We start from the raw sequence: 44239 nt of genomic DNA on the forward strand, positions 1-44239 counted from the left end.
CTGACCCGGAAAAGCAAAAGGTTCTCCGCTTCGCAATGCAGAGACCTGCTAACTACCTGACTGAAATCGAAACCTATCTGGAAAAGGCTCTTGCAGAAGCCCTTGAAGAAGAAAAGACCGCATAACAGCAGACACCTGTAAGCCATCAACGAGCCCCCAGCCGCAAGTGCAGGGCGGAAAGCATCCGCGCCCTTGCGCCTGATAAAAATTGGAACTTTGATTTTCTCGCCCGACTTTGCTGCGGTGGGACGATCAAAGGAGCGTGCGTTTGAACAAAAAGAAAAAGTCCACAAATACTTCCCCTTACCCCGATGAAGTCATCGACCGTCTGGCACGGGCATTCTACCCAGCCATCCTTGCCTGCTGGAACAGCGAGGTAGGACAGCGGGAGTTTGCTGCATGGCAGGCGGAGCAGGCTCATCACACCACCAGCAAAGAAAAACAGAGCGTTCCCGACTGCTGGGTATCCGTAAAACAGTTTTCGAAAAATGACACGGCAACTGCCTGTCAGGATTGGTTACGGAGTACCCGGCTAGGCCGAGGAAGCATCAAGTCCCATGTCCGCACCGTCAAGGTGTTGGGTATGGGGCTTTTTGCATTTCAGGAACGTGTACATCTCTGGAAAGGTGTAACACACTAGACTTTGTACCAAAGTCGTGTGCCAAGGGTGCTGCGCCCCTTTGGAATCCCTGCTCACATCGCCTGTGGGCGATGTGGATTCGCCGGACAGAAAGCTCTCACAAAGGTGCACCGGGCTGTCTGCGGCGAGGAAAAGGCACTTCTGCGGAAGTGTAATAACCCACTATGACGCTTTCAGCCCTGCGGTCTGCAAAGTGTAGTGGGCTCTCCGAGGGGGAAACGGCTATATAGGGTGCGCTTCGGGCAAATCGCTGCGTACGTGCGTACCAATCTCTCGTACGCACGTACGCAGTAAAACGGCTAAAATCTCCTATATAGGGGTGTTCTTCTGGAAATCAATATGATATACTCAACTTAACCAACCATCAACTAATAGGAGGCGGTAATATTATGGGAAAAACTTTTGTGTGTAGCTTATGCCGTAATGGAATCATTGGCGGTGGTTTGTACATTGATGAACAGAGCATTACATATTCAACTCAAAAGCTCACAGTCAGTCCACTGTATCGCAACCTTGTATTGCCCATGAACGAGATAAGGGAGCTTTCATGGAGTCAGATGGTCGTTCCTGTTGCAGCAATTTCCATGAAAGATGGAGAATGTTATAAATTTATCATATATAACAAATCAGGATTTGAAAAGGCATATAAGCAATATAGCAACCACCAAGAATGAAATCACCTAGCAGGGTTTGGGGCAGGCACGCCCCAACAAGAAGCTGTCCCAAAAGGGCAAGAATTTTCAAGAATTGAAAATTTGTGGCCACGGGACGATTCTTGCTCTCACGAAAACCCATACTTTTTGAAAATCCGCTTTTCGCAGCCAAAGGAGGATGCACCATGAAAAAAGAGATCGAAGCCTTCGTCAACGCAGCCAACGAGCAGGAGTTGGAAGCCGCATGGAATAACCTCTCGGCAGAGGAACAGCGAGTTTTCGAGCAGCTCATGGAGGAAGAACCACCCGAAGATGCACTGGCATTTTTCGCACAGCTGTATGATGATGCCCCGAAAGAGCAGACCAGCGAGACTGTGAACATCTCCGAAAATGAAATCTATTTCAAGCGGAAGCCCTTGACCGAAGAGCAGAAGAAACACAGCTCTTATGTGGACGAGAACGGCAACCTCCATGTCAAGAACCTGTCCGCTTTCTGGATTCCAGAACTGACCACCACGGAGAAAGTCGGTCACACCACCTACACCGTGACCGGCAGCTATGAGGGCAAGGAGTCCTTTTTGAAGAAGCTGGAGCGCATTGTTGCCAAGAACGCCCAGCAAAAATTTGAAGATGAGGGTGCAGACGAATGACAACTGCGTCCAATTCTGCTATACTTGACCCGGTAACCAATCCTGTACCGACAGTTGCTCCACAGAGTAAGGAGGACACAACAATGTCTGGAGCAACGAATAAAATCACCGCACTTTACTGCCGACTGTCGCAAGAGGACGCACGGCTCGGCGAAAGCCTGTCCATTGAGAACCAGAAGGCTATTCTTCTGGAATACGCTAAGAAGAATCACTTTCCGAACCCGGTGTTCTTTGTGGACGATGGATATTCCGGCACGAACTACGACCGCCCCGGCTTTCAGAGTATGCTGGTCGAGATTGAAGCGGGGCGTGTAGGAATCGTTATCACGAAGGATTTGTCCCGACTGGGACGCAATTCTGCCTTGACAGGTCTGTACACAAACTTCACTTTTCCCCAGTATGGCGTTCGCTACATTGCCATTAACGACAACTACGACACCATTGACCCGAACAGCGTAAACAACGATTTTGCGGGCATTAAGAACTGGTTCAACGAGTTTTACGCCCGTGATACCAGCCGCAAGATTCGGGCTGTTCAGAAGGCCAAGGGAGAGCGTGGAGTACCGCTGACGGTCAATGTGCCGTACGGCTATGTGAAAGACCCGGAGAACCTGAAACATTGGCTTGTTGATCCAGAAGCGGCTGCAATCGTGAAGCGCATCTTCTCCATGTGCATGGAAGGCCGTGGCCCGACCCAAATTGCAAACCAACTGTGGGTGGACAAAGTTCTGACTCCCACCGCCTATAAGTTGAGCCATGGCCTGAGTACGAACTCACCCGCCCCGGAAGACCCTTATCGCTGGGATAAAAGAGCAGTAAGTTCGATTCTGGAACGCCTGGAGTACACTGGCTGCACAGTCAACTTTAAGACCTATACTAACTCTATCTGGGATAAAAAGAGACATCTGAATCCCGTGGAAAATCAGGCTATCTTCCCGGATACACATGAGCGCATTATTGACGATGATGTGTTTGAAAAGGTTCGGGAGATTCGTAGCCAGCGTCACCGCATGACCCGGACAGGCAAGAGCAGCATTTTCTCCGGTATGGTCTACTGCGCTGACTGCGGTTCCAAGATGCAATATGGTTCGTCCAATCACAGGGACTTCAGTCAAGACTTCTTTGATTGCTCTCTGCACAAGAAGAACGGGAGCAAGTGCAAGGGACACTTCATCCGGGTAAAGGTTTTGGAGGGCCGTGTGCTAAGCCATGTTCAGCGGGTGACGGACTACATCCTCTGTCATGAGGACTACTTCCGCAAGGTCATGGAGGAGCAGCTTCGGGTGGAAAGCACCGAAAAGCTGACTGTCCTGAAGAAGCAGCTTGCCCGGAATGAGAAGCGGATCGCAGACCTCAAACGGCTGTTCATGAAGATTTACGAGGACAATGTTAACGGAAAGCTTAGCGATGACCGCTTCGACATGATGAGTCAGAGCTACGATGCCGAACAGAAGCAGCTGGAAGAGGAAGTTCTCTCCATCCAGCAGGAAATTGAAGTACAGGAACAGCAGATCGAGAATATTGAAAAGTTCGTCCAGAAAGCGCACAAGTACGTTCATATTGAAGAACTCACCCCTTATGCTCTCCGTGAACTGGTGTCGGCCATCTATGTGGATGCCCCGGATAAGTCCAGCGGAAAGCGGGTGCAGCACATCCATATCAAGTACGATGGGCTGGGGTACATCCCTCTGGATGAACTGGAAGCAAAAGAAAAGGCGTGACCGAAGTCACGCCAAATCTTCCCCATTTCGGGAGCTTTTGCAAATACTGTTTTATGGGAACTCTGCTACGGGGAACGCCCTGCTGTACATATCGCTATCGCATGTGGTCTTTGGCAGGGTGCGTCCTATTCAGGGGCGCACCCTGTTTTTGAGCAAATCAATTTCTACATTCTTAGATAATCCATTTTAGTTATAGCAGTCTAAATTGTTACTTTTCAAAAGAACTTCTATCCATCTTTTTCATAAATGAACTGCATGCCCCTTTCCAACCATATTCATATCCAGCTTTGAAAACCTCGCGATTATATGCATCCCAGCCTCCGTAATTTTTGATTTGCTTCAATTGTGCGGCTCCACCGCCGATTCGTTTTCCGTTTTTTCCATATACTATCAAATTCTTTTGTGCCATAAAAAAGCTCCTTTCTGAGAGATATATTACGAACATCTTCATTTTACAGCATGTTGTAAAAATTTGCGAGGAATGAGTTTTGCAAAAAAATTACTCGGCCAACAAATCATAGTATTCTTGCAGGAATTCAGAGTATATCTCGCATACAGCATTCACACCGTCAGAAAGTGAATAAAAGAGATACGATTTCAACAGCAGCGTATAGAGCTTTTCTTCAAATAAAAACTTTGAAACATACGCTTTGGATAAACCCGTTTCACGAAAATACCCACGATTGATTTTTTCTCGAAGAAAAATGTATTGCTTTTTCAACCGAAATTGTGGAAAAGAATCCAGTGAGAATGTTGGTGAACAGGCACTAACGTCCGATAGATATTCTGAAACAATAGATGCAGCTTGCTTTCGTGCATAACAAACATGGCTGAGATAGATTTCTCGAAAATAGACTTTCAGATCCATCAAGCACATGGAATTGCAACTTCGACCACCGTATGAAGAAAAAACATCAATAAATTTTTGTGTGTTTAAAAGCTTTCTTCCATAATTGTTGACGTGTTTTCCTTCTGTAATGATTGATTCAATAGTTTGAAGTTCTGTAGGTTGTATGAGTCGCTTGGACGAAATGTATTTTGATGGAATTTCGCCAAAAAAATCCGGTCGATTTTTCATTTCTTCCACCAGAAGCTGCTTGATATGGATTTCTTCTTCAAAACGGCTGCGATGCGTTAAAAAATCGCTAAAGCCACCAGAAACAAGCTCTGCCGTCAACTTAATTGGATTAATTTTCCATTTTTGATGTTGTTGTTCCAATTTCTTATCCATGACTTTATCTAAATCATCTGCTTTTATGCATAGCTGAGAAATAATGGCAAGTGCTTTTTCTTTTTTATTAACTACAATATGATATACTAGGAACTGTAATAATGCATTCGCAACATAATCAATATAGCTCCTTAATCGTTCAAATCCTGCTAACCCTACTCCCATAATCAACAATTTATCATCTTCCTCTTGATAGCATCGTAAAATACTCGAATTAATTCTCATAAGATTCAAAAGAAGAGAACGGCTGTCTTCAGTCAATCGAATCTGAAATCGTGTATCGAGAACCCATTGGTCCAGACTTAAAAGGTTCTCACGAATTTCTCGAAGTTCGCTATCGCCCGAAAAAACATTATTTAACGACGGACAAGCAAATTCTAAAAAAGATCTATCTGCATCGATTTTTGTCATATTGGATATAATTTGTCTTCCTGCCACCGGCGAAGTCCGGAGATGATGCATTAGTTTTAATTGTTGATCTACTGGCATATAATCAAATGGTAAGTTTTTATAAACCGATTTATTATCATGAAGTTTATTTAGCAATATAACCAATTGCTTTTTCAAGTTAGACAAATCATCCGCTTCTACATTAGGCTCGTAGCGTTTTATATATTGATATACAAGTTTATCCATAGTGCCTGATCAACTCCTTCGATTTGCATATACAATCATCGGTCAATCTATGATTTCGGATTTTATCTTCCACGGACACCTGCATGGAACTTGTCGGGGCAAAGCCCCTCCATCTGCTAACGCAGACCGTTCCGTCGCTTAAAAGCCCCACTGGGGCTTTCATTGCTTCGCAAACGCTAATTTTCCGAAGAAAACAAATAATCCGAACCCATCTCCTATCGGAAACAAGTTCGGATTATTTTTGTTTGGTCCGAGTGGCGAGAATCGAACTCACGGCCTCTTGAACCCCATTCAAGCGCGCTACCAAAACTGCGCTACACCCGGATATCTGCAAGCGGTTATCGCTCATAGCTCAATTAGTATACTTGATTCAGGGTGTTTTGTCAAGCTTTTTCTGCCAAGTTTTTGCAAATAAATTTTCAAAACTCCGGCTCGTTTTCCTGCAGCGGCTGATCCCTTGCGGGAAACATTTCAAATTCAACAGTGGCAAGTGCAATTGCAAACACACTCTCGGCACCGGCTGCCAGCAGCGCCTGTGTGCAGGCTGCTGCCGTGGCACCGGTGGTGATCACATCGTCTACCAAAAGCACCTTTCTGCCCTCCACAAGTTCCGTGTCCGTCACCCGGAAGGCACCCGCCACATTGGCAAGGCGCTGCTCAAAGGGCAGGCCCGCCTGATGCCGCTTTGCACGAGTGCGGCCCAGTGCTTTCGGGTACAGCGGTATCCCCAGTGCGCGGGCCAGCGGCACCGCCATGAGCTGCGGCACATTGTAGCCGCGTGCTCTGCCGGATGCCGGCACGGGAACGATGCAGTCGTACCCAAGGGACATGCCTTCCACAAGCTCCGGCACCGGTTCTGCACCGGCCATATGCATCTCGCTGCCAAAGGCCAGCTTTGCCAGCCAGAGGCCCAGCTCCACCGCCGCCCACGGTGCAGCATGGTATTTTGTATGCAGGATGCCGCGCCGCACACAGCCCTCATACCGGAACGGTGCTGCTGCACCGGTCAGTTTCCCTAAATAATGCTGAGAAGCGTCCAGCCGCATTCCCGGCTTCCTGCGCAGCTCTTCCAGCTCCGCGGCACAATCCGGGCAGACAGGCACACTGCCCAGCACCCGATCACAAAACGGGCAGCGGCGTGGGTACACCAACTGCCTTGCCCCGCGCAGAATGCGGCGCGGGACGCTGTAATAATCCATCAGTCCTTTTTGACGGCCACGATCACACGCACGCGCTTGCCCGCAGCACAGCCAAAGTTATCGTACCAGCCGGTCAGGTAGTAGCCCTCCGAGTTGACCTCGGTCAGCTTGGTGGCGTAGTACTGACCCTTGTACCACAGATACACCTGTGCGTCGTCCGCCATCTCAAAGCGGGTGCCGTTGCTCATGACCGACGCTGCACCCACCTGATCGATTTTCATGGGCATGAGCTGGACCATCGTCCGCACGCTGCCGGTCGTCTCTCTGCGGGCTGCAACACCACCTACCAGCACCGGATATTTGACGTTGGTGGTGAAAGCTACCTGCGAACCATTGACATAGCACACATAGGTAGCGCCGCCGCCAATATAGCGGAAGATGGACGCATACGGTTCGCCTACAAGGTTGCCCACCTGCCGCAGACCAAGGCTGAGCAGGCTATCCGTGTTGGCTGTGATCTTCTGCCACAGAGTGGAGAGGATGTCGCCGTTGATCACACCCCACAGCACTTCGCTGGTGGTGGGCACCAGAACATCCTTCAGGTCGTCCACGATCTTATCCTGCGTATCCGTGCTGTCGCTCTTGCCGGTGGAAATGATCTTGGCCAGCGTCTGCAGTTCCGAGTAGTTGACTGCCACATTCTTGATATCATCCAGCACGCCGTAGGTCCACAGGTCGCCGGTGACATCATTCAGGATCAGGCGGTCGATCTCGCCCTTCTCATTCAGCGTATAGTAGCGGACGTTCAGAAGATTCAGGTCTGTCCCCGCTAGGCGGCTGGGACGAACCGTCCCAGCCACACCCTCCGCAGTTGTATCCAGAATCTGTACATCGTCGGCAAGGGCATAGCTGCCCAGTGCCGTTGCATCTGTATTGACCTTGCCGGTAACGACCTTGTTCTCGATGCCGCTCACGGACTCGCCTTCCGGCGTTACGCGGATCTCTACCAGCCAGCCCTTGGGGTAGTTCAGGCTTTTGTCCACATTCACAGTGCGCTGAACACCATCGGTGCACATGACAGCCACGCGCTGCAGCACATCCGCGCCGTTATCTTCCACAAGGCTGCGGGCTGCGCCCTGCACCACGCCGTAGAACACCTCGTCGGCCTCTGCGCCGGTAATAACATCCGCCGCCTCATTGTTCATGCCCAGCAGCAGAGTGACCACTTCGCCCACGCCGCCGCCGTTCAGGCTGGACACCTTGGAAGCCACTGCTGTGCTGCCCAGCTGATAGCTGGTGCCCGCCACGGTAACGGCCGTGGGTGCGCTGGCGCTGGGCGAAACGGCAGTGATGCGGCCTGCTGCTTTGCGGGTGTAGATCCATACAGTCTGCAGACTTTCGCTGTAATAATACACATCGTAGCGGTTCAGCTCTGCAGAAGCCGAGACCTTATCGTTGCGGTAGATGCTCACCGGCGTAAAAGGCAGCTGGGTGCCTTCCGCTGCCACAAAGGGTCCCTTCAGGCTCTTGAGCATTACCGTGGAGGTGTCCACCTGACCGTTCGAAACCGTAAAGCCCAGGCTGGTACCATAGGCGCTGCCAGAGGCGGTGTTTGCCGTGAGGGTGTTATACAACAGCAAAGCACAATCCTCATAGTTCATGGCCTCGCTCTGGCTGCGGTTCAGCTGGTTACGCAGGCCCAGTTCCTGCGCCTTGTTCAGCTGTGCCGTCGGGAACACGCCGTTGAGGTCGGTCATTTTATAGCCCAGCAGCTTGAGCGCTGCGGTGCAGGCTTCTTCCAGCGTGACCGTATTATCCGGGCGGAATGTACCATCAGTATAGCCGTTTATCCAGCCCTGCTGCACCGCAATGCGCACATAGGGTGCCCACTGAGAGCTGCCGGGCACATCCTTATACAGTGTGCCCAGATTGCCCTGCTGGCTGGCGCTTTCGCGGTAGGCCGAAAAGGAGACCAGCATCTTGGCAAATGCACCGCGGGTGACGGCAGCATCCAGACTGCCGGTCTGGCTGGTATCCATAGCGCCCAGTGTAATGGCCGTCTGGATGGCCGAGTTGTTCAGGCTGGCCGCCGATGCCGGAAGCACCAGCACGGACACAGCCAGGCATGCTGCAAGCAGACATGCGAAAAGACGTTTTTTCATAGGTATATTCCCCTTCCTTGGTGTTTTGCAGTCCGGCGCAACGCCGGCAGAGAAGAGTTCAGTCATAGCGCAATGCTTCAATGGGGTTGAGCCGCGCTGCGCGCTTTGCGGGCAGGTAGCCGAACAGCACGCCAATCCCCACCGAGATGCCAAAGGCCACTGCGATGGAATTGAAGGACGGGCTGACCGTGACCGTTGTGCCGCTGGTGAACATGGGCAGCACCTTGTTTGCTCCCATGGATACGATGTAGCCCAGTGCAATGCCCAGTGCGCCGCCGAGGGCCGAGGTGGTGGCTGCTTCCACCACGAACTGCGACAGAATGGTGCGTTCCTTGGCACCCAGTGCCTTGCGAATGCCGATCTCGCGGGTGCGCTCAGTCACCGACACCAACATGATGTTCATGATGCCAATGCCGCCCACCAGCAGCGAAATGCTGGCAATGCCGGTCAGGATCACAATGACCATGTTGATCATGTTGTTCATTTCCTCCAGCCACTCGCTGGCGCTATAGACATAGTAGCCGTTATCCGAGCCAAGCAGGCGCTGCAGTTCGCTTTCCACCGCAGACTTTGCTTCGTTGGCGCGGCTCTCATCCTCCATGACCGCGGCATAGTTGTTCACCGTGCTCTGGCTGGAAAGGCGCATGGCCGTGGTATAGGGCAGGTAAACGCAGTCGTCATCGCTGCCCTGCTGCATGTCCGGATCGCTGACTTTGGCCGCCAGCACGCCCACGATGCGGAACTTGTTGGCACCGATCTTGAGCGTCTGGCCAAGGCCGTTGCCACCAAAGGCCACACGGTTGAGGTAATCGCCGATGACACACACATGCTTGTTATCCTTCATATCCATGTACTGCAGGCCGCGTCCCTGCGCGATCTGGTAATTTTTCATGGCGGAATAGTTCTCGTCCACGCCGCTGATGTTGGACCAGCGGTAGCTGGTAGTGCCGATCTTCAGCGTGCCGCTGCCGCTGAAATCGATCTGCGGCGAAATGGACTGGATCAGCTCCGGGTACTCCGTGGGCAGCTTGTACATTTCCTCCACCGAAACGGTGCGGGAGCCGTTGCCCCACACCTGCACCGAAAGGGTGTTGGTACCCAGTGCCGAAAAGCTGTCGCGCATGCTTTTGGTCATGCCGTTGCCCAAGCCCACGATGACGATGACTGCCATAACGCCGATGATGATGCCCAGCATGGTAAGGAAGGTGCGCAGTTTGTTGCTCCACACGTTCTGGATGGCCTGACGGAAGGTTTCAATAATCATGCTTTCTCCTCCTCATCCGGCGTTTCCGGCAGCAGCGTGGGCTGCACCACGGCTTCCGGTGCATGGGCATCGCCATCGTAGACCACCCGCCCGTCCTCCAGACGGATGATGCGGTCTGCCTGCACCGCAATGGAATTATCGTGGGTGATGAGCACCACGGTGTGGCCCTCATCGTGCATCTGCTGCAGCATTCCCAGCACTTCGCGGCCGGTGTGGCTGTCCAGTGCGCCGGTAGGCTCGTCGGCCAGAATGACCGCCGGGTTCCGCACCAGCGCCCGAGCGATGGAAACACGTTGCTGCTGGCCGCCGGAAAGCTGGTTTGGGCGGTTCCTGAGCTTATCGCCCAGACCCACCTGCTCCAGCACCTCTTTGGCCCGGGCGTGGCGCTCGGCGCGGCCGATGCCCGCATACACCAGCGGTACCTCCACGTTCTCCATCAGGTTGAGCCTTGGCAAAAGGTTGTACTGCTGGAAGATGAAACCCAGCATCTCGTTGCGGACGGATGCCAGCTCGTTGCGGCTCATCCGGCCAACGTCTTTTCCGTTCAGGCGGTAGGTGCCGTGGGTGGGCACATCCAGACATCCGATGATGTTCATGCAGGTGGATTTGCCGGAGCCGGACTGGCCCACGATGGCCACGAACTCGCCTTTTTCGATTTTCATGGTGATGTGGTCTGCAGCCTTTACCGTGGTGTCACCCATCTGGTAATACTTGCACACCTCATCAAACTCGATCAGAGCGCTCATGCATTCCTCCTGTGTCAGCCCAGATAGACCACGCCGTCTGCCTGAGACGGATTCACGTCATCCCCTGCGGAGCCCTGCTTTTCCTCGGCTTCCACAGGCTCTTCCGCCGGTACGGTCCCGTTTTCCGGTTCTGCTTCATCGACCATGCTGTTCGCAGCATCGGCGCCTTCCTCGCCCTCGGTGCCCTCTGCATCCGCCTCGTAATAGCCGCCGTCGTCATAGTACGTATCGGTACTTGCTGCGGCAGAGTCGTAAGCCACCGTGTCATTGCCGGTCAGCCCGCTGACGATCTGGGTGTAGTTGTCATCGCTGACGCCGGTCTTGACCGGCACATACACATAGCCGTCCGGCGCGATCATGCCCGGGTCTGCGTTGACTGCGCTGGGGGAGTCCTGCGTGACCAGCACATAGCCGCCGCGCACGATGGCAGCGTTGGGCACGGTAAGGGTATTCTTTGCCTGTGCCACCACGATCTCAGCATTGGCGTTCATGCCCGGGCGCAGGCCATCGGTCTCATCAATGCGCACCTTGACCGGGTAGGTGGTGGTGCCGCCGTTGGAGGTACCCTTCATGGAAACACGGGTCACAACGCCGGTATAGGTCTTGTCCGGCACGGCATCCGCCGTGACCTGCACGCTCTGACCCACCGACAGGCTGCTGACCTGCAGCTCGTCCACGTTCAGGGTCATCTCCAGATAGCTCAGGTCAAAGATCGTGCACAGGTCCGAGCCGGCGGACAGCGCGTCCCCGGCCTTGGCATTCTTTTCAATAATGGTGCCGCTGATGGGCGAGGTGATGGTGTAGTTGTTCATGGCCTCCTGCAGATTGTCCATGTTCAGCTCGGCGCTGCGCAGGCTCTCGGCGGCAGACTGGATGGCCTCGGTCAGGTCCTCGCCGCTGATCTGCAGCACGATATCGTCCTTGTTCACGGCTCCGCCTTCCGGCACATTGATGGCCGTCACGGTACCGGCGGCAAGGGCAGTCAGGGTGCGCTCCGCCTGATACTCAAAGCACTTGGCGGCAATGCAGTTCACGCCATTGATGGTTGCCGTTGCTGCCTGCGCAGTGGTCAGGCCGCCTGCATTGCGCACAGCAATGGTCACGGTGCGGGTGAGCAGGTTGCCGGTGCTCAGGGCATCGGTGCCGGTCACAGCGGTCACGGTGCCAGTCAGCATTTCAAAGGTGCCGTCCAGCGTCACCTCTGCGCTCTGGCCCACCGAGAAGGTGGCGGCATCTGCTGCCGGGAACTCCAGCCGCAGCACCATTTTGGAGCTGTCACGGATGACCGCCACTTCCTGACCGCTGGTCACTTCGTCACCCTTGGCCACCTTGAGGGCACTCACAACACCTGCCACCTCGGCGCGGACATACTGGCGGTCTGCCGTCTTGTCGTAGCTGCGCTGTGCCTGCTGCAGAGCAATGGACGCCTGCTCCGCCTTGGTGGTGGCATCGGAGGAGTCCACCGTGTACAGCACGGTACCTTCCTCCACGATGTCCCCTTCCTCAAAGCTGCTGGTCAACACCTTGCCCGCTACCAGCGACTTAACATTATATGTATTGGCAGGGTTCAGAGTGCCGGTTCCGCTGAGGGTGTTGGACACATCCCGTTTGGACGGCGAGACCTGCACATAGTTGATGTCCGTATTGGCGTTCTGTGCCTTGTCCGGGCGCAGGATGAACCATCCGCCCAGCACGGCCACGCACACTACCGGCACCATCCATTTCCAGTTCTTGCGGAAAAAGGCTGCTGCTTTGCCGCCCTTCGCTGCGGGCTTTGCCTCACCCGCAGCCGTCTGCTGTACCGCAGCATCCTGCTTCTTTTTAAAGATCATGCTTGCTGTTTCCTCCTGTATCTTTCAGGGCATGCCCTGGTTTCGGTATCGGGCGCAGGCTTTGCAAAAGCGCGCGATAAAGAGTTTATTGTTAGTTTATCGCATTTTCGTCTATTACACAAGCGTCTAAATTTTGTTTTGACGCATTTGTGTCAAAGTTTTACCCAACTTTCACACCGTGCCCTCTTTTGCCTTCCAGACAAAACAAAAGAGACAGTGCCCCGCTCTTGCAGGGTACTGCCTCTTTTTTTGAAGCACGATCTTTATTCAGCTGTAGTTTCCACTACCACATACACCCCGGCAGGGACGCATGCAGCCCATGCGCCGTCCTTGTCCAGCCAGCCGAATTGCTCGCACACATGGTCCGGGCACTGACTGTCCAAAAACGCGATGGCACCATCCTTTACCTGCAGATGCACGACATAATTGCCCATATCATACAGGTAATCGTGGTCTGTATCCAGCGGCAGAGTCTCGGTGATGCCATCGCCAAAATCGACGGTGGCCTGCAGGCCGCTGCCCTTGCTGCTGTGTGCTGCGCGCACGCCGAAATACAGCGCTGCTGCCAGCACAAGGATCACTGCAGCAAAGATCAGGTTCTTCATCCATGGCTTCAGGCCTTTGGAGCCGGAAGCGTTTTCAGGTGCTTTGCGGGTACTCATGCAGCGTAGTCGCTGGCAGCCTTACCTGCAATGCGGCCAAACACGGTGAAGTCTGCAACAGCGTTGCCGCCCAGACGGTTTGCACCGTGCACACCGCCAGTGACCTCACCTGCTGCAAACAGGCCGGGGATCACAGTGCCGTCCTCCTTGAGGACTTCGGTGTTGGTGTTGATGGTCAGGCCGCCCATGGTGTGGTGCACACCGGCAGTGACCTTGATTGCATAGTACGGAGCAGTATCCAGCGGGTTTGCAAAGCTGGTGCGGCCAAAGTCGGGGTCATTCTTGGCCTCAACATAGCCGTTCCAAGTCTTCATGGTCTCGGCAAAAGCAGCCTCATCAACGCCCATTGCCTTGCCCAGCTCCTCGTAGGTCTCGCCGGTCACGGTGAAGCCCTTCTTGATGTAGCCCTGAATGACGCTGGAAGCATCGACCATAGCCTGATCGACCACCAGCCAGCTGTAGCTGCCGGTCTGAGCGATCTCAGCAGCAGAGACCACGTCACGGGTGCCCACTTCGTCGATGAAGCGCTTGCCCTCGGCGTTGATCAGCACAGCGCCGTCGCCGCGCAGACCCTCGGTGATCAGGGCAGCGGTGTTGGCCTCAACGGTGGGGTGGATCTGGATCTGGTCCATATCCACGGTGCCAGCGCCGATGGCGGTGGCCATCTCAATGCCCTGACCCTGAGCGCCGGCAGCGTTGGTGGTCATGAAGCCCTTCAGCTCAGGCTTGTACTCGACAACCATGTCCAGATTTGCGCCGAAGCCGCCGGTGGTCAGCACCACAGCCTTGGCGTTCACGGTGACGGTCTCGCCGGTAGAACCGGTGGCCTTGATGCCCACAGCAGCGCCGTTCGCATCGGTCAGGATCTCGTTGGCGGTGGTGTTCAGCAGAATCTGAACGCCAGCCTTCTCACAGTTCTCCTCCAGCAGGGGGATCATGTAGGAACCGACAGAAACGGTCTTGCCCTCTGCGTCCACAGGGCGATGGATGCGCTTGACGGATGCACCGCCAAAGCTGGAAACGCTGTGCAGGGTGATGCCGTGCTCGTCCAGCCAGTCGATGGCATCAGCAGAGTTGGAGCACAGGGTCTCCACCAGAGCAGGGTCGTTGATGCCCTTGCCGCCGATCATGGTGTCCAGCTCCATCAGTTCAACAGAGTCGAAGTAGCCGGTGGGGTTCTTCTGGTACTCTGCCCACTGCTCAGAGACGGTCTTTGCCAGAGCGGTGATGGTCTCGTTGTCAGCGTACTTTTCAGCAGCGGTCTTCAGGGTCTTTTCGACACCGGCAGACTCGCCGAACTCGTTCTCATCCTGATACACGGTCTTGCCGGCGTTCATGCCGCCGGTAGCGCGCACAGAGTTGCCGCCCACCATGGCCTGGCTCTCCACGATCACAACGCTCTTGCCCTCGGCAGCAGCGGTGATGGCAGCGGTCATGCCTGCGCCGCCTGCACCCACGATGACAACGTCAGCGTCAACGGTGGAATCCTCGGCCTTGGTCTCGTCGGCCTTGACCTCGATCTTATAGTCGTCGGCGTTCAGGCCGGCGGCAGTCAGGGCAGCGGCTGCTGCCTCCTTGATGGCGTTGGAGGTGATGGTCGCGGTGGACACGCCGTCCACGGCGATGCTGCCGGTCTCAGCGATCTGAGCGGGCAGCTGCTCCAGTGCCAGCGTACCGATGCCGGGGGTCTCGTCCTTACCCTCAGCGGTGCAGCCGGTGATCTTGCCGTCTTCCAGCGTCAGGGTAACGGTAACGTCGCCGCCCATACCCTTGGCAGTGCCGGTGAAATCGCCGGACACGCCGCCTGCGGTGGAAGCGGACTTGCTGCCGCAGCCGTAGCCCAGCAGACTGACACCCACAACAACCGCCATGGCCAGCGCAGCCACGCTCTTGCGGATCTGATTCTTTTTCATTGTTTCTTCCTTCTCATATTCGGGTTGCTTGTGTTCGGACATCTATCAGCAAAAAAGGGGGAGCTGCTCATTCGGAAAGCAGCTTCCCCTCGCTGAAACTTAGAAAAGACTTAGGCGTTAGCCTGAGCTGCAGCAACAGCGCATGCGACGGTAGCGCCGACCATGGGGTTGTTGCCCATACCGATCAGGCCCATCATCTCAACGTGTGCAGGCACAGAAGAAGAACCTGCAAACTGAGCATCGCCGTGCACACGACCCAGAGAGTCGGTCAGGCCGTAGCTTGCGGGGCCTGCAGCCACGTTATCGGGATGCAGGGTACGGCCCGTGCCGCCGCCGGAAGCGACAGAGAAGTACTTCTTGCCGTTCTCGATGGCCCACTTCTTGTAGGTGCCGGCAACCAGATGCTGGAAGCGGACGGGGTTGGTGGAGTTGCCGGTGATGGAGCACTGAACGTCCTCCTTCTTCATGATGGCAACGCCTTCCATAACGTCGTTTGCACCGTAGCACTTGACGGCTGCGCGCTCGCCCTCAGAGAAGGGGATCTCCTTGACGACGGTCAGGGTCTGAGTGGGGATGTCGTACTCAGTCTGAACATAGGTGAAGCCGTTGATACGGGAAATGATGTAAGCTGCATCCTTGCCCAGGCCGTTCAGGATGACGCGCAGGGGGGTCTTGCGGACCTTGTTTGCGGTGCGGGCGATGCCGATAGCACCCTCAGCAGCTGCAAAGGACTCGTGGCCTGCCAGGAAAGCGAAGCAGGTGGTGTCCTCGCTCAGCAGACGAGCGCCCAGATTGCCGTGGCCCAGACCAACCTGACGCTGCTCAGCGACAGAGCCGGGGATGGTGAAAGCTTCCAGACCTTCGCCGATGGCAGCAGCGCACTCGGCAGCATCGGTCAGGCCGCGCTTGACGGCGATGGCGGTGCCCAGGGTGTATGCCCAGACAGCGTTATCAAAGCAGATGGGCTGAACGCCGCGCACGATCTTGTCGCAGTCGATGCCCTTAGCGAGGAGCATCTCGTTGCAAGCGTCCAGAGACTCCAGGCCGTTAGCCTTCAGGCATGCCTCGATTTTCGGCATGCGGCGATCCATAGATTCAAAAGTTGCCATGAGTTGTTCCTCCTCTCTTATTCCTCACGCGGGTCAATGTACTTCACAGCGCCCTGCTCCTTGCTGAAGCGGCCGTAAGTACCCACGTTCTTCTCGTAAGCCTCGTTGGGGGTCTTGCCGTGACGGATATCCTCCATCATCTTGCCCAGCTTGACGAACTGATAGCCGATGACCTCATCGTTGGCATCCACAGCCAGCTTGTTGATATAGCCCTCGGTCAGCTCCAGATAACGGACGCCCTTCTCCTTGGTGGAGAAGATGGTGCCGGTCATGGAGCGCAGGCCCTTGCCCAGGTCGTCCAGACCTGCGCCGATGGGCAGACCGTCCTCAGAGAAAGCGGTCTGGCTGCGGCCGTAGACGATCTGCAGGAACAGCTCGCGCATAGCAACGTTGATGGCATCGCACACCAGGTCGGTGTTCAGAGCTTCCAGAATGGTCTTGCCGGGCAGGATCTCGCCTGCCATAGCAGCAGAGTGGGTCATACCGGAGCAGCCGATGGTCTCCACCAGAGCCTCCTCGATGACACCGTTCTTGATGTTCAGGGACAGCTTGCAGGTACCCTGCTGAGGTGCGCACCAGCCCACACCGTGGGTGTAGCCGCTGATGTCCTTGATCTCATAGGCCTTGACCCATGCGCCCTCTTCGGGGATGGGAGCCGGACCATGCTTAGGACCTTTGGTGATCGGGCACATATTCTGTACTTGCTGCGAATAGGTCATAATCATACTCTCCTTTTGACAAATGTTGCTTTGCAGCACAAAGCCGCCGCCGCGCCCTGCCGGCACAGCCGCTGCCCTTTGCTGCTTGCATCTGACCGGGCGCGCCGCTCTCTTTCAGCGCCTTAACCGGTACTACCACGCATGATTTTATTATAGAGAAAGCTGACGGATTTTGCAATACATTTCCGGTAAAAAACATCAAAACTATTTGCAGTTGCCTTCCGCTAACTGTCAATTCGGATGCTTTTGTCATTTCATTCGTCAAGTTTTTGTCAACTATGTCAAGAGGGCAAATTTCACGCTCCTGTGTCCTGCCTGCGCGGTGTCTGCCCGGCAGGCTTCAGTACCCACATGGCCGCAAAGCCCGCCGCTGCGCCGCCCACGGCAAGCCAGTGCCGCCCGGCTTCCAACCCCCAGAGATTTGCTGCAAACGGAAAGGCCAGACTGCCCACGCTCTGCCCCAGTGCCAGAAAACCGTAGTTCACCCCTGCGTGCGGCAGGCCGAACAGATCGGTGGAAAGGGCGGGCAGCACTGCTGCAAGGCCGGAATAGCAGAAGGTAAGCCCCGCATAACAGGCGATCACCCACCAGCCCTGCGCAAACGCAAACCCTGCCGAAAGCCCCAGTGACACCGCAAACAGCAGCAGATCGGTGGGCCTGCGGCCAATTTTATCGCTGAGCATGGGCATCAGCAGGCGGCCCGCCGCACTGCCCACGCTGCCCAGCACCACGCTCCACAGAGCAGCGTTCTCGTCCAGCCCCCGCTCCACGCCCAGCTTCAGGATGATGGGGCTGAACAGAAGCACCGCCGGGGTGGAAAAGCACACCGCGCCTGCGCACAGCCAGTACTGCTTTGTTTTCAGCATCTGCCACGGGGAAAGGTCGATCTCATTTTTGCCGTTCCCCTGCTGGTTTTGTTTGCTTTCCGGCGGGTCCTGCAGCAGCAGACTGCCCGCAAGGCAGACGGGCAGCGTTATGGCCCCCAGCGCCCAGAACGCGCCCCGGATGCCCTGCACGATCCCAAAGCCGCTGACCGCCGTGCGCACGAACACGGTGAGGAACGCACCGGAAAGGCCCACCGCCCCGCCGATCACGCCGGTGGCAAGGCCCTTGCGCCCGGCATACCACTTCTGTGCGCAGGACTGGATGGATGGGTACAGAAACGCCGTGCCCAGCCCCGCCGGGATGCTGAATGCCAGAAAAAAGCTGACCGCACTGCCGCCCGGCAGCATGGCCGCCGCAAAAAATCCGCCGCACAGCAGTGCTGTTCCCCACAGAGCCGCACACCGCGGGCCTCGGCTGTCCTGCAGAAAGCCGCCGAGGACGCACCCCACGCCGAACGCCGCAATGAGGATGCCGAAGGCATAGCCTGCCCCCTGCTCGCTCAGGCCGTACTCGTCCATGACCGGCTGCTGGAATACGCCCCACGCCGCCGGGATGCCCGTGAGCACCTGAATGGCTGCGCCCGCCGCAAGGATGGTCCACGGATGTTTTGCTGTAAATTGCTGTTTCATCGTCTGTCCTCCGAATGGTTTTTCCTTTACAGTGTGCCCATTTCAATTGACAAAACGGCAGATTTCTTTATAATGAATAAGGTAAAAGTATTTACATTGATTTATATAGAGAGGAACCATCTTATGAAAACACAGGCATTGAAGGGCATGCGCGACCTGCTGCCCGCAGAGCAGACCCTGCGCGATTACATTCAGGGCAAAATTCTGGAGACCTACCGTGCGTCCGGCTTCGAGCGCATTTCCACCCCCATGCTGGAGGATATGGAGAATCTGGACAAATCCGACGGCGGCGACAACCTGAACCTGATCTTCAAGGTGCTCAAGCGCGGCGATAAGCTCACCGCTGCCCTGAACACCGGCGATCCCAAGCAGCTGTCCGATATGGGCCTGCGCTATGACCTGACCCTGCCGCTGAGCCGTTACTATGCCGCCAACAAGGATAAGCTGCCCAGCCCCTTCAAGGTGATCCAGACCGACCGTGTGTTCCGCGCCGAGCGCCCGCAGAAGGGCCGTCTGCGCGAGTTCGTACAGTGCGATATCGACATTCTGGGCGATTCTTCCCCCAACGCCGAGGTGGAACTGATCGACGTGACCACCCGTGCCCTGCTGAACATCGGCTTCACCGGCTTCACCGTCAACATCAATGACCGCCGCATCCTGCGCGGGATGCTGGAGAGCATGGGTTTTTCCGCTGATACGCTGGATTCCGTCTGCATCACCTTTGATAAGATGGACAAGATCGGTGCCGATGGTGTGAAGGCTGAGCTGACCGAAAAGCAGCTGCCGGAAAATGCCATCAACGCACTGGCCGACTTCATTGCCGCAGGCGAAGTCACGCTGGATGCCGTGGCTGCCCGCTGCGCAGACCCCGCCATTGCCGACGACCTCAAGTATGTCCTTGCTACCGCCAACGCCATGGCTGCAGGCCGCTATCAGGTAGCCTACTGCCCCAGTCTGGTGCGCGGTCAGGGCTACTACACTGGCATGGTGTTTGAGATCACCTGCCCGCAGTTCAGCGGTGCCGTGGCCGGCGGCGGCCGCTACGACAACATGGTGGGCAAGTTCCTGGGCACTCAGGTGCCCGCCGTGGGCTTCTCCATCGGCTTCGAGCGGGTGTGCGGCATCCTGCTGGAGCAGGGCTACCAGATCCCCGGCGCAAAGCAGAAGATCGCCCTGCTGTACGGCAAGGATGCCGACTTCACCGCCGTTCTTGCCAAGGCTGCAGACCTGCGCAGCAGCTACAATGTCACCGTTCTGCAGCAGGCCAAGAAGCTGGGCAAACAGTTGGGCCAGCTGGAAGCTTCCGGTTTTTCCGGTGCCGCCTTTATGGATAAGGATGAGATCAAAATTTTTGCGCAGCAGTAAATAATTGCACACAAAGCCCCTTTACTTTTGATATGCTACCCCTAGAGTAGACAGAGTAAAAACAAAACTCTGAGTACTCTTGGGGTATTTTCATGTCAAGAAAAAACACCTCAGAAAATCGAGCGATTTTCTGAGGTGTTCTTGTTTTTTCTGGTTTAAAAGCCGGTAGGCGGCACATAGTAACTGGGGATCGAGGCTGTTTTCTGCACATTTGCCTGCTGGCGCAGCGCTGAACGGGTCACCTCTGCCCAAGAATACTGGGTCATATACTCGCCGCGATAGGAATTGGTGGCCGAGCGGCTGCCCCGCAGGAAATTGTAATAATCACAATCCACCTTGCTGGTGTCCAGCGCCAGTGTGCTGCGGCCGCGGATGAGCAGACCGTAACACCTGCATCCTCCAGCGTATGGCTCAGGTCAAAGATCAGATTGCGGAGATGGCTGTGCAGCGATGCGGTGTCGGGCTTATCCTCCCACAGCACGGCCAGCATTTCGCCGTTGGTGCAGGTGGCACCATTGCGATCCACCAGATAGGCCAGCAGCTCCTTGCTCTTGCTGCGCTTGAAGGCCAAAGCGCGCCCGCCCACGAAGATCTCAAAATTGCCAAAGCACTGGATCTTGATGCCGACAGGGGCATTCTCCGGCGGGTAGCGCAGATGCTCCAGCACATTGCGCACATCTGCCTCGTTTGCAGGCTTGAGTAAAAAGCCGCTCACGAAGATCTGCAGCGCTTCCAGCGCATACTCCGGGTGCTCTGTTACCACAATGATGTTGCAGCGCGGCTGCAGCTTCTGGATCATGCGCGTCAAAGCAAGCCCGTTCATGCCGGGCATTTCCAGGTTGAGGAAAGCCGCGTCCATCGGCCCCTGACGCATCCAGCTCAGTGCATCCTCGGTCGTCATGGCGCTGATATAGTCACAGTCGGGTGCAACGCGGCACAGGATGCGGATCAGCGAGTTGATTGCAAGCTGTCCATCATCGACGACCAGTATCTTCATTCGTACACCCCCGCAAGTTTACCATACATGTTCCCTGTTTCAGTTTAACACTTTGTCCTTTGATTCGCAAGTTTTTTTGCACAAAAAGCCAGAAGCTCCACACTTCTTTACAAAAGGACGTTCCTTCCCCATCCGTTTCCTCACGAAGCAGCTGGCTGAAAGAGGCGTCTTTCCCATTTTCATTTCCGGCAGTCAAAGCAACTATACAAGATACTCTGTGCCATCCAGTCCGGTCAGTTTTTGTGCTGTCGTTTGTCCCACACGGGTGCAGAGCCGCTCATACGCCTGCCGCATCCGGGTCGGGCGCGAGGTGCAGTTGTGTGCATCCGAAGAGATTGCATCCACAAGCCCCGCCTTGACCCAGTGCTCCAGCCGCATCCACTGCAAAAAGCCGCTGTTCAGCACAGTGGAGCAGTTCACCTGACAACACAGGCGGTACTGTTTGTGCAGGCGGGCCAGCAGGCCGTGCTGTGCAAGGCAGGGATACCGCTCAATGTGGGCCACCAGAATGCGGTAACCCGCACCCGTGATCTCCTGCAGAGCCGTTTCCAGCTCCTTTGCCGTTATGTTCGGCACAAATTCCAGCAGCACCCAGCCGGTATCTCCCAAGGTCAGCAGCTGGCGCTGGACTGCCGCATATCCCGCCGCAGGGGTATACAGCAACTCAGAGCCGTGCTCCAGCTTCAGGTCGTAGCCTTTTTGTGTGCAGTATGCGCGGGCCAGCGCCAGATGCCGGTCGTAGATTTCCTGCGGGAAGCGTTCCATGCCCGGCGTACTGTGCGAGGTAGCAAACAGGTGCCGCACACCGTCTGCTGCCGCTGCATCCAGCATGGCATACATTTCTTCTCTGGTCTGCGCACCATCGTCCACGCCGTAGACGAAGTGCGCATGATAATCCGTAAAGCCGCTCATTTCTTTTCCGCTTCGTGGCTCCGTTTATAATACTTTCTGTAATAACCGTACTTTCCATACTTTGAGTAGGATTTGTAGTACTTGCGGCCCATATAGTTGTCGTAGTCCACCTGATTGAGCACGGTGCCCAGAATGGGGCAGCCGGTCTGCTCGATCTGCTGCTTCACGTCCAGCAGCTCCTGACGGCTCACATCGTTGTAGTTCACTGCGATCAGGGTGCCGTCACATGCCTTGGCGATCTCCGCCGCATCGATGACCACGCCCACCGGGGGTGCGTCCACAATGACGTAATCTGCCATTCTGGCCAGCATATCCAGCAGTTCGGCAAAATGGCTGTTGGTCAGCAGCGCCAGCGGGTTGGGCACATCGCGGCCCACCGGCACCATGATCGCGTTGGGGATGTCGGTCTGGTAGATGACCTCATCCATGCCCACCATGCCGGCCAGAAAATGGGAGAGGCCCTTGCCGTCGCTGCGGCCATCCTCATATTTCAGGCCGTAGTCATTGTTGACCATGCTGCGGCGCAGGTCTGCGTCCACCAGCGCCACCTTGATGCCGCGCTGTGCCAGCGTGCGCATCAGGTTTATGGACAGATAGCTCTTGCCCTCTGCAGCATGGCAGCTGGTGATCATGATCTTTTTGACACTCGCACCTGCAAAGGAGAGGTTGGTGCTCAGGGTATTAAAGGCTTCATTTCCCGCATAATCCAGAGCCGGAAATTTTGTGATCTTCAGCTGTTTCATGCTTTCCTCCCAGAGCTGCCGCCCACACGGCGGCGGACATCATTGGCAAACCGCTTGGTGCGGCGCTTGAACTCGCTTTTCTCTTTCGGCTGTTCGCCAGCATCGGCCAGCGGGATCGATGCCAGCACGACCATGCCGGTATACTTGCGGATATCATCGGCAGACTTGTAGGTATCGTCCAGCATGGTCCGCAGCACCACCACGGCACAGGCCAGCACAAAGCCCACTACAAAGCCCAGCAGGATGTTCTTGGCCTTGTTGGGGCTGAACGGGTTCTCCGGCACACGCGCAGAAGACATCAGGGTGGGCTCGTCCGTCTTCATCTTTTCCGAGATGTACTTTGCGCCCACATCCGCATACTCGTTTGCGATCGCTGCTGCTTCTTCCGGGTCCGGGTTCGTGACCGTGATATCCAGCATACGGGTGTCGCTGGTGTTGGTGACAGACAGCATACTGGCCATATCGGTGTAGGTGTAATCCAGATCCAGGTTGCTGATGACCTTTTCGTGGACTTCCCACATTTCAAAGACCTTGATGTAATCGCTGGTCAGCTCGCTGCCGACCTGCAGATCGGAGAAGTTCAGCACCGAATCATTGCGGCTGACCACATAAATGGTGGCCGTTGCCTTGTACATCGGCGTTACCAGAAAAAACGTATAAAGCGCCATCAGTACGGCACCCACCACAGCCGTGGCTGCAATGAGCGTCCAGTGGGCCAGCAGGCCCATGAACAGTTCCAGCAGATCAATGGTATCTTCTCCCTGTTCCGGCTGTACCGCCAAAGCTGTGCGCTCCTTCACAAAAGTATCTTGCTGCACGATTTCACTCCTTATAACCTTATAATACTGCCGCCCATGCGGCCCGGGCGTTGTGCCCTTTCCTCTATTTCTCTGAATCCTATACGCCAAAAATGCGGCGTTCCCTTTTTCATCAGGGAGCACCGCAGAACATTTCTAGTTCTTAGCCCTCAATGGTCTTCACGGCCACCAGAACGAAGTTGGAGCCATAGAGCTTGACCTGACGGCCCTTCAGGTTCACCACGATCTTGCCATCCACGACCTTACCGGGCACAGTATAGTAGGTATAGGTCACAGTGCCGTCTGCCTTCGTCTTGGGCACAGCCACCAGAACGGTAACTTGCTCGTTGTCCTCGTAAGCAGCCTCAATGACCTTGGACTCAATGGTCAGCTTAACATTTGCAGCGTCGAGCAGGTTAGAGGTCTGCATCTCAAAGGCCTGCGTTACAGTAACATCTATAGTCGTCTTCTTTTCTTTCGAAGCGCCCGCAGCCTTCTGCAGGTCTGCATCAGAAGTGATGTCCTGCAGGACTTCCTCGACCTGAGCGGTATCCTCCTTGGCAGTGACCTTCACATCGCTGACAATGCCCAGAACACCGGTGACGGTAGCAGAACCGCTGGCCTTGACCTCATCTGCCACAGTCTTGCTGGGCGTTGCTGCCAGAACAGACACACCCATGCCCACGACCATAGCAGCGGTCAGAACAGCGCTGATAACTTTCTTCATAATGAAGATCTCCTTTCACTTCAAGCCGCACTCCTCAAGATGCTGCTTTCTATCGCAAATGCTTTTCAACATTTACATCATTCTTCAACAGGCTCCCAGAACAGCGTCAGAACCGCTTTCTGGATGGAAGCTTCGGTCGGATAGAACTCGGTGAATCCGTCCTCTGCCACCTTGTGTTCGCCTTCCAGTGCAATGGCAGGCTCCACAGTATCATCTTTGGCAGCCCACACCTCGTTCACCAGCCGGCCCTTTGCAAGGTCGGTGACCAGATACGGCTGCAGCGCATCGTACACCTGTGCGGTGAACTGCTGATCCTGCTGCACCCTGCTTTCCAGCTGTGCGGAAAGCTGTGCAAGATACTCCTCCTGCCGCACCATGCGGGCTTCGTTGGTGCCTTCGCCAATATCCATGCGCCTACGCACAAAGATCTCAGCCTGATTGCCCTGCAGCGTCAGGGTAGCCCCCTTGGTCATGGCCGGGTCTGCTGCGGAGAAATCATCCTCCAGCGTCACGGTCACACCGCCTGCAAGGTCGTTCAGCACCGAGATGCCGTCCAGACTCATAGCCAGATAGAAATCAATGTTTTCCCCCTGCAGCAGGCGGGACACTGCATCACGGGCATAGCCGCAGCTTTCCTCCTTGCCATCGCCAAAGCCATGGGCAAGGCTGATCTGCATCTGAGTGGTGCCCACCGGATTGCCCAGCATGCCAAGCACCGTAACCTCTGCCATGGTGTCGCGGTCGATCTTGAGCTGACGGACCGTCTTGTCTTTGCTGTCTATCACAATGAGCCGCTGAAAATCCGCCTGACCGCCCTGATAGGAGCCTTCTGCTTCCACCTCGCTGTCATGGTCAATGCCCATAACAAGGATGGTGGTCAGATCTGTGCGCCTGCGGTAGGTCACGCCGTCCACTTCCATGGTCTCGGCGGTCTCCTGCGGCAGCTCCGTCCGGGTCTCCGGCTTTTGGCTGCGCTTTTCCAGCCAGCTTCCGCCCACAAAAAGCAGTACAGCTGCCAGCACCAGCACAGCCAGCGCAGCAGCGGCACCACGATGTTGTTTTTGTCTGTTCAAGCGGGTAAGTTTCCCTCTTTTCTTCGGAATATAGTTTTCTGCGGGAAGGTCTTTCCATTGCCACAGAAAGATATTCCTTGGCTTATTATAGCGTCACAAGCGTGCAACTGTCAATGCATTTTCGTTATTTTTCGGCAGGAAATTTCGCATTTTCAGCCTTTAGGGAGCCACAGATAAACACAAACCCCGGCCATGCAGAGTTCATCCGCACAGCCGGGGCCAATTGGTATTTTATTTGATATCCAGTTCAGGCGGCACATCGATCTGGTCCGAGACATACTTGCCGTTCTTTTTGCGCTGCCGCACGCACTCCGTCAGCAGATATTCGATCTGCCCGTTCACCGAGCGGAAGTCATCTTCGGCCCAGGCGGCAAGGGCATCGTAGAGCTTCGCGTTCAGGCGCAGGGGCACCTGCTTTTTTGGTTCTGCCATCAGTACAGGCTGCCGCTGTTCACGATGGGCTGGGCATCACGGTTGCCGCACAGCACCACCAGCAGGTTGGAGACCATTGCCGCCTTGCGCTCGTCGTCCAGCTCCACTACCTTGTTCTCATTCAGGCGTTCAAGGGCCATTTCCACCATGCCCACAGCACCGTCCACGATCATCTTGCGGGCATCGATGATGGCACTTGCCTGCTGGCGCTGCAGCATCACGGCTGCGATCTCCGGCGCATAGGCCAGATAGGTGATGCGGGCTTCCACTACCTCGATGCCGGCCTCGGCTACATTCTTCTGGATCTCGTCCCGGATGCGGGCGGCTACCACCTCCGAGGAGCCGCGCAGACTGCCCTCATCGGCTACGCCGTCGCCGGTGGTGTCCACATTGGGAGCCACATCATAGGGGTAAACGCGCACCACATTGCGCAGAGCGCTGTCGCACTGCAGGGAGAGGTACTCCTTGTAGTTGTCCACATTGAATACGGCCTTTGCGGTATCGGTCACGCGCCAGATGACCGCAATGCCGATCTCCACCGGGTTGCCCAGACAATCGTTGATCTTCTGGCGGGAGTTGTTGAGGGTCATCATTTTGAGCGAGATCTTCTTGCTGGTCGATTCTGCGGTCTGGGAACTGCTGTTACCAGCCTTAAGCAGGGCCGCCATGCCGGTTTCGCCGCTGTTCACATCGCCGCTCTGGCTCAGTTTGGTGCCAGCTGCCGGGTTCACCGCGGTGCAGAAGGGGTTCACCCAGTAAAACCCCTGTCCCTTCAGGGTGCCGATGTAATCGCCGAACAGAGTGAGCACCAGTGCTTCCTGGGGCTTTAACACCTTCAGGCCGCAGAGCAGGAAGATGCCCGCCACCCAGTATGCGATGGACAGGATCGTGAGCAGGATGCCCGGAAACAGGCTTTCGTCCAGCAGAATGATGCTGTAGAAAAACAGCAGGACGGTAACAGCATAGCCCAGCAGGGTGAGCAGCAGCATGACCATGCCGTTCTTTTTGGTCTGCAGAATTTTCTCTTCCATAACAGTTCCCTCCTTCACAGGGTGCGGAAGCGTTTCTTTGTGATATCAAAATCATATCACTTTATATCATTCTTGTCAAGTCCTCCGCAGGCAAAAAAAGAGCCGCCGCACAAACACTGTGCAGCAGCTCCTTTTTGTTTCTCTTTTTATAATGTAAGGGGCACTTGCTCTCAGGCGAAGGTCAGCACCACCTTGCCAGCGCCGCTGTTGCGGTCTGCAAGGGTATCGAATGCCTTCTGGAAGTCCTCTGCCTTGAACACATGCGTGGTGATCTCATCGACCTCTTTCAGGTGGTCAGGCAAGATCTTGACCACCTCGGGGAACTTCTGGTACTGATGACGGGTACCCAGAATGGTCAGTTCCTTTGCATTGATCTCCTTGAAGTTCACGGGGATTGGCTCCTTGCCAAAGGTCATAGCCACCAGACGGCCTGCGGGAGAAAGCTGGCTGGTTGCATGTGCCAGCAGTGCGGGAATGCCTGCGGCCTCAAAGATCACGTTGACACCCTCGCCGTCGGTCAGTTTGTTGATGAACGCATCCAGATCTTCCTTCATCGGGTTGATGCTGTAATCTGCGCCAAAGTCCTTTGCCATGGCAAGGCGGCTCTCGTTCGGCTCAGACACGATCACGGTAGCGCCGCGCGATTTTGCAATGTTGGCAACGATCAGGCCGATGGGGCCGCCGCCGTGCACCAGCACCACATCGCCGGGGCGCACATCGCCGCGCCAGTTTGCCTGCAGGCCAATCGTGAACGGCTCGCACAGAGCAGCCTGCTGATAAGTCATCTTGGAAGCATCGTACTCATACACCTGGCTGCGCGGCATGACCACATATTCCTGAAAAATGCCGTCCACGATGCAGCCCAGAACCTTCAGTTCACGGCAGACATTGTGGTGGCCGCAGCGGCAGGCATAGCACTTGCCGCAGTAGGTGATAGTGGGCCAGCACCTTTTCTGTGGCCCACTTCTCACCGGCAACGGCGGCTTTGATTGTTTCATAGTCCAGCAGCTTTTCTTGTCCGTCCATCCTGATACCCCCGTCAGATTGATTTTTTCCATGATACCATATCTGGGAGTATGGAGCCAGAGAAACCGGCGATTTTCTGCTGGTAAATTCTACGCATTTAGAGCGGCACTATGGCGGGGATAGGATAAAACACTCACATACCCCGCCGACTATGCGGGAAAAGCCTTGAAATATAGGGCTTTTTAAGGCCCTAAATGCGTAGGTTGGTGCTTTGTTGCGATATACTCCACGGTTACGGTGTATTGTTCATATTCTGTTTTCGGGAATCTTTATGAAATCTTCAAAATTGCCCGGTATGCTATCCGTAAAATCAAAGAAAGGACTTGATTATATGGATATGATTTTGAAAACGACTGACCTCTGCAAAAATTTCAAGGGGCAAATGGCGGTAAACAATGTGTCACTGAACATCCGGCGCAACTCAGTTTATGGTCTGCTGGGGCCGAATGGGGCTGGCAAATCCACGATCTTAAAAATGCTCACCGGCATTTTGCGCCCCACATCGGGAAGCATCGAGTTTGACGGCCACCCGTGGAAGCGGAATGATCTGGAGCATATCGGTGCTTTGATTGAGATGCCCCCGCTTTACGAAAATCTGACTGCATACGAAAATCTCAAAGTCAGAACTACATTGCTCGGCCTGGACGATGCACGAATTAACGAGGTATTGCAAATTGTCCAGCTCACGAATACCGGCAAGAAACGGGCCGGGCAGTTTTCTCTTGGTATGAAGCAGCGGCTTGGTATTGCTATTGCATTGCTGAACAGTCCCCAGCTTTTGATTCTGGATGAACCGACTAACGGCCTTGACCCTTTAGGGATTGAGGAACTTCGAGAGTTAATTCGCTCTTTTCCCTGCAAAGGGATTACAGTTATTTTGTCCAGCCATATTCTGTCAGAAGTCCAGTAGATTGCAGATCATGTGGGTATCATTGCTGGCGGCGTCCTTGGATATGAGGGAGAGCTTCGCGCCGGTGAAGATTTGGAACAACTCTTTATGGATGTTATTCGCAGAAATGGTAAGGAGAGATATTAAATGGAGATGGCATATATTCAGGCAGAGAACCTAAAGCATAAGAGAACTTTCACAAAAACGCTGATCGTTCTGGCCCCGTTTGTAACTGCGCTTATGAACTTTTTTGCCCCTCTTTGGTTCCAGCTCAATTCTTATAATTGGTGGTATAACCTGCTTTATCCTGGATTCCTTACGCTCACCTGTGCCTTGATTGAACAGCGGGATAATGGCAAACTAAAATATCGTGCCGTTGCTTCATTGCCTGTTTCGCAGAACAAAGTCTGGAAAGCAAAAATTGGAGTGGCCGGTATTTACTCCTGTGTGGGGAATTTCATTTTCCTGGCGCTAAATCTGTTGGGCGGTTTTGCAATATTAGTTATCAACGAAATTCCCCTGACAATCGGAATTTGGCAGGCTGCGGCCGGAACAGCTTGTATTGTCATTGCAAGCCTATGGGAAGTTCCGCTGTGCTTATGGTTATCAAAAAAAGTTGGTATCTTTGTCACGGTTATTCTTAATGCCGGACTTGGAAGCGTTTTAGGGATTTTCACGGCTACAACCTCTTTGTGGATGATCTGCCCGTATAGCTGGGTGCCGCATCTTATGATTTCCGTGTTAGGTATTTTGCCTAATGGTGAGCCGGTTGCAGATCAGAGTACGGCAATGGCATTTTGGATGATTATACTTGTATTGGTCATTTCGCTGGCCTGGTTTGCGGCGCTGTCATTTTTAACTGCAAGATGGTTTGAGAAAAAGGAGGTGGGGTAACTATGGTATCTGTGGTTCGCTGCTGGAAAGCAGAATATCAGAAGTGTAAACATAGCATTTTGCTCTATATAATGTCCGCAAATCCGAACCGCTTGGCAAATTCCGCCGCCGGACACGCCGTAAATTCATAATAAATAGGCTTGCTGTTTTCGTAAGGCGTAACATCCATCTCGTAATCATGCCATGTGTCACAGTGCTTTTGGGCAGTGCTGAATGCCCGATACATCAGCTTTTTCCAGAATGGCTTGTTGATGTCAACGAAGCGCAGCTTCCGGAAGGACGGCAGGATCAGATTTTCTTCTATCTCTTCCATTTCGCGGAATGTGACCACATCCCGGCACGCATCGTAAAAGCACATGATGGCGATGCAGTCGTAGGTGCCGCCTACGCCGTTGTGAAAATTCTTTTTACCGCCGAGGTCGGTGCGCCACTTGGAAAGAAGCTCTGCGTATCTCAGCTGCACCTGCTCCCAGACCACCTCGCGCTCCACCTCCGGATAGTGCAGAGTGATTTTCGCCAGAATTTCCTTTTTGCAGGGTTTGGAATATAGCACATGGCAGCTACGGTCAATTTGTAATTCGCTGTCCTTCATCTTCCCACGCCTTTCAGAAAACCGCTCTTTGCATTTTCTTCGGTGTCGTCCGATTCGTCGTAGGCATCATAGGGTGCCGATGGGTCGTGTACTCGCTTTTTGAATGGTGAACAGCTCTTGTCTTTGTGGGCAAACGCAAAGGCAAAATTGTCCGTCCATCCCGTGTGACCGGTGATGAAATATGGATGCAGCCCACGTGCGCGCAGTTTCCGCTCCAGCTCCGCCAGTGACTGCACAGCCAGCTCATTGTCCTCCGCCAGCGAGGAAATGAAGCTGTAGCCGCCGTCCGCGCCGAACCAGATAGTATCGCCGGTAAAGAGATATTTCCCGTCCACAAGGTATACCATGTGCCCCCATGTATGACCGGGAACCAGAAAACACTCGATCCTGATCCCGTCGATGTCGATGACCTCATCGTCGTGCAGCAGCACTTTTTCATTGTTGATCACCTACTGGCTCTTGGGCAGCTTTACCAGTGCCAGCTACCAGAAGATCCTGATTGGCTGCCCACTTATCGTTGCCGGAATTATCATCATCTGGGTGGTGAGGGAAACGGCAAGTTTCTTCTGGGAGTCGATGGGCAGGAAGTGTCTGTCAAACCCGGAGAAGTGCTGTATGTACCGCCGAAAACACTGTGCGGCACAAAAACCGACAGTGGAATGATCTATACCGAAATCATTTTGAAAAAGGAGAATTTTACCATGAACAACATCATCAAGGCAGGCCAGCCCACCGAACTGAAGAACCTCATTTCTTATGAAGAGGGCAGCATCGCCAATCTGGACATCGCTCACGCAGACAACATGAAATTTGTCCTGATGGCTTTTGACGAGGGCACTGGCCTGACTCCGCACCGTGCTCCCGGCAATGCCATCCTGACCGCGCTGGAGGGCAAGGCCATTATTGGCTATGAGGGCAAGGATTACGAGCTGAACGCAGGCGAGAGCTTCCGCTTCGATAAGAACGGCCTGCACAGCGTTACCGCACAGGGCAAATTCAAAATGAGCCTGCTGCTGGTCATCGAATAAGCGATTTTCTGTTTCATAACTGACGCAAAGAACCCGTCCGGACGTACCGGACGGGTTCTTTGCGTCTGCCAGATTCAGCAGTAGTAGAGGAACGAACGCAGGCGGCTCCATGCAGTTTCATCCCAGTCATTATCAAGGGAAATCTGGAACAGCGGAGCCCGACAGGCATCGTGCAGGCCGCGCATATCCAGAATCATAGCGGTATTTTCATACCGGGGTGCAAGGGTCAGCACTGCATTGGTACGGCTAGAAAGCTCCACGGCCTTGGCGTACCGATATCGACCGTTCCCGCCTGAAAAATTCGGCAAGGCAGAGTCCGCAATGAGGAACAGTGTTTCAGCGTCTTCCGCAAAGGCACTGTGCGCTCCAAGTTCATTACCAAGGGTCTGCATCTGCCTCTGCATCTGGTCAAGCCAACCAGCCGATGGTTTATTTTCATCTAAATTGTCTTTCCACAGAAACCAGAGTGCCTCGCTGAGTGGGGCGCGAAGCACCTGTTCGCCTTCGGCTTCCAGCGCGGCAAGTACGCCGCTGTCCAGTTCTGTCAGGCAGAGCGGCGTACCAACAGCGGCAATGCGGCGGCCTTTGGTGGTGGGAAGTGCGCCGATTTCCCTCGCCGCAGCGTGCAGCTGCTCCCAGCCGGGCAGAGCATCCCACTGTGCCGAAATGTCTGCACGTTTATCTGCCGGAGCAGCATAGAGGATATCTCCCGCCAGCAAAGTGCGGAAGAGAGCATCACGGTTCTGCGCCATTTCGGGCAGTGTTTCCAGCATCGGGCTGACCAGTTGAGCATTCAGCTCTTTTCTGCGGTCCAACACAGCACGGATGACACGGGCGTACTGACCGTCTGCCTCCGCTCCCTGCGTCTGCGGAATCAGGAACTGCGCATGTGTCTGGTCGTTTTTTCGCTCGGCAAGGATACTGCCCAGCAGTGCCGGGAAAGGCAGGTATTCTTTTGCACTCGTCTCCGCTCGGCCAAGGCTCAGAATATCGTCCGTCAGGTGCGGCAGCTCGTAGGGGTCTGCCCCTTGCTGTTTGAAATATGCGGCCAGATAGGGCGTATAAGCACCCATCGCCGGAAGATAGAGTGGCACATTGGGGGATGGTGTCTGTGCCAGACGACAGGGGTGAATATCGACCTGCTCGATGTTGAAATCTGTCGGCAGAGCCACCGCCGGGCGGTGTTGCAAGCTGTTCAGGAACGCTTCAATGCGAGTGATGACACCCACATTGGAAAAATGCTCATCCACTTCGATTTGCAGGTAGGGTTTATCGCCCATCTCCTGCTTGAACAGGTGTGAGAGCATGGTGTCCGGGCCGCAGCCGTGGTTCGTCAGGTAGACAGCGTAGAGGTTCGGGTGGTGAGCAATCAACTTTGCTCCGGACAGGATATGCTGACCGAACGGATAATAAAGATTATCGTATTCATCGGAGATGTCCAGCGCATGACCGGGCAGGTGGCTCAGCGTGATGACTTTATAGCCGCGTTCCAACAGCAGTTCCGGGATATTGAAAGTCTACCAGTTCACCGTCAGCACCGACCAGAACAAGATCGGTACTGGTAGAACCGATGTCGATGCCCAATGCGCAGCCGCTTTCTGGAATGATCTCGGTGGCGTTTGGCTCCGCAAGGCTCGTGCCGGAGTGCAGTTCCAGTTTGGGCAATGTTCCGACCATGTGGTGTGTTGTTAGTGTACGGTCCAGAGAATCATTCAGTTGACGTAACGTGAACGAGCCGGATGCTTTGAGTGCAGCACCAAGAGCCGCTTCATATCGGGCAAACTCCGGAACGGTGAGTTCTTTCTCACTCAACCCGAATACATCCCGGATGGCTCGAATCACGCCTGCATTGCAGGTAACACCACCGCAGAATACTACAGGTTTACAGACCGGAAGCCGCCGCACGATGGTCGCCTTATAGTTACGGATCATGGCATAACACAATCCTAGCAGGATATCCGGCGTGGAAACGCCTTCCTGCTGGCGGTGGATGATATCTGTTTTGGCAAAGACCGCACACCGGCCAGAAAGGCGCGGAACACTCTGTGCCTGCTTTACCAGAGAAGAGTAATCCTCCAGCTTGCAGCCCACACGGGACATCTGGTCTTCAAAGAACGAACCTGTACCGCCCGCGCAGTGTTCGTTGACTGAAAACTGAGGTGCGCGGCTCTGCAAGTCCGTGATGAATCGCGCGCTCTGACTGCCAATTTCAATGACCGAACCCACCTGCGGAATGATCCAGCGCACACCTTCGACGATAGCTGGGATATCGCCTAAAGAGGGAATGGCTGAATCTTGCTCCAGCGGAGCCTCCGTGTTGCTTCCGGTCACACAGAGTGAAAACGGAGTATCCATCGCCAGTTCCAACGTGGAAAGACCCTTTTTCAGGCAGACAAAAGGGTTGCCGTGATGCACCGCCATCCACTGCTTTTCAATTTCTTGATTTTTCAACAGCACCAACTTGACCGTTGATGTACCGATATCCATTCCCAACGAAAGCATTGTGTCACTCCTTCGATATCAACCCTGAACGTTATAGGGTTTGACATTTCAAACTTTATACCGTATAATAATGATGCCTTTTAATTAGACACCTCTAACCAAGAGTTTAACACAACTACCTCGGAGTGTCCGTTGTTATGGCAACGGCAAAGTAAATTTTAAGATGGAGCAATATTATTCAATTTTACAGCAATGCGGCATGTTCAACGGCATCCAGCCACGAAAATATAGGGAAGTCCTTAGTTGCTTGAATGCGACTGTCCGTGAATATCCTCGTGGTGCGCACATCGTCGAGCTGGGTGAGCAGAGCCACAATACGGGTGTTCTGCTGGATGGCACGATGGAAGAATTTTTTTATGATGAAAATGGCAATCAAATCAGCATCTGCCGTTTTTGTCCCGGAGAAGTATTTGGTGCAGAACTGGCCTGTACTGGCTGGACGGCAAGTCCGGTCTGTCTGCGTGCCAGTTCGGACTGTACCGTAATGCAGCTGGATTTCAGCGCATTGATGTCACAGAAGACGCTGACCTGTCCCTGCCGGATGCAAGTCACAGCAAATCTTATGCAGGATATGGCGCAGCAGCTTCTCTTTTTTAACACCAAAGTGCGTATTTTAGCACAAAAACGGCTTCGAGATCGTCTGAAGATTTATCTTCAAACCTTGACACCCGATGAAAAAGGCTGTTACAGTCTGCCCTACACCCGGACAGAACTGGCAGATTTCCTCTGTGTGGACCGCAGTGCTCTTTCCCGTGAGCTGTGCCGGATGCGCGATGAGAGGATTCTTGATTTTTCCGGTGCAAAGATTCACCTGTTGAACCCAACGTTTTTGTATGGTTGGAACTGACAGTACTTCTAAATCTATGAAAAAAATTGTCTGCCGAATATTTTTGTTCGACAGACAATTACTTTTTAATCTTTTAGTGTACGACTACCGGACACATTCTTCAAATATTCCTTCGGGTCGCCGTTCAGAATCAAATCCGCATAGCCCAGTGGGTCATTGTAGATAAGGTAGTCCAGTTCCGTCTGCTGCGCCATGGTCACATCCAGTGCATCCTCAACCCCGGTACAGTCAATGGAAATTTTTCTCCCATAGAATACAAAAAATCCGAACCCTTCTCCTATCGGAAAAAAGTTCGGATTTTGTTGTTGTGGTGCACCTCCAGGGACTCGAACCCTGGGCCCACTGATTAAGAGAGCAAGCCGCCGGTTCGTCTCAATTTATGGAAGTTTCGAGTCATCGTTATTTTTAATCAAATCAACGTGATTTTTCACCCAGCAATTTCTGCACCCTTTGTCGGATTTTGCAGCGAAAAGCACCCTCTGCACGTTTTGAAACCGTGCAAAATCCGTGCAGAAACCGTGCACTTACTCTCTGACAAACAAAATCGCCCTATTCCCTACCGGCTTGACGGCATTGGTTTGAGTGACCGCACATCAAAATCAAGTCTAGGAGGATATTACTATGATGAAACTGCTTTCCTGTCGCTTTAACATGGACACCAACCGGGTAGAAGCCCGATTTGAGGATGGCACCACCCTTGCCATTGACTGCATCGCTGTCGAGAACGAATACGGCAACACCCCGGCACAGCGGGCAGAACTGGACTGGCTACTGTACAATAAGCCATTGGAGTATGCACAGCTTGTGCTGGGTGGGGAGATCGAGCATTATCTCTCGCTTGGTTGCGACCACGGCAGACTGGAAGATTGACCTTTAATTAAAATATCCAAGGCAAAACAACAGCCCTCTACTTGCAGTCGTTGCAAATAGAGGGCTCATGGTTAGTTAGTAGTTCAACCTATTATGGTAACCATCTGAAAATACTGATACTGGTATTCGTCTTCTAATACCGCCTGCATTTCTTCCATGTATAGTGGGTCCTCCAGTAGTTTTTGATGAAATGCTCGCTCTCTCCAGAGTCGGACTCCAATTTCGGGAAAAATATATTCCGTTCCCAGTTGCAAGTCCTTTTCGTTGCAAATAACGTTGTCCTTTTTCATTAAGCTATCAATAATACACTCGGCGGTTGTATTAAACATATCCATCCCGAACAATTTTATTGATGCCACCTTAGACAAATCTCGCTGGATGCCGATTTCAGTAGCTTTTCCGTTCCGATACTGCACAAGAAAGAACAAATCATTATCCATATATCGTCCGGTTATCAAATTAGGATCATCGGTTTCCGCACAACATTCCATTTGCATTGCTTCATCAGAAGAATTCGACCACTGTTTCTTCATTTGTAGAAGAGCATTTTCTAGCTCATCTGATGTCATGCCTAATTTTAATTGTCCAATTCCAATATGCAGTTCAATAATTATCTCTTTCATAACATAAACTTCATATTTTCAAAAGCGCTTAACGGATGCAAAATAACCTCTCATACCGACTTATTCATTTATCGGGCTTTTCCACAGTTTTTGCAAAACCGTTCAGAAGAATCATTTAATGTTCCACAGTCCGGGCAGTACCATCTACCATCTGGCATCGGATCAACAGGTGATGGCGTTTGGTGTGCCTTTGCAGGAGTTTGATTGGATGATGCAGTAAACAACGGCGCAATATTTACATCTCTGCGTCCAACGCCAGCAAGACTTCTAAAATCCCACGATTTTACTTCTTGTGCCAATGTTCGTTTAGGCTCAATGTATTGACCACACCGTTGGCAATATCGAACACCCAGCTTGTTTTCATAACCACAATTTTTGCAAGTCATTTTACATACAATCCTTTAATATCCAAAACGCCAAAATCATTCAGTCAAACCAAAAAGTGAACCATACAAATGCAGCAGTTGCACATATCATCAGAACCAGTAGTATCGTACTTGCAAGTTTTTTCTCAATGGAAACTTTCTGATTTTCGCACAAGACAATTTGCTGAAGATTGTGAAATTCGGCTTCGCTGACATTTCCATTTAACGCTTTCCATGTATTGCGGCGTTCTGTAACCAGCAAGAAATCAGACAGCATTTCCATAAAAATGACAGCGAAAAATGCCAAAGAAAGAAACACATACTGCTCCATTGGCTTGCCGTCAAAGTATCTCGGAGTGCTGCCGGTTTCAAGGACTGTACCGCAATGACATAAAGTACGGTACTTTGTTCACAGTTGTTCTCCTTAATCTGCTGGCATCTATACACCGTTATTCCCATCATGTCTAAAAGCGAATTGATTTTGCAATTTCCAATGCCTGGCTTTCCGACACAGAACTTGCTTCAAGTTCAATTGCAACAAAGCATTCTTTCTCGTTATCATAAGCGAGAACGCCTAAATTGTTTACTGGTTCTGAATTTGCACCATCTTGAAAAATTACCGTTGTAAGTGCAGTCGTTCCGCGTTCCGTGGTTTGTATCACATCGTATTTATTATCCGTGTCAAACCTGTAAACCGATCCTAGCCGAAGTGCAGAGTAAACAATCTGCACGGAATCTCTATCACCTTCATATGGTTCATAGGTACTGTATCCAACCGCGCCAACCAACACATGATTTTTGTCATAAATATCATATACTGGATAAGACGGATTCAGGCTTGCAAGAGCAAGTGGTTTATTTTCAGCATGTTGCGTTTGTTCTCTCTTTTGAATTTTCCACCCTTGCGGAAGTTCGATTGAAATAACACTGCTCGCTTGTCCTAATTCTTCAGTTTGAAATTCAATTTGCCGATTTGGTTTCTCCTTGTTTTCAGCTTGTTCTCCTAAAATATCTGATGCGATTTGTCCATATTCTTTATCAGTAGTGATGGATTCCAGATACTGATAAAGCGTATTTCTTTCTTCATCCGATCCTCTATAGGGAAGCTCTGTTTTTATGCCGGATAAAACAAGCTGCTGAAAGTCTTTATCATTCATCAGTTTGTCATATTTCAACACATACAGTGTGTCTTGAGGGAATTTGATAAGACGATTTGTCAACACCGAAAAGCAATCTTCTGTATACCCACCATCCGATTCTTTAAGCTTTTGCAGTATTTGGCTTGTGCTGGCGTTTTCAAGATTAGATAAAAATTCCTGCTCGCTTGTCACCGATGTCGATATAGGAGAGTTCATAGAAGTTGAAGAGGATACTTTTGTTGAGCAAGCTGACAATCCTATGATTGTCGCAACCGAAATTGCAATGAAGCTCCTTTTCATATAGAACATACACCTCCCGTTTGTTTCCATCAGAAGCTTTTACTTAGACAACGCAGCAACCAACACATTTGTTGCAGGATTTTCCAAATTTGTTTACTTAAACAAAAATCCATCCTCACATTTGTGCTCATCTGAACTTTGAGCATTATTTCCACAGCCAATCAATGTAAGTACCAGCGCAAGGCAAAGAACTATTATAGCCCTCTTTTTCATACGGTTTCCTCCTTCTATGTTTTTTCTTCACATTTATCGGACTTTTCCACAGTTTTTGCAAAAACATTCAGAAGAAGCATTTAATGTTCCGCAGTCCGGGCAATACCATCTTCCGTCTGGCATCGGTTCAACAGGCGAGGGCGTTTGGTGTGCTTTTGCTGGAGTTTGAACGGGTGATGCAGTAAACAGCGGCGCAATATTCACATCTCTACGGCCAACACCAGCAAGGCTTCTAAAATCCAACGATTTAACTTCTTGTGCCAATGTCCGTTTTGGTTCAATATACTGACCGCACCGTTGGCAATATCGAACACCCAACTTGTTTTCATAACCACAATTTTTACAAGTCATCAAAGCTCCCTCCTTGCTTTTTGTTTAGATAACGAGATTTAAGCCTGATTTATTTCGTTTGTCCACAAAATTTTTCAAAATCGTATAGCTGCACATAAATTTCCGGAAAACTTGTAGCACAATCACGATTTTTCTTTTCACTCAGATAAACCACCACGGCAATTCCAGCCACAGGTTATCCATAGCCTGTTCCTCGGTCTTTTTGGCGCGGCCTTTTGTCAGGTGAAAGTATATCGCCGTGCCGATCAGCGGATGTTCCTCGCCATCGGTGAAGCCATAGCGGTACAGCAGATAGGTCTGCTCCCGTTGGGTCAGCCGTTTCAGGCCATCGTACAGTTCCCGGCGCGATTCCTGCTCCTCCATAATGCTCTGCGGCTGCATGGCGTAGGGGTCGGCTATGGCTTCGATGCGCCGCAGCTGCTCTTCTCCCGGCAGAACATCGTCCAGCGAAACGCGCTGGTAGCAGACGCCGTCCTTATCCTCCGTCACCATCCGCTGTTCAAAAGTGGCAAAGGCATCCCGTACCATGTCCATCATGGCGTTGCGAATGGCAGGAGCCGCATAGGTCAGGAACTTCATGCCGCGCGCCGCATCAAATTTCGGCACGGCTTTCCATAAGCCCAGATTCCCCGCCTGTTTCAAATCGTCCGTGTCAAGATTCAGACCGGACTGCGCCAGATTCATACTGCGGAAAAGGTCATTTGCCACCTTGCCGATAAAGGACTTGTTGTTTTCAATCAGGCTGTCCAGTGCGGCGGCATCGCCTTTCTGTGCCAGCGCACAAAGCCGTTCATTCGTCTGCTTCATGGGCGTTTTCCTGCTCTGCGGCAGACTGCAAGATTCCCAGCAGACCGTTCCGCAGCTGTTCCAGTGCTTCCGGCGTGGCTCCTTCCATGCCCGAAACACTGTCCAACATTGCATCTGTCAACTGCTCTGCCGTGATCGTTGGGTGCTGCACATCCTGCCCTTTGGTCAATTCAGTGAACATCTTCTCTGCCACTTTCTTGCTCATGGCTTCCTGTTCGGCGTAATGGCTCCCGATCCCCTTTTTGATCTCCTTGACCGCCGCCATAAAGTACATCTCAATGTCATCAAGATCACCTTGATACACCGGCTTTCTCCGAAGGCTGATGTCCTTTGCAGCTTTGGCTGCCTCCGGGGTCTTGACCCTTGTGCGCAGCAGGGTGCTCAATGTCGTGAGTATGGCGTTCTGTGCTGCGATGCCGGAAGCAAAGGTATCATCAAAATACTGCGCTATGCGGAAGTAAGCTCTGCAAAGCGAGCGTTTTCCAGCAGCAGGTTGACCACCTCTGTATTGACACGCCCCGTGTAGAGGTTCTTTGCGGCTTCTACGGACAGGCCAAGTTCGGCAATGTCGTAGTTCTTGCGGTCGGGGATGTTGGTTTCTCCCAGCAGAAAATCCGTAGATACGTTGAACAGCCTTGCAATCTTCAGCACCTGCTCATGGGTCAGGGTTCCTTTTGCGCCACTGATAAAACGGTTGATGGTGCTCTTGGAGCAGCCGAGTTCCTTGGCAAGCTCCGGTTGGCTGATGTTGTGCTCTTTCATCAAGTCCGCAAGACGGACGTTGGACGGTGCGGGCAGATATTCCTGTGCCATGTGGTCGGCCCTCCTTTTTGAGCTTTTTCCTCATTATAATACGCTCTGCCGTTTTGTTCAATATACGGTCACCTCTCCACCCTTGCTGTTGCAGCCCTGCAACCAGTAAGGGCTTTTTTCTTTTTCCGTTGCAGTTCTGCCGCTTTTTTGCTCTTTCTGCAAAATTCCCCGTATATTCAGGCAGGAAACAAAAAACACCAGAGTTCCCACTTTGGGGATACTCTGGTGCAACACACGAAACAAAGGAGAAATGCCCTTGATCCTGTATCAAACTGTCAAGTCCGCCATCACCGTTCGGCAGGTGGGAGAGATGTACGGTATGGAACCCGACCGCCATGGCATGGTGTGCTGTCCGTTCCATTCCGACAGCGACCCCAGCATGAAGCTGAACGACAACTATTATTATTGCTTTGGCTGTGGAGCCAACGGAGATGCCATCGACCTCACCGCCAAGCTGTTCGACCTAAACCCCCGGCAAGCCGCCGAGAAGCTGATAACTGACTTCGGGCTTGACCCGGACAAGCCGCCCGCCAATGCCATCGCTCTGCCGCCGCCCAAGCGTGGCCTGACGGACGAGCAGTGGGCAGACATCGCCTACTGCCTGCGGGTGCTGACCGATTATCTCGACCTGCTGCACGACTGGCGAGAGCATTACAAGCCCGCCAGCCCGGAAGAACCGCTGGACGAGCGGTTCGTGGAAGCCCTCCACATGACCGAGACCATCGAGCACCTGACGGACTGCGTTGCATTTGGGACGCCCTAGCAGAAGGCCGCTGCCGCCGCACAGCTGCTGTCCGGGTCGTACCTGCTGATGCTGGAGGAGCGCACCGACCGCCTTGCTCTGGCAAAGTGCGCCTAATAATTTATTCACCCGAAGTGGTGGGTCTCACCGTGAGACCCACCACTTCACTTTTCTAAAGGAGAACCACTCTATGAAGAAAAACATTTCCCGCAACCCTTTATGGCCGGACTGGTACAACGGCAAGAAGATCGACGAAGTCCAGTTTGGCCGTGCCTTTCTGGAACAGTGGCCGCTGAAATGCGTCAACGGAACGCTGTACACGCTGGATGGCCCGGTGGAGGACGAGAGCGAGATCAAGCAGCAGATTTTGGAAAACATCGAGGAATATGTCACCTCCGGCCTGTCCAAAAAGGTCACCAACATTCTGGAGACCATCAAGCTGCTGGCCTTTTCCGACCCGTTCCCCATCGAACAGGACTGCATCCACTTCCAGAACGGCGTGTACCATCTGCCGGATGGCTCTTTTCAGGAGAGCCGCCTGTTCTGCCAGAACCGCCTGCCTGTGAGGTATGACCCCAAAGCCGCCAGCCCTGACCGCTGGCTGACCTTTCTGCACGAGCTGCTGGACGATGCCGACATCCCCACCTTGCAGGAATATCTGGGCTACTGCCTGATCCCCAGCACCAAGGGACAGAAGATGATGCTCATTGTCGGCAAGGGCGGCGAGGGCAAATCTCGCATCGGACTGGTGCTGAAACGGCTCATGGGAGATGCCGCCAGCAACGGCAGCGTCCAGAAAGTGGAGAACAACCGTTTTGCCCGTGCCGATCTGGAACGTCGCCTGCTGATGATCGACGATGATATGGATATGAACGCCCTGCCCAAGACGAATTATATCAAGACCATCGTGACCGCCGAAGCCAAGCTGGACTTGGAGCGCAAGGGTGTCCAGAGCTACCAGCGAGACATCTACGCCCGGTTCCTCTGCTTCGGCAATGGTGCGCTGACCTCGCTGTACGACCATTCGGATGGCTTCTTCCGCCGCCAGCTCATCCTGACCACCAAGGACAAGCCTGCCGACCGCACGGATGACCCTTTCCTTGTGGAGAAGATGTGCGCCGAATTGGAGGGCATCCTGCTCTGGTGTCTGGAAGGGCTGCACCGGCTGGTGCAGAACGATTTCCGCTTCACGGTCAGCGAACGAGCCGCCGCCAACGTGGACACCATCAAACGCAGCAGCAACAATGTCATCGACTTCATGGAGTCCGAGGGCTACTTCCGCTTCAAGGCAGACTACTCCATCAGCTCCAAGGAGTTCTACGACATTTATAAGCAGTGGTGCGAGGACAACGCCTGCCACAGCGTATCGGCGATTCGTTTCAGCGCGGAACTGCGCCAGAATGACCGCCGCTACAACCTTGAAGCCACCAACAACATCTACCTGCCCGGTGGCCGCAGGGTGCGTGGTTTCGTGGGCATTGAGCCGCTTGTCCACCCATGCCCGTAAAAAGTGCATTTTTTCACGGAAGAAGTTCGTACAACCTGTACGGTCTGTACTTGTACGCATCTGTACGGCGAATTAAAGCGTTTTAAAACGTGTTATCGTTTATATTTCGCATTTCCGTACGTCGTACGAACCGTACAGGTTATTTGAAGTCCGTACGCAATTTTTTCAGATGCGTACGGAGCAATCAAGTTCGCATTGTGCGAACTTGATTGTAGCTCTCCCGCAGGAGGCGTTCCCCCTCGGAGAGTCCTCGAAGAGCCCACTACACTTTGCAGCCCATAGGGATGAAAGTGTTATAGTGGGTTATTACACTTCCGAAGAAGTGCATCTTCGTTCCCCGTCACCTCTCGATGAACCTTGAAAGGAGGGATGCCCTTTGGCAAGAAATGATGGCATTGACCGCACCAGTGTCCGAAATCTCGCCGTTTCAGACAAAGCCGTTGGCAACACCCAGCAGCACAACGAGCGCGAAAAGGACAGCTATCGGAACCCCGACATTATCCCCCAGCGCACCTCATGGAACGTCCACTTCAAAAAGCCAACCGCCAGCTACACCGACCTATTCGCCCAACTGGAAGCCGCCGAAACCATCTCCACGCGCGGCTTGAAGCCGGATGCTACCCACTACTGTGAACTTGTCTTTGATGTCAACTCGGCCTATTTTGACAATCACGGTGGCTACGAGTTCGCCAAGCAGTTCTATGAGGATGCCTACCAAGCTGCCGTTCAAATCGTGGGCGGTGAGCAGTATATCCTCTCGGCAGTCATGCACGCCGATGAGATCAACCGTGCCATGACCGAAGCATTAGGCCGTGAAGTCTACCACTATCATCTCCATGTGGTCTATGTACCTGTGGTGGAAAAGCAGATCCTCTGGTCGAAACGCTGCAAGGACAAGGCACTGGTCGGCACAGTCAAGGAGACCGTCATGCAGGTCAGCCGAAGCAAGAAGTGGGCTTCCAAGCCCCTGCTGGACGATGCCGGAAAGCCTGTCCTGCAAAAGAGCGGCAAGCCAGTCCTGAAGAAGTCGTACAGTGTCCTGCAAGACGATTTCTTCAACTATATGCGCAATGCCGGGTACACGGATGTAGATCGCGGTGAGCGCGGCAGCACCGAAGAACACCTGACCGTCACCCAGTTCAAAGTCCAGCGGGAGCAGGAACGTCTGGACAGCCTGACCGCCCAAGCCGACCAAAAGGCGCAGTCGCTTGCCAAAACCAGTCAGACCCTCTCCAAAAAGGAGAAGGAACTTGCCGCTGTGCAGAAAAAGGCCACGCTCACAAAAGAAGCCCTCATTCATGTGCGCGATCTGGATTATATCGGCAAGCGCACCTTTCTCGGTAACTACTCGCTGACCGAAGAAGAATTTTCCAAGCTGAAAAAGCAAGCCGACCACGGCTATATGATGGACGTGGAGAACCGCCGCTTGAAAGAAGAACTTTCCACCGCCAAGAAGGAAGCTGCTCATTGGGGTCAAAAGTATCATGAACTCTGGTACGAAGTGAAGCCCTATCTGGACGCCCTCCACCGTGCGCCTGAACTGGTGCGTGGCTTTCTGGAAAAGATTCTTGCCCCCAAGCAGGAGCGCACCATGAATGTGCAGCAGCAAAACCGTAAGCGTGGGCAGGATGTAGAACTTTAAGCTGAATTTTTAGATGATATGACAATATAAGGAGCAATGCTTATGGATTTTGACCGTAATTCTATGACCGTCCCTGTGCAATATTCCGATTATACGAAAAAGTTCTTGCAAAAGGACTCGAATCCCACTACAATGGAAGTGGTCACTCAAACCAATGCCGTCAAGTCTCCGACTGACAGCCCGGCAACCACGAAACTGGTGTACACAGTGGAAGAGATCGCACGAATGCTGGCCATCAGCCTGCGCTCTGCTTACAATCTGTGCAACAGCACTACCGAATTCCGTGTCCTGCGAGTAGGCGGAAGCATCCGTGTGCCGAAGGACAGCTTCGATGCGTGGCTCTACCGGGCAGCTTGATAAGGAGGCAAACAGTATGGCATATATTACGAAGCGCGGCAACTCTTACAGCGTCCGCTACACC

At 53.3% G+C, this 44239-nt stretch carries 45 protein-coding genes, 1 tRNA gene and 2 pseudogenes; 14 read left to right on the plus strand and 34 right to left on the minus strand.

From position 1 onward, the window contains the following. The first annotated feature begins 262 nt into the window (after positions 1–262). The 4 genes from J3348_RS14305 to J3348_RS13565 all read left to right on the plus strand — a co-directional run bounded on the left by J3348_RS14305 (position 263) and on the right by J3348_RS13565 (position 3664). Entirely contained in the window at positions 263–640 is a 378-nt protein-coding gene (locus J3348_RS14305) for a hypothetical protein (RefSeq protein WP_347565392.1), read from the plus strand. Between the two features lie 389 nt (positions 641–1029). Further along, positions 1030–1314 carry a hypothetical protein gene (locus tag J3348_RS13555; RefSeq protein WP_015538118.1) on the plus strand — a complete coding sequence of 95 codons (285 nt, stop codon included), beginning with the start codon at positions 1030–1032 and terminating at the stop codon, positions 1312–1314. Positions 1315–1478: 164 nt separating this feature from the next. After that, positions 1479–1943, plus strand: a complete 465-nt coding sequence (locus J3348_RS13560) for a hypothetical protein (protein WP_112120869.1) — start codon at positions 1479–1481, stop codon at positions 1941–1943. A gap of 83 nt (positions 1944–2026) precedes the next feature. Next, positions 2027–3664, plus strand: coding sequence for a recombinase family protein (locus J3348_RS13565; protein WP_227612070.1), 1638 nt, complete (start codon positions 2027–2029; stop codon positions 3662–3664). Positions 3665–3872: 208 nt separating this feature from the next. Here J3348_RS13565 and J3348_RS13570 read toward each other — a convergent pair whose 3' ends face one another. The 13 genes from J3348_RS13570 to J3348_RS13630 form a co-directional block, all read right to left on the minus strand. Then, entirely contained in the window at positions 3873–4073 is a 201-nt protein-coding gene (locus J3348_RS13570) for a hypothetical protein (RefSeq protein WP_044953554.1), read from the minus strand. Positions 4074–4163: 90 nt separating this feature from the next. Beyond that, complete coding sequence (locus J3348_RS13575; protein WP_005940905.1) at positions 4164–5531, minus strand: hypothetical protein; 1368 nt, start codon at positions 5529–5531, stop codon at positions 4164–4166. A gap of 246 nt (positions 5532–5777) precedes the next feature. Continuing rightward, positions 5778–5855 (minus strand) — tRNA-Pro (locus tag J3348_RS13580). Between the two features lie 95 nt (positions 5856–5950). After that, on the minus strand, positions 5951–6730 hold the full coding sequence (locus tag J3348_RS13585; protein WP_207699161.1) for a phosphoribosyltransferase family protein: 780 nt from the start codon (positions 6728–6730) through the stop codon (positions 5951–5953). Further along, positions 6730–8832, minus strand: a complete 2103-nt coding sequence (locus J3348_RS13590; RefSeq protein WP_207699162.1) for an S-layer homology domain-containing protein — start codon at positions 8830–8832, stop codon at positions 6730–6732. The genes J3348_RS13585 and J3348_RS13590 overlap by 1 nt, the downstream gene beginning before the upstream one ends. Before the next feature lie 58 nt (positions 8833–8890). Further along, complete coding sequence (locus tag J3348_RS13595; protein WP_005940518.1) at positions 8891–10096, minus strand: ABC transporter permease; 1206 nt, start codon at positions 10094–10096, stop codon at positions 8891–8893. Next, on the minus strand, positions 10093–10842 hold the full coding sequence (locus tag J3348_RS13600; RefSeq protein ID WP_097774684.1) for an ABC transporter ATP-binding protein: 750 nt from the start codon (positions 10840–10842) through the stop codon (positions 10093–10095). The genes J3348_RS13595 and J3348_RS13600 overlap by 4 nt, the downstream gene beginning before the upstream one ends. Positions 10843–10856: 14 nt before the next feature. Next, complete coding sequence (locus J3348_RS13605; protein WP_207699163.1) at positions 10857–12674, minus strand: HlyD family efflux transporter periplasmic adaptor subunit; 1818 nt, start codon at positions 12672–12674, stop codon at positions 10857–10859. A gap of 263 nt (positions 12675–12937) precedes the next feature. After that, a complete protein-coding gene (locus J3348_RS13610; RefSeq protein WP_207699164.1) occupies positions 12938–13336 on the minus strand; it encodes a NusG domain II-containing protein in 399 nt (132 codons plus the stop codon). After that, positions 13333–15249: a flavocytochrome c gene (locus J3348_RS13615; protein WP_207699165.1), complete on the minus strand. Its 1917-nt coding sequence runs from the start codon at positions 15247–15249 to the stop codon at positions 13333–13335. Before J3348_RS13615 ends, J3348_RS13610 begins: the two co-directional genes overlap by 4 nt. A gap of 110 nt (positions 15250–15359) precedes the next feature. Further along, entirely contained in the window at positions 15360–16358 is a 999-nt protein-coding gene (locus tag J3348_RS13620) for a GGGtGRT protein (RefSeq protein ID WP_005935035.1), read from the minus strand. Between the two features lie 17 nt (positions 16359–16375). Then, positions 16376–17077, minus strand: a complete 702-nt coding sequence (locus J3348_RS13625; protein ID WP_015537775.1) for a hypothetical protein — start codon at positions 17075–17077, stop codon at positions 16376–16378. Positions 17078–17373: 296 nt separating this feature from the next. After that, entirely contained in the window at positions 17374–18591 is a 1218-nt protein-coding gene (locus tag J3348_RS13630) for an MFS transporter (RefSeq protein ID WP_118528241.1), read from the minus strand. A gap of 123 nt (positions 18592–18714) precedes the next feature. On the opposite strand from J3348_RS13630, the gene hisS reads away from it, so the two are divergent. Then, complete coding sequence (hisS, locus tag J3348_RS13635; RefSeq protein ID WP_097774680.1) at positions 18715–19956, plus strand: histidine--tRNA ligase; 1242 nt, start codon at positions 18715–18717, stop codon at positions 19954–19956. A gap of 262 nt (positions 19957–20218) precedes the next feature. Here the strand turns inward: hisS and J3348_RS13640 are convergent, their stop codons facing one another. The 9 genes from J3348_RS13640 to J3348_RS13680 form a co-directional block, all read right to left on the minus strand. Further along, on the minus strand, positions 20219–20953 hold the full coding sequence (locus tag J3348_RS13640; RefSeq protein WP_242703006.1) for a response regulator: 735 nt from the start codon (positions 20951–20953) through the stop codon (positions 20219–20221). A 201-nt stretch (positions 20954–21154) separates the two neighbouring features. Next, positions 21155–21865: a CpsB/CapC family capsule biosynthesis tyrosine phosphatase gene (locus tag J3348_RS13645; RefSeq protein ID WP_207699166.1), complete on the minus strand. Its 711-nt coding sequence runs from the start codon at positions 21863–21865 to the stop codon at positions 21155–21157. Beyond that, entirely contained in the window at positions 21862–22608 is a 747-nt protein-coding gene (locus J3348_RS13650) for a CpsD/CapB family tyrosine-protein kinase (protein WP_207699167.1), read from the minus strand. Before J3348_RS13650 ends, J3348_RS13645 begins: the two co-directional genes overlap by 4 nt. Further along, the gene (locus J3348_RS13655) at positions 22605–23426 is read right to left on the minus strand and encodes a Wzz/FepE/Etk N-terminal domain-containing protein (RefSeq protein ID WP_120080819.1); all 822 of its coding nucleotides are present in this window, start codon (positions 23424–23426) and stop codon (positions 22605–22607) included. The genes J3348_RS13650 and J3348_RS13655 overlap by 4 nt, the downstream gene beginning before the upstream one ends. A gap of 142 nt (positions 23427–23568) precedes the next feature. Further along, a complete protein-coding gene (locus J3348_RS13660) occupies positions 23569–24132 on the minus strand; it encodes a hypothetical protein (protein WP_097774675.1) in 564 nt (187 codons plus the stop codon). Between the two features lie 77 nt (positions 24133–24209). Further along, positions 24210–25205 carry an LCP family protein gene (locus J3348_RS13665; RefSeq protein WP_207699168.1) on the minus strand — a complete coding sequence of 332 codons (996 nt, stop codon included), beginning with the start codon at positions 25203–25205 and terminating at the stop codon, positions 24210–24212. Between the two features lie 231 nt (positions 25206–25436). Next, positions 25437–25637 carry a PTS ascorbate transporter subunit IIC gene (locus tag J3348_RS13670; protein WP_005940562.1) on the minus strand — a complete coding sequence of 67 codons (201 nt, stop codon included), beginning with the start codon at positions 25635–25637 and terminating at the stop codon, positions 25437–25439. Then, a complete protein-coding gene (locus J3348_RS13675) occupies positions 25637–26668 on the minus strand; it encodes an SPFH domain-containing protein (RefSeq protein WP_207699169.1) in 1032 nt (343 codons plus the stop codon). The genes J3348_RS13670 and J3348_RS13675 overlap by 1 nt, the downstream gene beginning before the upstream one ends. Before the next feature lie 170 nt (positions 26669–26838). After that, positions 26839–27666, minus strand: a complete 828-nt coding sequence (locus tag J3348_RS13680; RefSeq protein ID WP_347565394.1) for a zinc-binding dehydrogenase — start codon at positions 27664–27666, stop codon at positions 26839–26841. Between the two features lie 359 nt (positions 27667–28025). Here J3348_RS13680 and J3348_RS13685 point away from each other — a divergent pair. Continuing rightward, a pseudogene (locus J3348_RS13685) lies at positions 28026–28730 on the plus strand (lantibiotic protection ABC transporter ATP-binding protein). Beyond that, the gene (locus J3348_RS13690) at positions 28731–29477 is read left to right on the plus strand and encodes a lantibiotic immunity ABC transporter MutE/EpiE family permease subunit (RefSeq protein WP_025580191.1); all 747 of its coding nucleotides are present in this window, start codon (positions 28731–28733) and stop codon (positions 29475–29477) included. Positions 29478–29541: 64 nt separating this feature from the next. Here the strand turns inward: J3348_RS13690 and J3348_RS13695 are convergent, their stop codons facing one another. After that, entirely contained in the window at positions 29542–30069 is a 528-nt protein-coding gene (locus J3348_RS13695; RefSeq protein ID WP_242703007.1) for a hypothetical protein, read from the minus strand. Next, positions 30066–30518 (minus strand): MBL fold metallo-hydrolase, encoded by a 453-nt coding sequence (locus tag J3348_RS13700; RefSeq protein WP_347565395.1) that lies wholly within the window; start codon positions 30516–30518, stop codon positions 30066–30068. The genes J3348_RS13695 and J3348_RS13700 overlap by 4 nt, the downstream gene beginning before the upstream one ends. A 252-nt stretch (positions 30519–30770) precedes the next feature. Between J3348_RS13700 and J3348_RS13705 the strand changes: the two genes are divergently transcribed. After that, positions 30771–31097, plus strand: coding sequence for a cupin domain-containing protein (locus tag J3348_RS13705; protein WP_242703008.1), 327 nt, complete (start codon positions 30771–30773; stop codon positions 31095–31097). A 74-nt stretch (positions 31098–31171) separates the two neighbouring features. Here the strand turns inward: J3348_RS13705 and J3348_RS14315 are convergent, their stop codons facing one another. After that, entirely contained in the window at positions 31172–32590 is a 1419-nt protein-coding gene (locus tag J3348_RS14315; RefSeq protein ID WP_242703009.1) for a hypothetical protein, read from the minus strand. Continuing rightward, positions 32574–33599: a BadF/BadG/BcrA/BcrD ATPase family protein gene (locus tag J3348_RS14320; RefSeq protein WP_242703010.1), complete on the minus strand. Its 1026-nt coding sequence runs from the start codon at positions 33597–33599 to the stop codon at positions 32574–32576. Before J3348_RS14320 ends, J3348_RS14315 begins: the two co-directional genes overlap by 17 nt. A 163-nt stretch (positions 33600–33762) precedes the next feature. Between J3348_RS14320 and J3348_RS13715 the strand changes: the two genes are divergently transcribed. Further along, the gene (locus tag J3348_RS13715; protein WP_179860469.1) at positions 33763–34446 is read left to right on the plus strand and encodes a Crp/Fnr family transcriptional regulator; all 684 of its coding nucleotides are present in this window, start codon (positions 33763–33765) and stop codon (positions 34444–34446) included. Between the two features lie 65 nt (positions 34447–34511). Here J3348_RS13715 and J3348_RS13720 read toward each other — a convergent pair. Then, positions 34512–34694: pseudogene (locus J3348_RS13720) on the minus strand (DUF6061 family protein); the annotation flags it as partial. Between the two features lie 373 nt (positions 34695–35067). On the opposite strand from J3348_RS13720, the gene J3348_RS13725 reads away from it, so the two are divergent. Continuing rightward, positions 35068–35316 carry a DUF6061 family protein gene (locus J3348_RS13725; protein ID WP_005920133.1) on the plus strand — a complete coding sequence of 83 codons (249 nt, stop codon included), beginning with the start codon at positions 35068–35070 and terminating at the stop codon, positions 35314–35316. 83 nt (positions 35317–35399) lie between these two features. Here the strand turns inward: J3348_RS13725 and J3348_RS13730 are convergent, their stop codons facing one another. The 7 genes from J3348_RS13730 to J3348_RS14330 form a co-directional block, all read right to left on the minus strand. Beyond that, complete coding sequence (locus J3348_RS13730) at positions 35400–35939, minus strand: hypothetical protein (RefSeq protein WP_005920132.1); 540 nt, start codon at positions 35937–35939, stop codon at positions 35400–35402. Positions 35940–36365: 426 nt separating this feature from the next. Then, positions 36366–36635 (minus strand): hypothetical protein, encoded by a 270-nt coding sequence (locus J3348_RS13740; RefSeq protein WP_005920128.1) that lies wholly within the window; start codon positions 36633–36635, stop codon positions 36366–36368. Between the two features lie 133 nt (positions 36636–36768). Then, positions 36769–37752 (minus strand): hypothetical protein, encoded by a 984-nt coding sequence (locus J3348_RS13745; protein ID WP_242703011.1) that lies wholly within the window; start codon positions 37750–37752, stop codon positions 36769–36771. 237 nt (positions 37753–37989) lie between these two features. Then, entirely contained in the window at positions 37990–38307 is a 318-nt protein-coding gene (locus J3348_RS13750) for a zinc ribbon domain-containing protein (protein WP_080545272.1), read from the minus strand. 141 nt (positions 38308–38448) lie between these two features. Further along, complete coding sequence (locus J3348_RS13755; RefSeq protein ID WP_207699172.1) at positions 38449–39114, minus strand: sigma-70 family RNA polymerase sigma factor; 666 nt, start codon at positions 39112–39114, stop codon at positions 38449–38451. Further along, positions 39098–39499 (minus strand): hypothetical protein, encoded by a 402-nt coding sequence (locus tag J3348_RS14325; RefSeq protein ID WP_005920706.1) that lies wholly within the window; start codon positions 39497–39499, stop codon positions 39098–39100. The genes J3348_RS13755 and J3348_RS14325 overlap by 17 nt, the downstream gene beginning before the upstream one ends. Positions 39500–39561: 62 nt before the next feature. Continuing rightward, positions 39562–39927 (minus strand): helix-turn-helix transcriptional regulator, encoded by a 366-nt coding sequence (locus J3348_RS14330; protein ID WP_242703012.1) that lies wholly within the window; start codon positions 39925–39927, stop codon positions 39562–39564. Positions 39928–40183: 256 nt separating this feature from the next. Here J3348_RS14330 and J3348_RS13765 point away from each other — a divergent pair, with 256 nt between their 5' ends. The 4 genes from J3348_RS13765 (at position 40184) to J3348_RS13780 (ending at position 44175) form a co-directional block, all read left to right on the plus strand. Beyond that, entirely contained in the window at positions 40184–40690 is a 507-nt protein-coding gene (locus J3348_RS13765; RefSeq protein WP_242703013.1) for a CHC2 zinc finger domain-containing protein, read from the plus strand. A 169-nt stretch (positions 40691–40859) separates the two neighbouring features. After that, positions 40860–42176 (plus strand): phage/plasmid primase, P4 family, encoded by a 1317-nt coding sequence (locus J3348_RS13770; protein ID WP_207699173.1) that lies wholly within the window; start codon positions 40860–40862, stop codon positions 42174–42176. Positions 42177–42552: 376 nt separating this feature from the next. After that, positions 42553–43818: a plasmid recombination protein gene (locus tag J3348_RS13775; protein ID WP_207699174.1), complete on the plus strand. Its 1266-nt coding sequence runs from the start codon at positions 42553–42555 to the stop codon at positions 43816–43818. A 42-nt stretch (positions 43819–43860) separates the two neighbouring features. Then, positions 43861–44175, plus strand: a complete 315-nt coding sequence (locus tag J3348_RS13780) for a helix-turn-helix domain-containing protein (protein WP_179858924.1) — start codon at positions 43861–43863, stop codon at positions 44173–44175. Positions 44176–44239 lie beyond the last annotated feature (64 nt).

This window comes from Faecalibacterium sp. Marseille-Q4896 (assembly GCF_017377615.1).
Classification (GTDB): Bacteria; Bacillota; Clostridia; order Oscillospirales; family Ruminococcaceae; genus Faecalibacterium; species Faecalibacterium taiwanense.

Bases quoted from the DNA above. Each gene is read 5' to 3' on its own strand.
- J3348_RS13555 (WP_015538118.1), top strand. From the start codon at position 1,030: ATGGGAAAAACTTTTGTGTGTAGCTTATGCCGTAATGGAATCATTGGC.
- J3348_RS13560 (WP_112120869.1), top strand. From the start codon at position 1,479: ATGAAAAAAGAGATCGAAGCCTTCGTCAACGCAGCCAACGAGCAGGAG.
- J3348_RS13565 (WP_227612070.1), top strand. From the start codon at position 2,027: ATGTCTGGAGCAACGAATAAAATCACCGCACTTTACTGCCGACTGTCG.
- J3348_RS13570 (WP_044953554.1), bottom strand. From the start codon at position 4,073: ATGGCACAAAAGAATTTGATAGTATATGGAAAAAACGGAAAACGAATC.
- J3348_RS13575 (WP_005940905.1), bottom strand. From the start codon at position 5,531: ATGGATAAACTTGTATATCAATATATAAAACGCTACGAGCCTAATGTA.
- J3348_RS13585 (WP_207699161.1), bottom strand. From the start codon at position 6,730: ATGGATTATTACAGCGTCCCGCGCCGCATTCTGCGCGGGGCAAGGCAG.
- J3348_RS13590 (WP_207699162.1), bottom strand. From the start codon at position 8,832: ATGAAAAAACGTCTTTTCGCATGTCTGCTTGCAGCATGCCTGGCTGTG.
- J3348_RS13595 (WP_005940518.1), bottom strand. From the start codon at position 10,096: ATGATTATTGAAACCTTCCGTCAGGCCATCCAGAACGTGTGGAGCAAC.
- J3348_RS13600 (WP_097774684.1), bottom strand. From the start codon at position 10,842: ATGAGCGCTCTGATCGAGTTTGATGAGGTGTGCAAGTATTACCAGATG.
- J3348_RS13605 (WP_207699163.1), bottom strand. From the start codon at position 12,674: ATGATCTTTAAAAAGAAGCAGGATGCTGCGGTACAGCAGACGGCTGCG.
- J3348_RS13610 (WP_207699164.1), bottom strand. From the start codon at position 13,336: ATGAGTACCCGCAAAGCACCTGAAAACGCTTCCGGCTCCAAAGGCCTG.
- J3348_RS13615 (WP_207699165.1), bottom strand. From the start codon at position 15,249: ATGAAAAAGAATCAGATCCGCAAGAGCGTGGCTGCGCTGGCCATGGCG.
- J3348_RS13620 (WP_005935035.1), bottom strand. From the start codon at position 16,358: ATGGCAACTTTTGAATCTATGGATCGCCGCATGCCGAAAATCGAGGCA.
- J3348_RS13625 (WP_015537775.1), bottom strand. From the start codon at position 17,077: ATGACCTATTCGCAGCAAGTACAGAATATGTGCCCGATCACCAAAGGT.
- J3348_RS13630 (WP_118528241.1), bottom strand. From the start codon at position 18,591: ATGAAACAGCAATTTACAGCAAAACATCCGTGGACCATCCTTGCGGCG.
- hisS (WP_097774680.1), top strand. From the start codon at position 18,715: ATGAAAACACAGGCATTGAAGGGCATGCGCGACCTGCTGCCCGCAGAG.
- J3348_RS13640 (WP_242703006.1), bottom strand. From the start codon at position 20,953: ATGAAGATACTGGTCGTCGATGATGGACAGCTTGCAATCAACTCGCTG.
- J3348_RS13645 (WP_207699166.1), bottom strand. From the start codon at position 21,865: ATGAGCGGCTTTACGGATTATCATGCGCACTTCGTCTACGGCGTGGAC.
- J3348_RS13650 (WP_207699167.1), bottom strand. From the start codon at position 22,608: ATGAAACAGCTGAAGATCACAAAATTTCCGGCTCTGGATTATGCGGGA.
- J3348_RS13660 (WP_097774675.1), bottom strand. From the start codon at position 24,132: ATGAAGAAAGTTATCAGCGCTGTTCTGACCGCTGCTATGGTCGTGGGC.
- J3348_RS13670 (WP_005940562.1), bottom strand. From the start codon at position 25,637: ATGGCAGAACCAAAAAAGCAGGTGCCCCTGCGCCTGAACGCGAAGCTC.
- J3348_RS13675 (WP_207699169.1), bottom strand. From the start codon at position 26,668: ATGGAAGAGAAAATTCTGCAGACCAAAAAGAACGGCATGGTCATGCTG.
- J3348_RS13680 (WP_347565394.1), bottom strand. From the start codon at position 27,666: ATGAAACAATCAAAGCCGCCGTTGCCGGTGAGAAGTGGGCCACAGAAA.
- J3348_RS13690 (WP_025580191.1), top strand. From the start codon at position 28,731: ATGGAGATGGCATATATTCAGGCAGAGAACCTAAAGCATAAGAGAACT.
- J3348_RS13695 (WP_242703007.1), bottom strand. From the start codon at position 30,069: ATGAAGGACAGCGAATTACAAATTGACCGTAGCTGCCATGTGCTATAT.
- J3348_RS13705 (WP_242703008.1), top strand. From the start codon at position 30,771: ATGAACAACATCATCAAGGCAGGCCAGCCCACCGAACTGAAGAACCTC.
- J3348_RS14320 (WP_242703010.1), bottom strand. From the start codon at position 33,599: ATGCTTTCGTTGGGAATGGATATCGGTACATCAACGGTCAAGTTGGTG.
- J3348_RS13715 (WP_179860469.1), top strand. From the start codon at position 33,763: ATGGAGCAATATTATTCAATTTTACAGCAATGCGGCATGTTCAACGGC.
- J3348_RS13725 (WP_005920133.1), top strand. From the start codon at position 35,068: ATGATGAAACTGCTTTCCTGTCGCTTTAACATGGACACCAACCGGGTA.
- J3348_RS13730 (WP_005920132.1), bottom strand. From the start codon at position 35,939: ATGAAAGAGATAATTATTGAACTGCATATTGGAATTGGACAATTAAAA.
- J3348_RS13740 (WP_005920128.1), bottom strand. From the start codon at position 36,635: ATGGAGCAGTATGTGTTTCTTTCTTTGGCATTTTTCGCTGTCATTTTT.
- J3348_RS13745 (WP_242703011.1), bottom strand. From the start codon at position 37,752: ATGTTCTATATGAAAAGGAGCTTCATTGCAATTTCGGTTGCGACAATC.
- J3348_RS13750 (WP_080545272.1), bottom strand. From the start codon at position 38,307: ATGACTTGTAAAAATTGTGGTTATGAAAACAAGTTGGGTGTTCGATAT.
- J3348_RS13755 (WP_207699172.1), bottom strand. From the start codon at position 39,114: ATGAAGCAGACGAATGAACGGCTTTGTGCGCTGGCACAGAAAGGCGAT.
- J3348_RS14330 (WP_242703012.1), bottom strand. From the start codon at position 39,927: ATGGCACAGGAATATCTGCCCGCACCGTCCAACGTCCGTCTTGCGGAC.
- J3348_RS13770 (WP_207699173.1), top strand. From the start codon at position 40,860: ATGAAGAAAAACATTTCCCGCAACCCTTTATGGCCGGACTGGTACAAC.
- J3348_RS13780 (WP_179858924.1), top strand. From the start codon at position 43,861: ATGGATTTTGACCGTAATTCTATGACCGTCCCTGTGCAATATTCCGAT.